This window comes from Salibacter sp., assembly GCF_031581065.1.
Taxonomy (GTDB): Bacteria; Bacteroidota; Bacteroidia; order Flavobacteriales_G; family Salibacteraceae; genus Salibacter.
In genome coordinates this window covers 1-57,671 of sequence record NZ_JAVLBN010000009.1, presented here as the reverse complement: position 1 = coordinate 57,671, position 57,671 = coordinate 1, and the positions used below count along the sequence as shown (strand labels likewise).

At 40.1% G+C, this 57,671-nt stretch carries 58 protein-coding genes (1 of these 58 running past the window's edge); 31 read left to right on the top strand and 27 right to left on the bottom strand.

Features of this window, described 5'->3' with window-relative positions; all coding sequences use genetic code 11:
• The 3 genes from RI557_RS04035 to RI557_RS04025 form a co-directional block, all read right to left on the bottom strand.
• Positions 1–671, bottom strand: partial view of a PAS domain S-box protein gene (locus RI557_RS04035; protein WP_310682288.1) — the 5' portion only. The gene continues 2,854 nt to the left of window position 1, outside the view; the window shows 671 of its 3,525 coding nt (coding positions 1–671); the start codon lies at positions 669–671; its stop codon lies beyond the left edge, outside the window.
• A 142-nt stretch (positions 672–813) separates the two neighbouring features.
• Complete coding sequence (locus RI557_RS04030) at positions 814–1,278, bottom strand: YciI family protein (protein ID WP_310667745.1); 465 nt, start codon at positions 1,276–1,278, stop codon at positions 814–816.
• Between the two features lie 81 nt (positions 1,279–1,359).
• Positions 1,360–2,607 carry an aminotransferase class I/II-fold pyridoxal phosphate-dependent enzyme gene (locus tag RI557_RS04025; RefSeq protein ID WP_310682313.1) on the bottom strand — a complete coding sequence of 416 codons (1,248 nt, stop codon included), beginning with the start codon at positions 2,605–2,607 and terminating at the stop codon, positions 1,360–1,362.
• Positions 2,608–2,761: 154 nt separating this feature from the next.
• On the opposite strand from RI557_RS04025, the gene RI557_RS04020 reads away from it, so the two are divergent.
• From RI557_RS04020 to RI557_RS03995, 6 genes are all read left to right on the top strand, one after another.
• Positions 2,762–3,586 (top strand): outer membrane protein assembly factor BamD, encoded by an 825-nt coding sequence (locus RI557_RS04020; protein ID WP_310667746.1) that lies wholly within the window; start codon positions 2,762–2,764, stop codon positions 3,584–3,586.
• Positions 3,587–3,590: 4 nt separating this feature from the next.
• On the top strand, positions 3,591–3,926 hold the full coding sequence (locus RI557_RS04015) for a hypothetical protein (RefSeq protein WP_310667747.1): 336 nt from the start codon (positions 3,591–3,593) through the stop codon (positions 3,924–3,926).
• A gap of 9 nt (positions 3,927–3,935) precedes the next feature.
• On the top strand, positions 3,936–5,132 hold the full coding sequence (coaBC, locus tag RI557_RS04010; protein ID WP_310682270.1) for a bifunctional phosphopantothenoylcysteine decarboxylase/phosphopantothenate--cysteine ligase CoaBC: 1,197 nt from the start codon (positions 3,936–3,938) through the stop codon (positions 5,130–5,132).
• Entirely contained in the window at positions 5,113–6,018 is a 906-nt protein-coding gene (locus tag RI557_RS04005) for a DUF4835 family protein (protein ID WP_310682268.1), read from the top strand. The genes coaBC and RI557_RS04005 overlap by 20 nt, the downstream gene beginning before the upstream one ends.
• Positions 6,019–6,046: 28 nt before the next feature.
• Positions 6,047–6,778 (top strand): class I SAM-dependent methyltransferase, encoded by a 732-nt coding sequence (locus RI557_RS04000; RefSeq protein WP_310682266.1) that lies wholly within the window; start codon positions 6,047–6,049, stop codon positions 6,776–6,778.
• Between the two features lie 111 nt (positions 6,779–6,889).
• Positions 6,890–7,522 (top strand): peroxiredoxin, encoded by a 633-nt coding sequence (locus tag RI557_RS03995; RefSeq protein ID WP_310682264.1) that lies wholly within the window; start codon positions 6,890–6,892, stop codon positions 7,520–7,522.
• Between the two features lie 77 nt (positions 7,523–7,599).
• Here RI557_RS03995 and RI557_RS03990 read toward each other — a convergent pair whose 3' ends face one another.
• The gene (locus RI557_RS03990; protein WP_310682262.1) at positions 7,600–8,046 is read right to left on the bottom strand and encodes a DUF4625 domain-containing protein; all 447 of its coding nucleotides are present in this window, start codon (positions 8,044–8,046) and stop codon (positions 7,600–7,602) included.
• 85 nt (positions 8,047–8,131) lie between these two features.
• Between RI557_RS03990 and RI557_RS03985 the strand changes: the two genes are divergently transcribed.
• Together RI557_RS03985 and RI557_RS03980 are read left to right on the top strand one after the other, a co-directional pair.
• A complete protein-coding gene (locus tag RI557_RS03985; protein ID WP_310682260.1) occupies positions 8,132–8,545 on the top strand; it encodes a transcriptional repressor in 414 nt (137 codons plus the stop codon).
• The gene (locus RI557_RS03980) at positions 8,514–10,871 is read left to right on the top strand and encodes a TonB-dependent receptor domain-containing protein (RefSeq protein WP_310682258.1); all 2,358 of its coding nucleotides are present in this window, start codon (positions 8,514–8,516) and stop codon (positions 10,869–10,871) included. Before RI557_RS03985 ends, RI557_RS03980 begins: the two co-directional genes overlap by 32 nt.
• Here RI557_RS03980 and RI557_RS03975 read toward each other — a convergent pair.
• From RI557_RS03975 to RI557_RS03960, 4 genes are read right to left on the bottom strand one after another with little or no spacing between them, the layout of a single operon-like run.
• Positions 10,868–12,178, bottom strand: coding sequence for a glycosyltransferase (locus RI557_RS03975; protein ID WP_310667755.1), 1,311 nt, complete (start codon positions 12,176–12,178; stop codon positions 10,868–10,870). The genes RI557_RS03980 and RI557_RS03975 overlap by 4 nt on opposite strands.
• A gap of 3 nt (positions 12,179–12,181) precedes the next feature.
• A complete protein-coding gene (locus tag RI557_RS03970; RefSeq protein ID WP_310667756.1) occupies positions 12,182–13,588 on the bottom strand; it encodes a hypothetical protein in 1,407 nt (468 codons plus the stop codon).
• Between the two features lie 3 nt (positions 13,589–13,591).
• Positions 13,592–14,683, bottom strand: coding sequence for a hypothetical protein (locus tag RI557_RS03965; protein ID WP_310667757.1), 1,092 nt, complete (start codon positions 14,681–14,683; stop codon positions 13,592–13,594).
• Positions 14,680–17,160 (bottom strand): hypothetical protein, encoded by a 2,481-nt coding sequence (locus RI557_RS03960; RefSeq protein ID WP_310682256.1) that lies wholly within the window; start codon positions 17,158–17,160, stop codon positions 14,680–14,682. Before RI557_RS03960 ends, RI557_RS03965 begins: the two co-directional genes overlap by 4 nt.
• Before the next feature lie 252 nt (positions 17,161–17,412).
• On the opposite strand from RI557_RS03960, the gene RI557_RS03955 reads away from it, so the two are divergent.
• The 4 genes from RI557_RS03955 to RI557_RS03940 all read left to right on the top strand — a co-directional run bounded on the left by RI557_RS03955 (position 17,413) and on the right by RI557_RS03940 (position 20,710).
• Positions 17,413–18,123 (top strand): Crp/Fnr family transcriptional regulator, encoded by a 711-nt coding sequence (locus RI557_RS03955; protein WP_310667759.1) that lies wholly within the window; start codon positions 17,413–17,415, stop codon positions 18,121–18,123.
• A 105-nt stretch (positions 18,124–18,228) separates the two neighbouring features.
• On the top strand, positions 18,229–19,038 hold the full coding sequence (locus RI557_RS03950; RefSeq protein ID WP_310667760.1) for a universal stress protein: 810 nt from the start codon (positions 18,229–18,231) through the stop codon (positions 19,036–19,038).
• Between the two features lie 9 nt (positions 19,039–19,047).
• Entirely contained in the window at positions 19,048–19,830 is a 783-nt protein-coding gene (locus RI557_RS03945) for a hypothetical protein (protein WP_310682254.1), read from the top strand.
• Positions 19,831–19,885: 55 nt separating this feature from the next.
• Complete coding sequence (locus RI557_RS03940) at positions 19,886–20,710, top strand: universal stress protein (protein ID WP_310682252.1); 825 nt, start codon at positions 19,886–19,888, stop codon at positions 20,708–20,710.
• Here the strand turns inward: RI557_RS03940 and RI557_RS03935 are convergent.
• Both RI557_RS03935 and RI557_RS03930 read right to left on the bottom strand, forming a co-directional pair.
• A complete protein-coding gene (locus tag RI557_RS03935; protein ID WP_310682250.1) occupies positions 20,704–21,741 on the bottom strand; it encodes an AMP-binding protein in 1,038 nt (345 codons plus the stop codon). The two genes, RI557_RS03940 and RI557_RS03935, sit on opposite strands and share 7 nt — an antisense overlap.
• On the bottom strand, positions 21,738–22,799 hold the full coding sequence (locus tag RI557_RS03930; protein WP_310667764.1) for an o-succinylbenzoate synthase: 1,062 nt from the start codon (positions 22,797–22,799) through the stop codon (positions 21,738–21,740). The genes RI557_RS03935 and RI557_RS03930 overlap by 4 nt, the downstream gene beginning before the upstream one ends.
• 101 nt (positions 22,800–22,900) lie before the next feature.
• Between RI557_RS03930 and RI557_RS03925 the strand changes: the two genes are divergently transcribed.
• Both RI557_RS03925 and RI557_RS03920 read left to right on the top strand, forming a co-directional pair.
• On the top strand, positions 22,901–23,455 hold the full coding sequence (locus RI557_RS03925; protein ID WP_310682248.1) for a DinB family protein: 555 nt from the start codon (positions 22,901–22,903) through the stop codon (positions 23,453–23,455).
• Between the two features lie 192 nt (positions 23,456–23,647).
• A complete protein-coding gene (locus tag RI557_RS03920) occupies positions 23,648–27,136 on the top strand; it encodes a T9SS type A sorting domain-containing protein (protein ID WP_310682246.1) in 3,489 nt (1,162 codons plus the stop codon).
• Positions 27,137–27,197: 61 nt separating this feature from the next.
• Here RI557_RS03920 and RI557_RS03915 read toward each other — a convergent pair whose 3' ends face one another.
• Together RI557_RS03915 and RI557_RS03910 are read right to left on the bottom strand one after the other, a co-directional pair.
• The gene (locus RI557_RS03915) at positions 27,198–27,947 is read right to left on the bottom strand and encodes a TerC family protein (protein WP_310682244.1); all 750 of its coding nucleotides are present in this window, start codon (positions 27,945–27,947) and stop codon (positions 27,198–27,200) included.
• 21 nt (positions 27,948–27,968) lie between these two features.
• The gene (locus RI557_RS03910) at positions 27,969–28,562 is read right to left on the bottom strand and encodes a pseudouridine synthase (RefSeq protein WP_310682242.1); all 594 of its coding nucleotides are present in this window, start codon (positions 28,560–28,562) and stop codon (positions 27,969–27,971) included.
• A gap of 20 nt (positions 28,563–28,582) precedes the next feature.
• Here RI557_RS03910 and RI557_RS03905 point away from each other — a divergent pair, with 20 nt between their 5' ends.
• Complete coding sequence (locus RI557_RS03905) at positions 28,583–29,071, top strand: YkgJ family cysteine cluster protein (protein ID WP_310668281.1); 489 nt, start codon at positions 28,583–28,585, stop codon at positions 29,069–29,071.
• 79 nt (positions 29,072–29,150) lie between these two features.
• Positions 29,151–29,738: a DUF4294 domain-containing protein gene (locus tag RI557_RS03900; protein WP_310668282.1), complete on the top strand. Its 588-nt coding sequence runs from the start codon at positions 29,151–29,153 to the stop codon at positions 29,736–29,738.
• Here RI557_RS03900 and RI557_RS03895 read toward each other — a convergent pair.
• Complete coding sequence (locus RI557_RS03895; protein WP_310668283.1) at positions 29,735–30,442, bottom strand: uridine-cytidine kinase; 708 nt, start codon at positions 30,440–30,442, stop codon at positions 29,735–29,737. The genes RI557_RS03900 and RI557_RS03895 overlap by 4 nt on opposite strands.
• A 60-nt stretch (positions 30,443–30,502) precedes the next feature.
• Here RI557_RS03895 and RI557_RS03890 point away from each other — a divergent pair, with 60 nt between their 5' ends.
• Positions 30,503–31,387 carry a ChaN family lipoprotein gene (locus RI557_RS03890; RefSeq protein WP_310682240.1) on the top strand — a complete coding sequence of 295 codons (885 nt, stop codon included), beginning with the start codon at positions 30,503–30,505 and terminating at the stop codon, positions 31,385–31,387.
• A gap of 54 nt (positions 31,388–31,441) precedes the next feature.
• On the opposite strand, the gene RI557_RS03885 is transcribed toward RI557_RS03890, so the two are convergent.
• Both RI557_RS03885 and RI557_RS03880 read right to left on the bottom strand, forming a co-directional pair.
• A complete protein-coding gene (locus tag RI557_RS03885) occupies positions 31,442–31,999 on the bottom strand; it encodes a 5-formyltetrahydrofolate cyclo-ligase (RefSeq protein ID WP_310668285.1) in 558 nt (185 codons plus the stop codon).
• The gene (locus tag RI557_RS03880) at positions 31,999–32,919 is read right to left on the bottom strand and encodes a tryptophan 2,3-dioxygenase family protein (protein WP_310668286.1); all 921 of its coding nucleotides are present in this window, start codon (positions 32,917–32,919) and stop codon (positions 31,999–32,001) included. The genes RI557_RS03885 and RI557_RS03880 overlap by 1 nt, the downstream gene beginning before the upstream one ends.
• 106 nt (positions 32,920–33,025) lie before the next feature.
• Here RI557_RS03880 and RI557_RS03875 point away from each other — a divergent pair, with 106 nt between their 5' ends.
• Positions 33,026–34,120: an FAD:protein FMN transferase gene (locus tag RI557_RS03875; protein ID WP_310682238.1), complete on the top strand. Its 1,095-nt coding sequence runs from the start codon at positions 33,026–33,028 to the stop codon at positions 34,118–34,120.
• Here RI557_RS03875 and RI557_RS03870 read toward each other — a convergent pair.
• A complete protein-coding gene (locus tag RI557_RS03870; RefSeq protein ID WP_310668288.1) occupies positions 34,117–34,326 on the bottom strand; it encodes a membrane or secreted protein in 210 nt (69 codons plus the stop codon). The genes RI557_RS03875 and RI557_RS03870 overlap by 4 nt on opposite strands.
• Before the next feature lie 141 nt (positions 34,327–34,467).
• Between RI557_RS03870 and mazG the strand changes: the two genes are divergently transcribed.
• The gene (gene mazG / locus RI557_RS03865; protein ID WP_310668289.1) at positions 34,468–35,241 is read left to right on the top strand and encodes a nucleoside triphosphate pyrophosphohydrolase; all 774 of its coding nucleotides are present in this window, start codon (positions 34,468–34,470) and stop codon (positions 35,239–35,241) included.
• Here mazG and RI557_RS03860 read toward each other — a convergent pair whose 3' ends face one another.
• The 3 genes from RI557_RS03860 to RI557_RS03850 form a co-directional block, all read right to left on the bottom strand.
• On the bottom strand, positions 35,242–36,282 hold the full coding sequence (locus tag RI557_RS03860; protein ID WP_310668290.1) for a hypothetical protein: 1,041 nt from the start codon (positions 36,280–36,282) through the stop codon (positions 35,242–35,244). It abuts the gene before it with no gap.
• A gap of 77 nt (positions 36,283–36,359) precedes the next feature.
• On the bottom strand, positions 36,360–37,151 hold the full coding sequence (locus tag RI557_RS03855) for a tryptophan-rich sensory protein (RefSeq protein ID WP_310682236.1): 792 nt from the start codon (positions 37,149–37,151) through the stop codon (positions 36,360–36,362).
• 100 nt (positions 37,152–37,251) lie between these two features.
• Positions 37,252–37,923: a YceI family protein gene (locus RI557_RS03850; RefSeq protein WP_310668292.1), complete on the bottom strand. Its 672-nt coding sequence runs from the start codon at positions 37,921–37,923 to the stop codon at positions 37,252–37,254.
• A 313-nt stretch (positions 37,924–38,236) separates the two neighbouring features.
• On the opposite strand from RI557_RS03850, the gene RI557_RS03845 reads away from it, so the two are divergent.
• Entirely contained in the window at positions 38,237–38,968 is a 732-nt protein-coding gene (locus RI557_RS03845) for a bacteriorhodopsin-like (RefSeq protein ID WP_310668293.1), read from the top strand.
• Positions 38,958–39,911: a Brp/Blh family beta-carotene 15,15'-dioxygenase gene (locus tag RI557_RS03840; protein ID WP_310682234.1), complete on the top strand. Its 954-nt coding sequence runs from the start codon at positions 38,958–38,960 to the stop codon at positions 39,909–39,911. The genes RI557_RS03845 and RI557_RS03840 overlap by 11 nt, the downstream gene beginning before the upstream one ends.
• Positions 39,912–40,107: 196 nt before the next feature.
• On the opposite strand, the gene RI557_RS03835 is transcribed toward RI557_RS03840, so the two are convergent.
• Positions 40,108–40,503 (bottom strand): hypothetical protein, encoded by a 396-nt coding sequence (locus tag RI557_RS03835; RefSeq protein ID WP_310668295.1) that lies wholly within the window; start codon positions 40,501–40,503, stop codon positions 40,108–40,110.
• A gap of 94 nt (positions 40,504–40,597) precedes the next feature.
• Here RI557_RS03835 and RI557_RS03830 point away from each other — a divergent pair, with 94 nt between their 5' ends.
• From RI557_RS03830 to RI557_RS03810, 5 genes are all read left to right on the top strand, one after another.
• Positions 40,598–42,781: a WG repeat-containing protein gene (locus tag RI557_RS03830; RefSeq protein ID WP_310682232.1), complete on the top strand. Its 2,184-nt coding sequence runs from the start codon at positions 40,598–40,600 to the stop codon at positions 42,779–42,781.
• Complete coding sequence (locus tag RI557_RS03825; RefSeq protein WP_310682230.1) at positions 42,778–43,551, top strand: energy transducer TonB; 774 nt, start codon at positions 42,778–42,780, stop codon at positions 43,549–43,551. The genes RI557_RS03830 and RI557_RS03825 overlap by 4 nt, the downstream gene beginning before the upstream one ends.
• Before the next feature lie 45 nt (positions 43,552–43,596).
• Positions 43,597–44,109, top strand: coding sequence for an ArsR family transcriptional regulator (locus RI557_RS03820; protein WP_310668298.1), 513 nt, complete (start codon positions 43,597–43,599; stop codon positions 44,107–44,109).
• The gene (locus tag RI557_RS03815; RefSeq protein ID WP_310668299.1) at positions 44,106–44,486 is read left to right on the top strand and encodes a hypothetical protein; all 381 of its coding nucleotides are present in this window, start codon (positions 44,106–44,108) and stop codon (positions 44,484–44,486) included. Before RI557_RS03820 ends, RI557_RS03815 begins: the two co-directional genes overlap by 4 nt.
• Before the next feature lie 88 nt (positions 44,487–44,574).
• The gene (locus RI557_RS03810; protein WP_310682228.1) at positions 44,575–46,062 is read left to right on the top strand and encodes a DUF4301 family protein; all 1,488 of its coding nucleotides are present in this window, start codon (positions 44,575–44,577) and stop codon (positions 46,060–46,062) included.
• Between the two features lie 166 nt (positions 46,063–46,228).
• Here RI557_RS03810 and RI557_RS03805 read toward each other — a convergent pair whose 3' ends face one another.
• The gene (locus RI557_RS03805) at positions 46,229–46,984 is read right to left on the bottom strand and encodes a hypothetical protein (RefSeq protein WP_310682226.1); all 756 of its coding nucleotides are present in this window, start codon (positions 46,982–46,984) and stop codon (positions 46,229–46,231) included.
• Between the two features lie 125 nt (positions 46,985–47,109).
• Between RI557_RS03805 and RI557_RS03800 the strand changes: the two genes are divergently transcribed.
• A complete protein-coding gene (locus RI557_RS03800; RefSeq protein WP_310668302.1) occupies positions 47,110–47,664 on the top strand; it encodes a hypothetical protein in 555 nt (184 codons plus the stop codon).
• On the opposite strand, the gene RI557_RS03795 is transcribed toward RI557_RS03800, so the two are convergent.
• Genes RI557_RS03795 through RI557_RS03780 form a run of 4 tightly spaced genes read right to left on the bottom strand, consistent with a single transcriptional unit; the run spans position 47,648 to position 51,525 of the window.
• The gene (locus RI557_RS03795; RefSeq protein WP_310682224.1) at positions 47,648–48,706 is read right to left on the bottom strand and encodes a CaiB/BaiF CoA-transferase family protein; all 1,059 of its coding nucleotides are present in this window, start codon (positions 48,704–48,706) and stop codon (positions 47,648–47,650) included. The genes RI557_RS03800 and RI557_RS03795 overlap by 17 nt on opposite strands.
• Complete coding sequence (locus tag RI557_RS03790) at positions 48,696–49,517, bottom strand: hypothetical protein (protein WP_310668304.1); 822 nt, start codon at positions 49,515–49,517, stop codon at positions 48,696–48,698. Before RI557_RS03790 ends, RI557_RS03795 begins: the two co-directional genes overlap by 11 nt.
• A 30-nt stretch (positions 49,518–49,547) precedes the next feature.
• Positions 49,548–51,026 carry a cardiolipin synthase gene (cls, locus tag RI557_RS03785; RefSeq protein ID WP_310682222.1) on the bottom strand — a complete coding sequence of 493 codons (1,479 nt, stop codon included), beginning with the start codon at positions 51,024–51,026 and terminating at the stop codon, positions 49,548–49,550.
• Between the two features lie 52 nt (positions 51,027–51,078).
• A complete protein-coding gene (locus tag RI557_RS03780; protein ID WP_310668306.1) occupies positions 51,079–51,525 on the bottom strand; it encodes a DoxX family protein in 447 nt (148 codons plus the stop codon).
• A gap of 197 nt (positions 51,526–51,722) precedes the next feature.
• Between RI557_RS03780 and RI557_RS03775 the strand changes: the two genes are divergently transcribed.
• The gene (locus RI557_RS03775; RefSeq protein WP_310668307.1) at positions 51,723–52,250 is read left to right on the top strand and encodes a DUF4399 domain-containing protein; all 528 of its coding nucleotides are present in this window, start codon (positions 51,723–51,725) and stop codon (positions 52,248–52,250) included.
• A 79-nt stretch (positions 52,251–52,329) separates the two neighbouring features.
• On the opposite strand, the gene RI557_RS03770 is transcribed toward RI557_RS03775, so the two are convergent.
• Positions 52,330–52,938, bottom strand: coding sequence for a hypothetical protein (locus tag RI557_RS03770; protein ID WP_310682220.1), 609 nt, complete (start codon positions 52,936–52,938; stop codon positions 52,330–52,332).
• A gap of 107 nt (positions 52,939–53,045) precedes the next feature.
• Between RI557_RS03770 and RI557_RS03765 the strand changes: the two genes are divergently transcribed.
• From RI557_RS03765 to RI557_RS03755, 3 genes are all read left to right on the top strand, one after another.
• Positions 53,046–53,864: an AraC family transcriptional regulator gene (locus RI557_RS03765; protein WP_310682218.1), complete on the top strand. Its 819-nt coding sequence runs from the start codon at positions 53,046–53,048 to the stop codon at positions 53,862–53,864.
• Between the two features lie 105 nt (positions 53,865–53,969).
• Positions 53,970–56,384 carry a TonB-dependent receptor gene (locus RI557_RS03760; RefSeq protein WP_310682216.1) on the top strand — a complete coding sequence of 805 codons (2,415 nt, stop codon included), beginning with the start codon at positions 53,970–53,972 and terminating at the stop codon, positions 56,382–56,384.
• Between the two features lie 27 nt (positions 56,385–56,411).
• Positions 56,412–57,320: a DUF2279 domain-containing protein gene (locus RI557_RS03755; protein WP_310682213.1), complete on the top strand. Its 909-nt coding sequence runs from the start codon at positions 56,412–56,414 to the stop codon at positions 57,318–57,320.
• A gap of 8 nt (positions 57,321–57,328) precedes the next feature.
• On the opposite strand, the gene RI557_RS03750 is transcribed toward RI557_RS03755, so the two are convergent.
• A partial coding sequence (locus tag RI557_RS03750) for an N-6 DNA methylase (RefSeq protein ID WP_310682211.1) occupies positions 57,329–57,671 on the bottom strand: 343 nt, incomplete at its 5' end.

The window sequence follows — 57,671 nt, the reverse complement described above, 5'->3', positions numbered from 1 at the left end:
TCAAATGGTTTTTTACTGAGCAGTGAATTCACAAAAAAGCTAAATGGTGAGAGATCCAAATTTTGAAGCATCTCATTATCTATTTCAGGTTGAATACCCTCAGCACACCACTCTGCAATTTGAGAAGCGATGACTCTATTCGCATTTTTCTCAATTTCAGTATTGAAAAAATACACGCGATCACCGTCAATTGTTTTACCAATAATTGCGAGGCATTTTTGAAGAGCTTTCAGCCAGTCAGCATTCAGGATGAATGAACTGTTGACCTCAGCAATAGCATTGAGAAGCGCTCTATTCCTTTCAGATAGATTGTTTTGGGAGAAGTTTTCAGTAATATCGTTTATCGAGTAGAGATGGACCTTTTTACCATTAAGCTCTGTTTTTTGAGATTGAACTTTAACATAGAGTGGATCTCCGTTTTTGTTGCGGTGCTCAAAAAGCTTACCGCTTTTAGCGTTCTTTTTCTCAGGTATTTCTTTCACCTGAATGTCACTCAACTGAAGCTTTTGAAAGTCTTTGGCGGAATATCCATATAATTTAATGGCAGCCTTATTGGCAAAAACAAAGGTCGACCGGTCATGATCATAAATCCATATAGGATTTGGAATAACTTCTAAAAACGACAAATCTGTTGATTTGCCATGAACATCCATGAAGCTACTATCTTTCATATAGATTCAGGGAAGTGTTACGCGCTTAATTAATAAGTTTTTCATCAGACCAGCAATATATTTATTTTGTATTGATTTTGGTGCAAAAAACTGATTAAAAAAACTTTGTTTTAAAAGAGTGATTTTTTTAGTGAAATATTAGTTATTCAGAAACACTGTTTTTCTCAATTTTATCGTGGTAAGGAAGATACTTTGGTAAGGCGGCTGATCCGTACCATGGATAGTATTCTGCTCTAAGTGCCCCTTTTTGTATTGCCGGATCTGACTGTAATAATTTTTTAGCCTCTTCAACTTTCCTCACATTCATGATGAAGATGCCTCTTAAATCATTTTTGTTTTCGCTCATTGGTCCGGCCACAACCATTTTTTTAGCTGTGACCAGCTTTTGAATATTACGGAGGTGACCAGCCATAATTTCTTCTCTTTTTTCGGTATCCTCGATTTTTGTTTCACCGCTTTTGAGCATGACAAAAACGTACATTTTCATTCCGTATTTGTCAGCGCCCAGCTCTTTTGCGAGCGTTGAATCATATTGAGCGCTGGTATTAGTTGCTGTAAATATTAGGGTAATGGTCAGAGCCAATAATTGAGCAATTATTTTTTTCATAGCGGAATATAGTTTAATCCAAAAAAAAGGGGTGCAAATAAAAAGCAACCCCTTTAATGTTTTATTATGAAAATGAATACTTTAAGATACTAACTCAAAACGATCTTTAGCATATTCGCTAGCATCGAGTTTTGCTTTTATTTTTTCAAATTTATCGATAGTGTATTCGACATCTTCAAGAGTGTGAACTGCTGTTGGAATAAGCCTCAACATAAACACATCTTTTGGAACAACAGGATAAACAACCATCGAGCAGAATAACCCGTGATTTTCACGCAAATCAAAGATGATATTAGCTGCTTCAAATGTACCACCAGATAAGAAAACAGGAGTTACAGGAGTGTTTGTTCTTCCAAGGTTGAAACCTTTTTCTCTCAATCCATTTTGCAAAGCATTCGCAATTTCCCAAAGCTTTTCTTTATGCTGAGGTTCATTACGCATAATTTCAAGCCTTTTAAGGGCACCTTCAACAATTGGGTAAGGAAGAGACTTTGCAAATATTTGAGAACGTGTATTGTAACGCAGGAACTCTACAACATTTTCATTTGAAGCGATGAACGCACCAATTGAAGAAAAAGATTTTGCAAATGTCCCAAAATAAATGTCTATTTCGTCCTGGCATCCCTGGTGAACACCTGTTCCAGCACCATTTTCGCCCATTGTCCCAATGCCGTGAGCATCATCGACCATAAAACGGAAATTGTATTGCTTTTTGAGTTCAACAATTTCTTTAAGCTTTCCCTGGTCACCGGCCATTCCAAAAACTCCTTCAGTAATAACGAGAATTCCGCCATCATTTTTTTCAGTGAGTTTTGTTGCACGCTCAAGGCGAACTTTCAAAGCTTCGATATCATTGTGCGGATAAACAAAGCGTTTTCCCTGGTGCATTCTCATGCCATCCATGATGCAGGCATGCGACTCAGAGTCGTAAACGATAACATCATTTCTGTCTACAACGGCATCAATTGCTGATGCAATACCCTGGTAGCCATAGTTCAACAAAATGGCATCCTCTTTTTGAACGTAGTCTGCAAGCTCTCGTTCAAGTTCTTCATGCATGGCTGTATTACCACTCATTATACGAGCACCCATTGGGTTACCAAGACCGTGTTTTTTAGAAGACTCAGCATCTACTCTGCGCACTTCAGGATGGTTTGAAAGTCCCAGATAGTTGTTGAGACTCCAAACGAGAACATCCTTTCCGCGAAATTTCATTTTATTAGAGATTTCACCTTCTAGCTTTGGGAAAGTGAAATAACCGTGTGTACTGTTTGAATATTGACCTAGTGGCCCTCTATTAACCTTTAATTTCTCAAATATATCCACAATTCCTTCGTTTTAGTTCTAGTCAATTCACTATGAGAATCAATCGGCAAAACTAAGATTAATCCCTCAAAATACAATTTTAGGTATTTAGGTTTATTAACAGTCGATTGTATAAATGGTTCGTTTTATTTGTAATGGAAAACACTAATTTTGCACGATGTTTATGATCAGGTCCAAAGCGTTTTACATCTTTATTATTATGACGGCTGTATTGATCAGCGGATGTTCAGAGTACAATAAAGTGCTCAAATCCAGTGATATCGAGTATAAGTACAGCAAAACAATGGAGTATTATAATGAAGGTGAATATTACAAAGCATATCCGCTCATTGAGGAATTAATCGCTTTCTACAGGGGGACTGATCGAGCTGAGAAACTTTATTACATCTACGCTTACAGTGATTATTATCTTGAAGACTACTTATTGGCGAGCCATCGCTTTGATAAATTTGTAGAGACTTTTCCGCGATCAGACTACGCCAAAGAATGCCAATACATGGCGGCTTACTGTCAATACAAGATGTCGCCCAATTACAGCCTGGATCAGGATCCGACCAGAAAAGCAATTGACAAATTGCAGTTGTACATCAATGATTACCCCAAAAGTAAAAGAGCTGATACCTGTACGCAATTGATTACTGAGCTCGAAACAAAGTTGGAGTACAAGCGATACAATGCAGCTAAACAATACCTCAAGATGGAGGACTACAGAGCTGCATACACGGAGTTTGATAATTTGTTGAGCAATTTCCCTGATACGAAATACAGAGAAGAGGCTTATTTCCTTATTTTCAAAGCCAGGTACAAATTGGCGGTCAACAGTATTAAAAGCAAAAAAGAAGAAAGAATTGATGCCGCTTTAAAGGCTTATATTACTTTTGTAGATCGGTTTCCCGATTCTAAAAGTATAGTGGAGGCTGAAAAGTGGTACTCTGAATTACAGGAGTTGAAAAGAGAAACCAAAGTAGCAAACAAGAGCTAATATTATGGATTACAAAAAGACAAATGCCCCAATGACTACTGTAACACGCGATGTTGATAAAATTGGCGATGTTACGGGTAATGTTTACGAAGCGCTTTCAGTAGTTGCTAAGCGAGCTGATCAAGTTGGGCTTGAGATCAAAGATGAGTTGAACTCAAAGTTGGAAGAGTTTGCTTCTTCATCTGATAATCTTGAAGAGATTTTTGAAAATCGCGAGCAGATTGAAATCTCTAAATTTTACGAGCGTCTTCCAAAACCAACAGCATTAGCTATGGAAGAGTTCATGAGTGGCGCAACCTATTATAGAAACCCCGCCAAAGATGCTCAGGAGGAAGATTAAGCCTCTTTTATGAGCCTTCAAAATAAAAAAATTGTTCTCGGTATAACCGGCAGTATAGCGGCCTATAAAGCCGCTATTCTTGTTAGAGGCCTGGTGAAAAATGGTGCTGATGTTAGGGTTGTTATGACACCTGATGCAACTCAGTTTATCACACCGCTCACAATTGGTACGCTTTCTAAAAATCCGGTTGTTTCTTCTTACGTGCAGGATCACGATCAGGGAATTTGGAATAATCATGTTGAACTGGGAATGTGGGGCGATCTACTCCTTATAGCGCCCTGTTCAGCTAATACCATGGGGAAAATGGTTCAGGGAATTTGTGACAATGTGTTGATGGCAACTTACCTGAGTGCAAAATGTCCTGTTATGGTAGCTCCTGCAATGGATCTCGACATGTATCGTCATCCTTCAACACAGGCTAACCTCAATTTGCTCAGGAGCAGAGGAAATGAAATCATTGAATCAGAAAGTGGTGAGCTGGCCAGCGGACTTGAAGGGCAGGGGAGGCTGTCAGAACCGGAGCATATCATCGATGAACTTGAAAGTTTTTTCCAAACAGCCAACTCTTTAGATGGCCAGCGTTATCTCGTTACTGCCGGACCTACTTATGAATCTCTGGACCCCGTTCGGTTTATTGGCAATCACAGTTCCGGTAAAATGGGAATCGCAATTGCCAGTGAAGTAGCGAAACGTGGCGGTAAAGTTGACCTGGTGTTAGGTCCGTCAGGGATTGAAGTGAATCATCCTAATATCACTATTCATCACGTTCAGAGCGCAGTGGAGATGCACAATACAGCAACAAAACTCTACGGTGATTGCCATGTGGGAATCATGGCCGCTGCTGTATCAGATTACAGGCCTAAAGATATCAGTGATGAAAAGATCAAAAAGTCTGATGATTCAATCACGCTTGAGCTTACGAAGAACCCTGATATAGCGGAATCCCTCGGGGCTAAAAAGCGATCTGACCAAAAACTGATTGGCTTTGCAATGGAAACTGAAAACCTGCTTGAAAACGCCAAAAAGAAACTCGTAAAGAAGAATTTTGATTTAATTGTGTTGAATTCACTCAAAACTGAAGGAGCAGGTTTTAAACACGATACAAATGTTGTTACTTTTATCGGGCAAAATAAAACGCGTGAATTTGAGTTAAAACAAAAAACCGAGATCGCTAAAGACCTTGTCGATGAAATTATTTCACTCTAAGATATTCGTAACCTTTTTAATTGGCCTGCTGTTTCAAACAGTTAGCGCACAGGATGTGAATTGTACAGTTGAGGTTGATGCACAGCAAATTTCCAATACTGACAGAACGCTATTTGAATCGCTTGAAAACAACCTTTACGAATTTGTCAATAACCGTAAATGGACGACTGATAAATTCAAGGCTCACGAGCGCATCGAGTTTAGCATTTTGTTGAGGATTAATGAAGCTTCAGGTGATCGGTTTAAAGGTAATATTCAAATTCAATCGAGAAGGCCAGTTTACGGATCTTCATACAGTACACCACTCATCAACCACAAAGATGATAAGGTCCAGTTTGAGTTTGCCAAGTTTGACGTGTTACAATTCTCAGAACAATCAGCCAAGCAAAACAACCTCACAGCGATTTTCGCTTTTTATACCTATTTAGTAATCGGATTTGACTACGATACATTCTCTCCCGATGGTGGAGAGAAATACATCAACAAAGCACTCAATATAGCAAACCAATTTCAGGGTTCTGATATCTCTGGATGGGAAGCGTTTAAAAGTCAAACGAACCGTTACTGGATTGCCACAAATTATTTGGATTCGCGCTTTGAAAATTTGAGAACCTGCATGTATGAGTATCACAGGAACGGAATGGATCAAATGATGGATGATCAAACAAAAGCCCGGGAAAATATTTACAAAGCGCTGGAAAAACTACAACCGATTTACGATAACTTACCCAATAACATCAACATGCGCTTGTTTTTCAATGCAAAAGCTAGCGAAATTGTCAACATTTTTAGTGAAGCTCCCGGTAATGAACAGCGCAAAGTAGTCAACTTACTCAATAAAATATCACCTGCAAACTCCAATAAATGGAGCGAGATCTCAGGTTAAATAAAGCACTTCCATACATTTGCGCGCTGTGGAATGGTTTGAAAATTGGTTTGAGACAAATTACTATCACACTCTGTACAAAAACAGAGATGAAAGTGAAGCGAAAAAGTTTATTGAGCGAGTTGTAAAACGACTCGATCTCAATAGCGGAGCAAAGGTGCTCGACCTCGCATGCGGTCGTGGGAGGCATTCCCAAACACTCGCTCAACTTGGATTTGACGTTACCGGTGCCGATTTGAGTAAAAACAGCATCGAGCACGCAAAAAATCACATCTCAGAAGAAATTAAATTTATCGTTCACGATATGCGTGAACCGATCAAAAAAACATTTGATGCGGTTTTCAATCTCTTTACCAGTTTTGGGTACTTTGATCACGTCTCTGACAATCTCAAAGTGTTGAAATCTGTACGGTCAGAGCTCAACCCACACGGCAGCTTTATTCTCGACTTTCTCAATTCGCAACATGCTATCGAGAATATGGTTTCCACCGAAATGAAAGAAATCGATGGCTGCGAGTTCCATATCAATCGCTATGTGGAAGATGGAATCATCGTTAAAAAAATCAGAATTATCGATAAGCTGAATAGTGTCGATACTCAGTACTTTGAAAAAGTCAATGCTTTTACATTTGATGATTTATCCAAAATGATGGATATGGCAGGTTTTGAGGTAGTGGATGTTTGGGGTAACTACCAACTCGATAACTTCGATAAAGCAACCAGTGAACGTTGCATCTTTTATTGTGAGCCTAAACTATAACTTGACTTAATGGGTTGATAAAAAACTATTAACCATAATTATTTAGCTATTTGGTGTCTCACTTATTACATTTGCACGTGAAATTGAATTACAAATTAAAAACAGATAATAATGGCAGTATTAGTAGGAAAAAAAGCACCTAACTTCAATGCGGCAGCAGTAATTGACGGAGACGAAATCATTGAAGACTTTTCTCTGGATCAGTACATCGGTAAAAAGAACATTGTACTGTTCTTTTATCCAAAAGACTTCACTTTCGTTTGCCCAACAGAATTACACGCATTTCAAGAGCAATTGAAAGAGTTTGAAGATCGCGATACACAAGTTGTAGCAGTATCAACAGATACTGAGCAATCTCACTGGGGATGGTTACAAATGTCAAAAGATGATGGTGGTATTGATGGAATTACTTACCCGGTAGTTGCTGATACTAACAAAACAATCTCTTACAACTACGATGTGCTAGCTGGCGACTTCTACTACGATGAAGATGACCAATTGGCAACAAGTGGTGAAATGGTAGCTTACCGCGGATTATTCCTTATCGACAAAGAAGGTGTAGTTCGTCACCAACTCGTTAACGACATGCCACTTGGCCGTAACGTAAAAGAAGCGCTTCGCATGATCGATGCTCTTCAATTCTTCGAAGAAAACGGAGAAGTTTGCCCGGCAAACTGGGAGCAAGGTAAGAGCGGAATGAAAGGTACACACGAAGGTGTAGCTGATTATCTTTCTAAAAACTAATAATTGATAAATTCAATTGTAAATAAAAAAGGCCGTTTCGAGCGAAACGGCCTTTTTTTGTTTGGGTAAAACCAACATCACTTTTCAACATGAAAGTCTACTTCAACAAACTCTGACTGGTTACCGGCTTTATCGAGAGCAGATACGATAAAGTGATGCATTCCGGTATCAGCATCAGAAGGAATAATAATGTCTTCATGAAACTGCCATTCTCTTCCAGAAATTTCATAAATAAATTCTTCATCCCACTTCATGGCCGTTGACGCTCTTTTACCTCCATGAGAGTGACCATCATCAGCCCAGTGAATGTCCACCTTCATTTCTGAGAGAGCCTCATTGTCTAGTGCTTCACCTTCAAAGTGAATAGTGTCTCCCGGAGCAAATTCTGAATGCTTTGCGGGACTTATCACAGTCACAACTGGTTTTGCTGTGTCTGTGTTTTGATTGTTATCGTCATCATCGTCTTTGTCACAACTGACGAATGCCAAACTAATGGCCATCATAAATAGTGAAACCTTTTTCATAATAAAATTCGTTTTAAATTTGTAAATGCAATAATATTGCAAATGCAACTAAATTGCAAAAATAAATGCAACAAAGTTTCATTATATGGAAGCAACTGATCTTTTAAAAAAACACAAATTACGCAAAACAGCTACTCGCACTGAGGTTTTGAAAGAGTACCTGAGTGCAGGTAGGGCTCTTTCTCATGCAGAGCTGGAAGATAAACTGGGCGATCATTTTGATCGGGTTACTCTTTACAGAACACTTCACTCATTTGAGGATAAAGGCCTTTTGCACAAAGTGTACGATGAAACAGGAACGGTTCGTTTTTCGCTGTGTTCTGACCATTGTGATATTTCCAGCCACGAGGATGATCACGTTCATTTTCACTGTACTAAATGCGGTAACAGTTACTGTCTCGACTTGCCAATTCCTGAAATGAATTTACCTAACGACCTCATGATCAACGATGTTTACATGGTTGCCAATGGCATTTGTAAAACCTGTCAACGTGCGTAAAATAGTTGTGTTAACTCTTTTGTTGTACTGTGCCGTTAACGGTCAGAGCCAATCGAAGTTCAGGCTCTCCGGTACTGTAGCTGACGAACATGGGCACGCAGTGCCAGATGCCTATGTTCAATTATTAGATACATTTAACCTGGTAGCTACAGATAACAATGGCCGTTTCAGCTTAAAAGTAAATCCTGGTGAGCATGTATTTAGAATATCAAGCATGGGTTTTCACGACTATGTTGATACCGTTGAAGTGAATGATGATACTCATCTCAATATCGTGTTGAAGCATTCTGTCCAAAACATCGATGAAATCATCATTGAAGGCCACAAAGCAACTGATCACGATGCCCTCGATAACAGGGAGCTCACAGCAGCATTTTTTGAGCAAAATAGTGGAAATAATTTTGTGGAAACACTTGAAAAGATTCCAGGTATTAATGCTTTAAATACCGGAGTGGGAGTGAGTAAGCCGGTTATTCGCGGACTCAGCTTCAACAGGGTTTTGGTCAACAACAATGGAGTTAAACAAAACGGACAGCAGTGGGGAGCAGATCACGGACTCGAAATCGATCAGTTTGGAGTTGAACGAGTTGAAGTTGTCAAAGGCCCCAATTCACTGCTTTATGGATCTGACGGACTTGGAGGCGTAATCAATATTTTACCGGCTCTGGTTCCTGAAGAAGATGTCATTGAAGGCAAAGCCCAAACTTTTTACAAATCGAACAACAACACTTTTGGAGCCAGCTCAAAATTGGCCTACAACCACAACGATTTTTTTGTTCGTGGAAGAATTACGTATAAAACATTTGGTGACTATAAAGTCCCGGCCGAATCCTTCAACTACAATCGGTACGTTTTGCCCATTGTACAAAATGAACTGAAAAACACTGCAGGTAATGAGTTACACTACGGTGGTGAAATCGGTTTGCAACGCGATTGGGGCACAACCCGGATAAATGTATCATCTTACAATATGGAAATCGGGATGTTTCCCGGGGCTATAGGAATACCGAGGGCTTACGATTTACAATCTGATGATGATAGCCGGGATATCGATTTGCCGAGACAGGAAATTCAGCACGATATGGTTACGTTACAGGGAAACTATTACCTGGGCCAATCCACTTTGCGTATTAAAGCTGGTTTGCAACAGAATTTGAGATCTGAGTTTTCAGAACCACATTCACACGGAGCCACAAGAATTACGGATTCAACAGCACTCAACCTTGATCTCGTGACGCTTACCTCTCGTGTTGAACTGGAAAGTTCATTTGGCGAGTGGACTTCAATAACCGGACTGAGTGGAGAATGGCAAGAGAATAAAATTGATGGTTTTGAGTTTTTAATTCCGGAGCATCGAACTCAGCGTTACGGTCTATTCTCACTCGCAAAACGAAAAGTAAGCGAGAAGTTGTTTTTCACAGGCGGACTGAGATACGATATAGGTAGCGTGAACACAACAGCTCATGAAAGGTTGATGTTTGATTCGCAAAACGATACACTTTATTACAGTTTAAATGGTGCTCTTGATGAACAATTCTCGAGTTGGTCTGGAAGTGTGGGGCTGCGTTATGATATTGACACCCAAAACGAATTGAAACTGAACATCGGGAAGAGCTTTCGTTTTCCCACTGCTGCAGAGTTGGCAAGTGATGGCGTTCACCACGGAACATTCAGGCATGAGAAAGGAAACTCAGAACTGACAAGCGAGCACGGTTATCAGTTTGATCTATCATTTGAATCGCGCCTCGAGAAGTGGAAGTTCAACGCATCAACTTATTTCAACTATTTTGAGGATTTCATTTATTTGAGACCATCAAATCGGTTCTCTCAACTTCCAGAAGGAGATCAGTTGTGGCAGTACACTCAGCACGATGCTATTTACACGGGGTATGAATTATCAATACAGTACAGGTTGAACGAGCACTTTACTTTCAGTCATCAATCTGCTTATGTCCACAACTACAATATTGAGACGAATTTGCCGCTGCCCTTCACACCGCCATTTCGTTTCAGTCACGAAGTTGAGTACTCGGCTAAGCTCGGCTCTGACCGTGAGTTGAAAATTGGGTATAGACACCAAAAGGTTTTTGATCAGAACCGGGTTGATCGCAACGAAAAAGCTACTCCGGGTTATCATGTGAGTTCAGCCTGGGTGGGCTTGCAGAGTCGTGGAGAGTTTCCATTTACGTTAAGAATTGAAGCGCAAAACTTATTTGATCAACGCTATCTCAACCATCTCAACCGTTACAGGTTGTTGAATTTACCTGAGCCGGGTCGCAATATTACAGTTAGATTGATCGTACCATTCAAAATACAAACAAACTAAAGCTTGTTTCTAAAGGCTTTGATTGACGTTTTGGCCGGGTTCCATGGGTCTTTGTAAGAGCTGAACCAGAATATTTCTTTGAAGTAAGCCATCGTTCTTATAAAACGCATGTAATAGCTGTTATAAAACACCATTGCAGGCAGGTATAGATACAGTTTGAGCTCTTTTTTCCAGCGCTCGCTAATCATGAGAATTAGCGTGAACTGAACAAAATCCATGATCATGTACATGAAAACTTTGAGCGGGATGACGATGGCTAACATCCGCATGTTATTGATGACTATATCGAGGATGTAAAACCACCACAAAAAGTTCAGTATTACATCATAAGTTACGTTTTCTACGAAGGAGATAAAGTTCAATAAGTTGAAGTTTTTTCCCGGGATGTAAATATCGCTGTGCTTGCGAATTCTAAAGCGGATCAGTGATTTTGACCAACGTAATCTCTGTTTGCTGAGAGTGGGAAAGTTGGTAGGCGCATTTGTGAGTCCAACAGCTTTTGGTTCAAAGTGAATTTTATAGCCCAGTTTCCTGAACTTTACTGTTATATCACCATCCAGGCCAGGACCTATATCCCAGCCACCTAAACGCTTGATGACATCGGTTCTGAAAGCGCCAAATGCACCGGAAATAATGCGGTAAATTCCCAATTCGGTAGAAACAATTCTACCCATGGAAATTGTATTCAGGTATTCGATAGCTTGTAACGTTGAGCAGAAGCTATCCTCAGCATTGCGTACTTTAATGTTTCCACCAACAGCGCCAATGTTTTCACCAAAGAAGAAGGGGAGCAAAATGTTTTCAATGGAGTCGCGGTCAAATGATGTATCTGCATCGAGGTGTACGATGTATTTTCCTTTAGTATAGCGCAATGCAAGATTAGCTGCACTGGCCTTTCCGCCTCTCACATCATTTCGCACGAACTTATCAATGTAGCCGTTCTTTTCAAGATCCCGGCCAATAAGAGGAGTTTCATCGTCAGATCCGTCATCGACAACGATGAGTTCGTAGTTGAAGTAAGTTTGTTCCTTTAAAGAATTTACCAGTTTGTAAAGGTGCTTTCCCTCATTTTTTCCAGGTACAATGACAGAAATGAGCGGCATTTCAGCCCACAACAGTTTGCGAGCCTTTTGATAGCGAGTTTTGAGGTTTTGCCTGTTGAGAATTACTGAGATTACAATGATGAAATCAAAAAGCAGGAAACGAGGTAACTCCAAAATGAAAAAGTACCAAAAGGTTCTAATTATTTCGAGGTAGCTTTTCTCAAACCAGTAGTTTACAAAATATTCCCAATAATCGACAAACATGTACTAGTCGTTAAGAATGCTCGCTCTAAGATCGTTTAACACAGTTTGATATTCACTCGTTGGAGTGATTTCACGAACTGTAGAGTGAACATTGATGTTTTGGTCTTTTACATTGTTTTTCAATAACTCTGTAATTGCCGATTTGATTTTTTCAATCTTCATTTGGCATTTTTCAAGTGGCGTGTCGGGGAAAAGTATGAAAAATGAATGCATTGACCTCGACAAGATGCACGAACTATCAGTATTATTCGATATGAATGAAGAAATTTCCTCAATAATTTTACCGTAACGAGTACCTAATTCAGATTCAATTTTTGAAGTTACATTTAACCTGATGAGTCCTATAGAGCTGTTACGACTCGATGTTTTAACACGTTCAATTTCGTAGCGCAGGAAGGTTCCAAATGTACTGTAAGTAATAAAACCGCTGTAAACAACATCCTGGACGCTTTGTGAGCCTTTAGGCTGAATTGCTTCCTCAACGCCTTCTTCAGTTAAAGCCAGGTTATAAACATCGTATTGCTGTAGTCCTTCAACCTCATTTTGGTGCCCGCAACTCATACACTCGGCTTTCATTACAGGCTCCTGAAAATATCGGTCAGATCCAACAACGTGGTACATCACACTGGGTTTGTCGTAATCCACACCGATGTGTCTCAGTGTCTTATTACATTTTGGACAAATGTATTGATCACCTCTAACAAAGTCACTTTCTGGCCCAATGTAGGCACAGGTAAAGTGGTGGATGAGATTTTCAGTTTCGAGGTGAGATGAATTCGTTTCGGGATCGAGTTCTTTGTAATTCAAAAAACCTGAGCTGCAATTTCCGCAAAGGTGAAGGCGATCGACATATTCTGCTTTGAAGTATTCTTTCTCAACCGCTTCGTGAACAGTTTGTATTTGCATACGAGCATTGTCGTCACCCAGGCTCAAACTCAGTATGGGATATTTGTATCCGATAATGTGGTGGCGGTCTTTGACAGGTTTCATCAGTTTGTCACGACTGTAAGAATACCTCAACATTTTCACGAGATTTTTATTAATCTCAGCATTCATGTTAAAAGGTTTGAGCTGTCTTCTTTTGCTCTTCACATTCTCGACAAATGTATTAATGCTATCAGTTTGAATATTATTGATGACACCATCAGCCAACTCAATAATCTCCTGATTTTTGATTTCAGCAATACTCAGCACAAATAAGGGAATGAGGTAAATACTTTCAATACCTGATCCTCTCACATCACGAATAGCCTTTAAGCATTTATCTCTTTCTGTGAAGTCGAGAATTAATGCATCGTATAACGGAACTTTTTTGATATCGAAATTATCGTAATCGCTTACTAAAACAATTTCTTTATCGTAGTCGTTCTCAATTCGCTTTATGGTAACACTGTCCTGTACCTGATCCATTTACTAAAAGTATTTAGACTTAGAAACGATCACATTGATCTTGTAAAAGCCATACCATTTTGATGCTTCTTCTACATTTAGTGGTACAACTACCGCTCTAATTCTCCGTTCAACCTTACTTCCCGAGTCGTACAACCTATCCGGCATTGTTGCAGTTTTGGGATACATCTTATCAATTATACCTGCACTTTTTGTGCCGTCAGGGAAGGTGACATCAACTTTATCTCCTGCCTCAATATATTTGAGGTCTTTTTGTCTAAAGTAGGACAGGATGTGCAGTCCCTGGTACTCAATAATGTCTAAAACAAGAGTTGACTTGTATCGCACTTCGTCACTTCTTGCATAAACCTGAGAGATCATTCCCGATTTGGGAGAGATGTAAGTGTATTCTTCAGGCCTATTAACCTCGCCACTCAGTATCCCTTGCAGTTCTCCAATATTAACCTGCGGGATTTGCGATCTAAGGTTTTCAAGCTTCTTGTTCGTGATAGCCAGGTAGTTTTGCAGATAGTCGATTTCGTCTTCCTGCTGTTTAATTTTCATTTCAGCTTTACTAATATCTTTTTTAAGACTTGTTATAGCTGATGGTGGCTCAATATCGAGGAATACTTTCTTCTCTGTTCTATCGATATCCTTTTTTAACGTTTCAACTTCTCGCCTTAAGGATTTGATTTCCATTCGAGCTTTTTGCAGATCTCTTTCAGTTTGTAGCTTTTCCCTAACAAGGTAGTTTTCAGTTTCTTTGGAATAGCCGCGATCATTCTTGTTAGACATAAACATGTTATCATCATCAGCTTCGCGCGAGAGTATGTAATTAAAGAGGCTGTCCCCTTTTCTTACTGAGTCACCTTCTTCAACGTAAAACTCGGTTACGATGACATCATTGGTGAATGTAACATTGAACTTATCCATTATTACTTCAGACTCAGCAGTAACTTTAATACTTTTACTGATGAAGTAAGAGCCAAAGCTCACTACAATGATTAAGAGTGTAACGAGGTAGATCACGCGATCCCAGTTAAAGCCTTTTTTAACCGGCTTTTCCTCGATCCCCTTAATAATGCTTTCTTGTGTTTTAAAATGAAATTTTTTCATTCTTCAAATGAGGTTGCGTAATCCATCTCAAACAATGTGCCCAAGTCATGAATTGCCATTTCTTCAAATTCCATTTCGGCATCTAATGCTTCAATGAATTTTTCCATAACTAAACGATTATTGAAGTCTTTTGTGCGCAAAGAAAGTATAGTTTTCTCTTTGTTTATGGCGTACTCTTCACTTGTTTTACGAGCAATAAATTCTATATCTGGCCGCTCGTAGGCCATTAAGTAGACTTTGTCGAGCAGACTGTATATTTCAGGTAATTGCTCTTTGGGGTAGTAAGTGGGGATAGAGGCGCTCAACTTCATGCCATGATCGTTGCATAATTTGCGTGCAATTCTAAATGTCTCCATCAAATTGTTGAGATACATTTCTTTGTTTCCGTCCCAATCTGGGAATGTTTGTGGCTCAATATCAAAATGAATTCCTTTGAATCCCATTTGATGGAAGCGTTCAACGTATTCCAAAATGGCATCGGGCTGCACATCGAGAGCGAGTCCGTTGTTGCCTATCATTCCATGCATGTTGACATCGTAGCGGTTAGCAAGGCTTACGAAGTCTTCAACTTTGTTGCGGTTTATCTCGGTTCCGACCGAAAGGATGAAGTTGCGAACTTCATTGACTTTTAGGTAATGGATGAGGAAGAGGTTGTTTTGATTGTAGAAGAAATCTGACCAGCAATACATGTCGCGCTTGTTCTTGTACTTTTTCGTTTTTTCTTGCAGATCCAGAACATCAGAAAACTGGAGTGGTGAGTAGCTTTGCATGTACTCCATCATTTTGATGACTTTGAGGTAGAGCATTTGCTTTGTATCGATCATTTCAATGCGTGTAGATAGCATTTCATCGAGGTACTGTACAGCTAATAATGGGCTAAAACCAGGGTCTTTAAATTGATAGCGTATGATTTGTTTGCGGAGTCGTTCTTCTATTTTTCCGTAGTTGTATTGAAGGCTGATGAGTTGCTCTAACTTGTATTCGTATTCATAGTAGTAGTTGAGCAATTCGTGGTTGTCATTTTTTTCTTTCACGTAATCTACATTAGTAATGGCATTGATTTGTGCCTGGGTTAGTGAGTTGCGTCCTTTCCAGTTAATAGGAATGTCGAGGCTTATTCCGCCAGAGGAAAAAGAACGGTCAACGGGATTTCCATTATCACCGATTAGTGTATAGCGCAAGAACGGTCTAAGGCCAACATCTTTCCATCTGTTTTGATCGATTTCTATGATTTCTCTTCTCAGTCTTTGCATTTGTTCGCGCAGTGTGTCAGTGTTGGCGTTTTGGCTCTGACTAAAAAGCGAATCTGGGTTTAGCTGGAGCACGGGAAGTTTTGAAGCTGTTAATCCTCTTTCCACCGGAAAATCTTCCATCACTTTATCTTTGAGGATTGTGTTGTACTGTTGCCATTTGTTGTACATGCTTTGAGCACGAGTAATTTGTCCGCGCAGCTCGAGTACATCTTCCCAGGTTTTGTCTTTGCTCGTGTAGAGCATTTCCAATATTTGTTTTTTGCGGTTTAAGAGTTTGATGCGCTCATCAATATATTTGAGTTTTTCGAGATTGAACAAGTATATCGTGTAGTTGTAAAGATCTTCATAACGATCGCGTTCGCTCTCTTCTTTGTGGCGAAGATCCATCAGCTCGATTTCTCTTTCCAGTTGCTTTGCTTTGTTTCGATTACTGTAGAGTCCGCCTTTGAGAAGATTCATCTCCAACGTAAAGTTGGCTCTTTGTCTGTAGAATACATCTTCAACAGGTCCCAGCCCGGGTTCAAAGTTGTAGATGTACCAGGTGTTGAAGTCGAGCCCCCAATCATTGCGCAATCTTTTGATTTCTTCTCTTAGTAAGGCGCTGTCGAGCTCGACCTGACTAATGCTGTCGAACTGGATTGAGAATAGATCTTGAGCTGTAAGAGGTTCCACTTCAGGCCTCATTTCGCGGTAGTCGAGAATTTGGTTCTCAAAGAGATCTGATACTTCACGAGTAGCTTCAGAGAGGACGTTTCCATTTGTGATTTCAAAGTTGAAACCTGTTTCGTTTTTTTGATCACTCTGTGTTGGTGAATCTTTAAAAACCGGGAGTTTTGTGTCTTGCAGGTTTTCATCTTGTTGAACCATTCTCTCTCTCAACACTCGCAAGCTGATTCTTTCGCCATTTTCATAGGCTATGACAAAGGAACCAGTAAATCCTTCGTTAATGAGTTCTTCCTGTCTTGTTCGGGCAAATTCCATTTCGCGGAACACCCCAACCAAATATCGATATCTGGTATCATCAATTTTTTCAAAATAGACATCGCTTAACTCGACAATTGACTCAGGAGTTTCAGGTGATGAGAATGTTCCAATTTGAACTGTGTAGAACAATCCATCTACTTCTTCAACAGGAGTTGCTTCCTGACTGAAGTAAATTGAAGGAATAGTGACGAAGATGAGGAGGGTCAGTATTTTGTTGAGGCTTCCCAAAAAGTTATTCATCAAATTTTCATTTTGCTGAGAATTACAGAAATTGTGCAGATAGTTATTAATCTTGATTAGAATAGCAATAACCTTTTGTAAATTAATAGATTGAGTGATTTTTCTGTTGTTTGAATATTAATAAGAATAATTTCTTTTCGGGATTAATTCCAAAAATAGGAAAATATTAAAGTACTGTTAAACCTTATTGCTTCTTTTATTCGTAACTAAGTTTGTATATTTACAGACAAATAATGAAATCACAAGTAACACATGCGTAAACAAGTTTATGTAGGTTGCGAGGAGTGCGGGGTGAAAAATGATTCACTTTTCAAGGGACTTCCTGATGAAGAAATAGAAAATATCAATTACCACAAATCCTGTGCTTTTTATAAAAAAGGTCAAATTCTCTTTCATGAGGGAACTAGGCCGCTTGGTGTTTACTGTGTAAACCAGGGAAAAATAAAGGTTTACAGAACAGGGGATGATGGAAAAGACCAGATTATAAAAATAGCTAGCGGTGGTGACTTACTCGGGTATAAAGCCCTGGTAAGTGACGAACTTTACCCGGTTTCAGGAGAAACACTTGAAAATACAAAGGTTTGTTTCATTCCTAAGTCTGAGTTTTTGGGTATGTTGACAAGAGTACCTTCGTTTGGTCAGCAATTGTTGCAGGCAGCCTGCCAAGAGATGGGAGCTATGACACAAAATATAACTAGCTTAGCTCAAAAATCTGTTCGTGAGCGTTTGGCTGTTACATTATTAATGTTAAAAGATACATACGATGTAGATCCGGCTGCGGGAAATGAGACTGAGGTTGAGATCAACCTAACCAGGGAAGACTTAGCTAATATCGTTGGAACAGCAACTGAAACAATTATCAGACTTTTACACGATTTTAAAGACGAGAAGCTCATCGAGACCAAAGGTCGAAAAATCAAAGTCTTAGAGCCTGAAAAATTGGTTAGAGTAGGAAATATCTAGCTTTTTCAGTCAATTCTAAAATTATGATAATTATCATTTTTGGGATTGATTGCAATCATTTTAATACTTTTCAGCCTAAATCAACTTTGTAAAAGATTTTTAGGCATGAAAAATATTTTAGTACCAACAGACTTTTCAGATCTTGCAACTAACGCTTTTGAAATTGGCGCTGACTTAGCTCGTACAACTAACTCAAGTCTTCACATTCTACACGTTGCTTCTAAAAGGGAGAAGGTAGAGGAGTCACAAAAGAAAATGGACGAGTTACTAAAAAGCGATAAGCTCAAGGGTATAGAAGTAAAATCAGTTTTCCTTCAGGAGAAACTCGAGGGAGCAATTGTGAAAACTGCCCGTGATATTGATGTTGATATCATCGTAATGGGTGCAAGAGGTGAAAAACTATCGAGTAGAATTGTTGGTTCTAACACCGAACGTGTTGTGAGGTTAGCGCAACGCCCTGTTCTGGTTATCAAAAATAAAATTGAACAATTTAAAATTGAGAATATCGTATTTGCTTCCAGTTTCTATAATGAGATTAAACCTGTATTCCCAAAAATTCAGCAGTTTGCTGAGTTCAATGACGCAAAACTTCATCTGCTCAAAGTTATTACACCTAAAAATTTTGAAACTACTTCTTACACGCGTAAGTTGATGACTGATTTTGCTCATCGCAACGATCTCAAAAATTACACGATTAATATTTACAATGAAGAATCGAAAGATGCGGGAATCAACAAGTTTGCTAAAGAAGTAAACGCTGATTTAATCGCGATGACAACTCACGGCCGAAAAGGACTTTCGCAAGTGTTACTTGGTAGTTTAACCGAGACTGTTGCCAGCGAGTCTCAAATTCCGGTTCTGAGTGTGAAACTTCCAGAAAAGAAATCGAATAACAGGATATTATTTCCAGAATAAACAACTAAAATGGCTGCTAAACAAATAATAGTGTTGCTCGACTCAACGCTCGAGTCCCTTGAAGCTCTCAATTTTGCTCTCGAGTATTTCAGGGACTCAGAGCACACTGTTAAAATTGTTTTTAGCAAAAACGAACTATCAGTTAATTCACGGTCAGATCCGATTAACATTCTGCCATTGATCAAGACCGGTAATTGGCCGCAAAACACAGTTGACGAGTCGCTCATTCGTCATATTATCGATCAAAATAATTTGCAAAAATCCAACTTCACGATTGATGAAATACATCATGACGATTTTTGCCTATCTGAATATTGCCAATTTGCCGATTTAGTCATCGCACAAAATGAAACAGTAAAGCGTTTTGCACAAAACTGTTCAAATAAGGCATGTAAAGGAAATGTTCCGGTTCTGATCCTGCCAAACTCACTGAGGAAAATCAACCGTATTATACTTATCGATGATGGAACATCATCTTCATTATACGCGATTAAGCAATTTTGCCAGGTTTTTGATGATTATTGCATGAGGTGGGAAGTGAGTTTACTCGATTATGTTACCAGCTACTCGAGCAAGCACCTGACTCAGCAAAAATTGATAGTCGATTATCTCAAGACACATTGCAGTAATATTGCTGTGCATCCATTTACAGGTGAACAACCTGATAAATTGCGCACTTACCTCAATGTTGATCAAAACACGATTGTAGTAACCGGCTCAAATCCCGATGCAGAATTGATAGAGAAATATTTCCTCAACGTTAAAGTTGCAACGATAGCTGCGGTTATTTAAGGTTCTTTGTATCTTTGAATCGACCTAATTCATAAGACAAGACAAAACAAAAAAGATGAAAAGTATCCTCGTTCCTACTGATTTTTCAGAAAATGCTCGCAACGCATTTGATTATGCTGTAAAGTTGTTTGGTATTGATGGTGTTCGCTACACATTACTCAACTCTTATGAAACACCCAATGCCGGGTCAAGTGGCATGCTCGTTTCAATTGATGAAATGCTCGAAAAAGAGAGTCTTGCCGACTTAAAGAGAGAACTCGAATACCTCAATAATAAGTATAATGGAATTACAATTGACACTGAATCGAGGCACGGTTCTGTTGATGATGTAGTTGCTCACTGGTCAAATCAAAATGATGTTGACGCTGTTGTGATGGGAACAACTGGTGCTAGCGGACTCAAAAAGACATTCCTCGGTAGCAATGCTCAAAAAGTAATCGCTGATTCTGAATATCCCGTTTTTTCAATACCTGAAGGGTTTTTATTCAGCCCGATAAAGAAAATTGTTTTTGCAGCAGACTTACAGGATATCAAAGATAGTTCGGTGTTTGATACGGTAAAGTCACTTGCCAAAAAATATAATGCTCATTTATTTCTCACTCATGTTGTGAAATCAGGTGATTTAGGTGAAACGTTAGAAGAAGAAAAAAACAGACTCAAAATCAATCAAACATTAGAAGGTATTGATTTTGGTTTTCACAGCTTGCATGATGACAACATTGTTGAAGCAATTGATGATTTCATTGAAGAAGTAAATGCAGATTTGCTGGTAGTTGTTCCACGTAAAGTTACTTTTTGGAACAAACTCTTCAGGAAAAGTATATCAAAAGAGATTTCCTATCACACGAAAGTGCCTCTTTTGGCAGTGAAAGATCAATAAACGATTCGTTTGATCTTTCCCGATTTTGTTCTCTCGAGACTTTTACGATAGATAACCTCTTTTGGAATTTCATATTGATCAAGGGTTTGAAAAGCATTTTCAAGCCCTTTTTTTATGGCTTCATTTTCTTGAGACTCCACATACATGATCAATTTTTCCCCCAGTTTTTCATCAGGAGTTCCGGTCAGGTAAAGCGGGACATTTACAAATTGAGAAATCTTTTTTTCAATAGACTCTGGTTGTAACTTTACTCCGCCAGAATTCACAGTGAAGTCACTTCTTCCCTGCCACTTAAAAGAGTTCCCCTGAAGTTCTACAACATCGTTCGTTTTCAAACTCCTTACATTCAGATGAGGCGCATCAATTACAAGTGTTTTCTCTTTTGATAACGAAAAGCTCACACCTTGCATAGCATTGTAATACTCGTTACGGTCAGATCCATTGATAGCACGCACAGCTACGTGACTCGTTGTTTCGGTCATTCCGTAAGTCGAATAGCATTTTGTGGAGATTTCCTGAAGTTTACTTTCGAGATCAGCATCGACAGGTCCACCGCCAATAATTAGGGTTTTGATCGAATCCAGAGCCTGAATTGATTCCTTAACCTGTAAAGGAACCATAGCTGAGAAATCGTATGCTGTTTGTAATGAATCTGACAGATTTGATTGAGGTTCTACGATTGTGAGATTCATATCTGCCTGTAGTGATCTTACGATCATCATTTTGCCCGCTATGAAACGCGCATCCATGCACAGCAAAGCGTTTTGACCATTACCTAAATCAAAGAATTCATTTGTCATCTTTGCGCTGTTGCGCATACTCTCCTTTGAAAGCTTTATTGTTTTAGGCTTCCCAGTTGAACCGGATGTTTGTGCCCGGATATAATCGTTTTCATCAAACCATTCTCTTAGAAAAGTAAAGACGTTTTGCTTCCACTGAGGCATAATGGAAAGCTGTTGAGCCGATAGCTGACTGATGGATTCTTCGAGTAAGTCGCTGTGAATTGTGAGTTCACCAACTTTTAAGATCATGGAAGGAAAGTTTGAAATTCAAAATCAGGATCGAAATGTAAAGATCCATTTTCAACGTAAGTGGGACCTTCTAAATTATTTTTGTAAAGCGAGCCGGTTCCCAATCCCTGAGGCATTTTATTTCCGGTAGTGGCTGTCCATTGAGCAATGGCGTTAAGCCCGATATTCGATTCCAGCGCTGAAGTTGCCCACCAGCCAATATTGCGTTTTTCAGCGAGTTTTGCATATTCTGATGCCGACTCAAAACCACCAATCAATGAAGGCTTGAGAATGATGTAATGAGGTTGGATGACATCGAGGAGGCTCTTTTTTAGGTCAGACTCAAAAACCCCTATCAATTCTTCATCCAGTGCAATTGGGATAGGAGAGTAGCGGCAGAGCTCCGCCATTTCATCCCACTGTTGTGCTCTTATTGGCTGTTCGATAGAATGAATATCATACTGAGCCAAATCTTCTAATTTGAAATGAGCGTCATCGGGATCAAATGCGCCATTGGCATCAACTCTGAGTTCAATTTTATCGCTGCTGTAATGGTCGCGGATAAACTTGAGACATTCGAGTTCCTCTTTAAAATTTATCGCCCCTATTTTCATTTTAATACAGGAGAACCCATCTTCAATTTTCTGCTCTATTTGACTGAGCATATCATCTTTTGAGCCCATCCAAATGAGTCCGTTGATTGATATTGGCTTTTTTCCTTTCGTAAAATCACTATCAAAATAAATGTGCTTACCACCGTTATCGAAATCGAGGAAAGCCATTTCCAGCCCCATTTTAATAGAAGGCCACTCAGCTAGTTGATTCATCAGTTTATCCCTGTCATCGTTGATGTGTTCAACAAGCCATTGAAGTTTTTCTTCGTAACCCGGTCTGTCGTCAAAGCTCAGTCCGCGAAGTAATCCAAATTCTCCCCAACCCTGAACGGTTGAATTTTCATCGGTCAGAACCAAAAAGTACGTTTCCTTTTCGGTCATTACACCACGAGATGTGCCGCTGGGTTTCTTGAAGTTGAGAATGTATTTTGAAAAACGAAGAGTGAACTTTTTGTCATTTGTCATGCCACAAAGATATGTATTGTTGAATTGGTGATACTTTTAAAAACTTCGCTGCATTAGTTTTGATGGTCAAAACCGTTCATAAAAAAGTTGAAATTTGCAGTATGAAAATGAATCGGGCAGAACTACTCAACGAACTGGCACAGCAAACGAGAAATGTTATTGGAGATGTCAAGGAGTTCAAGCTCATGGACGATGAAAAGCTCAATTTCAAAGAAAACCCCGATTCATGGAGCGTTTTGGAGTGCATTGCTCATCTCGTGAAATTTGGCGAGCTGTATATAAGAGAATTTGAGAAAAGCATTGCCAAAGCCGATGATGCCCCCGGTTCTGACCAGTTTAAGAGCGGATTCTTTGGAGATTTATTCGCTAAGAAAATGCAACCCGGAGAAACGAAAATGAAAGCTCCCAAAAGCATGCAACCTGTTGAGAGTAATGTCAATCGTGATGTATTGGATAAATTTCTCGTTCAACAGGAAAAATGGCTTTCCCTCATCGATGCAGCTCGCTCAAAAGACCTCAATAAAATAAAAGTTCGTTTATCGCTAGCCCAATTTATCAAATTCAAACTGGGAGACATGTTCAGAGTGATCGTCAATCACAATCTAAGGCACGTTGAGCAGGGGAAGAGGGTCTTACATAAAGGAAAAGTAGACTAAAAGCACTTCAAATCACTTCCTTATTATTTGAGTGATAATCAATTAAATAAAATTTATTTGTGTTTTTTTTATCATTAATTCTCACATTTAGTGTTTGTTTACGATTTCATGATTGGGGGTGTTATCACATAAGTTGTTTTTGTTATTTTTATTATTTTTGATAAAATTTTTAAACCTATACCTTTAAAACATATGAAAAAACTATTATCACTTTTAGCGTTCGTAGTATTTAATCTTACCTTTTTTTCGCAACAAACCTGGACCTTTACCAATGCTAACTCTTCTGGTAATCAGGGCCCCACTCAATCTCAAGTCAATATTGCATATTCAGGTACTAATCTTGATAATAATGTAACCGTAAATACTCAGGGAATACAGGAGTGGCTTGTCCCTGCATCAGGAACATATAGAATTCTTGCTAAAGGTGCTGAAGGCGGTGATGGTGGCTCTGGCACTCTATCTCCTGGCAAAGGAGCGAGTATAGAAGGAGAAGTTTTTCTAACACAGGGAACAGTACTTAAGGTTGTTGTAGGTCAAAAGCCATCAGGGACTTCAAGTGGTGGTGGAGGTGGAACTTATGTGATAAAACCTCCATATAACACAAGCGCATCGGTTTTAATTGTTGCTGGTGGAGGTGGAGGTGCACCTGGTAATTGTTGTTCAAATACTACTCATTTAAATGGAGTTGATGGAGTAACTAGTCAAACAGGTACAGACGCTGTTGGTGGAGGCTGCTCTCAAGGAACTGGAGGCTCAAATGGCAATGGAGGGAATTTCGCCTCTGGATTATATTCTGCAGGTGGTGGAGGTGGCTTCTTCACTCATGGTGGGGATGGAGAAGGGTTTGGAGGTAACTCTTTCATTAATAACTCCTTAGGGGGTCTGGGAGATACAGGTGGGGGAGATGGAGGATTTGGCGGTGGTGGAGGTGCTGGTCACGTTAGCACTTGGATAGGAGGTTCTGGCGGAGGTGGTGGAGGTTATTCCGGAGGAGGAGCAGCATGTGGTAGTTTAGATTGGGGATCTGGTGGAGGAGGTGGCTCCTTTAACGCTGGAATTAATCAAAACAATATTGCAGGCGCTAACTCTGGTCATGGTAGTGTAGTATTTACACTCTTATATAGTGTCTCTATCAATGAAACATCTTCTATTTCCTGTTTTGGATCATCTGATGGTATTTTAGAAGCTACTCCAATTGGAGGCGATACTCCATATACTTATTCATGGAGCGGGCCAGGTAGTTTTTCATCATCATCTCAAACAATAAGTGGTCTAAGTGCCGGAAATTATTCGGTTACCGTAACTGATAATAATAATCATACAACAAACCAAAGCTATACTCTTACAGAGCCAGCCTCATTAGTAGCGAGTTCAGTAGCAGATAGCAACACTTCATGTAACGGAGCTAGCGATGCAGGAGCGACAGCCTCAGCAACAGGCGGCACAATGCCATACACTTACTCCTGGAGCAACGCAGCATCAACAGCCTCAATCACAGGAGTAACAGCCGGAACTTACAGCGTAACGGTTACCGATAACAATGGCTGCTTTGATACAGCATCAATAACATTGACAGAGCCAGCCTCATTAGTAGCGAGCTCAGTAGCAGATAGTAATGTATCATGTAACGGAGCTGGCGATGCAGGAGCAACAGCTTCAGCGACTGGTGGAACTGCACCTTACAATTACCTGTGGAGCAACGCAGCAACTACAGCTTCGATTACAGGTGTAGCAGCTGGAACTTACAGCGTAACGATTACCGATAACAATGGCTGCTTTGATACAGCATCAATAACATTGACAGAGCCAGCCTCATTGGTAGCGAGCTCAGTAGCAGATAGCAATGTATCATGTAACGGATCTGGCGATGCAGGAGCGACAGCTTCAGCCACAGGTGGCACAATGCCCTATACTTACTCCTGGAGCAATGCAGCAACAACAGCCTCAATCACAGGAGTAGCAACTGGAACTTACAGCGTAACGATTACCGATGACAATGGTTGTTTCGATTCAGCATCAATAACACTGACTGAACCAGCCTCATTAGTAGCGAGCTCAGTAGCAGATAGCAATGTATCATGTAACGGAGCTAGCGATGCAGGAGCGACAGCTTCAGCTACTGGTGGGACTGCACCTTACAATTACCTGTGGAGCAACGCAGCAACTACAGCTTCGATTACAGGTGTAGCAGCTGGAACTTACACTGTTACCATCACAGATGATAACGGTTGTACTGCAACATCTTCATCAACAATTTCAGAACCGACAGCACTGGGTCTGACAGTGAGTGTGAATGATTCAGTTTCTTGTCCGGGTGTATTTGACGGTGAAATCACATCAGTTGTCACTGGCGGAACAGCACCTTACAATTATCAATGGAACAATGCGGCTACGACAGCATCAATAAGTAATCTATCGGTCGGAACCTATGTGTTGACGGTTACTGATGACAATGGATGTACAATTGTAGATTCAGTATCACTCGAAGTAGGAGATGATGTCGATCCGGTTGTGGCAACCCAAAACATCATTGTTTACCTCGACAACAGCGGATCAGCATCAATTACGACAACAGACATCGATAATGGAAGTACAGATAACTGTTCAATCGATAACTTGTCACTTGATGTAACAAACTTCACTTGTGCAGATACAGGTTCAAACACGGTAACGCTGACAGCAACTGATGTAAGTGGAAACACTAGCTCAACAACCGCAACGGTAACAGTAGAAGACACTACGAGTCCGGTTGTGGCAACGCAAAACGTAACCGTTTACCTCGACAACAGCGGATCAGCATCGATCACAACAACCGATTTCGACAACGGAAGCAGCGACAACTGCTCGATCGACACGATGAGTTTGGATATGACAACCTTTAGTTGTGCCGATACAGGTTCTCACAATGTGGTTCTGAACGTAGTAGATGAAAGTGGAAATTCTTCTTCAAATACTGCAACAGTAACTGTATTGGATACGATTGCTCCGGTAATTACTTGTCCGGCTGATATTGAAATCTGCGAAGGAGAAATCCAGTTTACCGATGCAACAAGCACAGATAACTGCGCGAGCACCGTAACAAACACAGGGTCTATTTTTACAGGAGATTCGCTCTCAGTAGGAAGTTACCAGTTGACATTTGAAGCAGCTGATCCGAGTGGAAACACAGCAACCTGTGCAACTGACGTAACAGTGAATCCACTTCCAATGGTAGATCTGGGAGCTGATACAGCGGTTGGACCGCAACATATTGTAAGCTTTTCGACCGGTTATCCGAATGCCACAAACGTTTGGAGCACAGGAGAGATGACAGAAAACATCTCTGTGCAGGTTGAGATGGACACCACGATTTGGGTGTCAGTAACTGATAGCAATAGCTGTGCAGCTACTGATACAGTTGAAGTGACTATTTTGACAGGTTCTGAAGAGCGCACTTTCACAGCAGAAGTGAAACTCTATCCCAACCCGACACGCGGAAACGTAAATCTGCAGGTTAGCGGAATGGAAGAAAACATGCTCTACAGCGTTCTCGATCAAACAGGTCGTGAATTACAGAGAGGTCGAATCATGAACGGTCAGAACCGAATTGATATGAACAACTATGCCAACGCACTTTACTTCATCAAGCTGACAGACAAGCAAGGTGAAATGATCAAAGTGTACAGGATCGTGAAACACTAAAACAAACAACTCAACAACAAAAAACCAGCTCTAAAGGGCTGGTTTTTTTATTTGGGGAAGTCTAACCTTTTGCCTTTTTCCTGGCTTTTTGCATCCTGATGTTGAGCAACTCAACAGCCAAAGAAAAGCCAACCGCAAAATAGATGTAGCCTTTGGGCATGTGAACGCTCAAGTCACCCGGTAATCCTTCAGTTATCAATACAAACCCAATCAGGATTAAAAAGCTCAACGCGAGCATTTGCAATGAAGGGTGCTTTTCAATGATTGAAGAGATTTTACCGGCAAAAATGAGCATTACCACAAGCGAGATAACAACTGCGAGAATCATAATGGAAATTTCTTCAGTCATACCAATTGCGGTTAATATTGAGTCGAAACTAAAAACGATGTCGAGCAGGCCAATTTGCACGATAATTCCAATCATGTTTTTAGCTGCTGTTTGTTTGGCATCTTCTTCAACTGATTCTACTACCTCTGTTTTGTGATAGATTTCTCTTGTACTTTTCGTAAGGAGGAAGAGTCCGCCAAGCATGAGGATCAAGTCGCGGCCAGTCACTTCATAACTAAAAATGGCAAAAAGCGGTTCAGTGAAGCCGATGATCCAGGTGATTCCGAGAAGCATGATGATCCTGAAAAGCAATGCTAATCCGATTCCGGCTGTGCGAGCTTTAGGGCGAATCTTTTCAGGGAGTTTATTGGTGAGGATGGAAATGAAAATGATGTTGTCAATTCCCAAAACGATTTCTAAAAAAGTGAGTGTTAGAAGTGCGATCCAGCCATCTGGAGTTGAGAGCCATTCAAAGTTGAACATGTGGTTTATTTTTAGTGCAAATTAATGCAGATTAAGTTTATCGTAAAAGGTAGGTCTGTCGAGCTTTTGCAATTCTCCGGGATTCAGCGGACCCAGGTCCAGGTTTTCAATTCCGGTTCTGACCAACCTCACAGTTGGAAAACCAACTGCTGCTGTCATTCTTCTTACCTGGCGGTTTTTTCCTTCGGTCAGAACCAACTTGAGCCACGTAACACCTTTACTCTTGTCAAATGAAACGGGAGGCTCACGATCGGGGAGTTTGGGGTTTCCGGTTTTTTGAGCCTTTGCTGGTTTGGTTGTGTACTGGCCATCAGGCAGAGTGATCTCAACACCTTCTTTGAGTTGCTTAATGGCTTTTTTGTTGAGCTGACCTTCAACCTGCACGAGGTAAGTCCGCTCGTGATTGTTTGTTGGGTCGAGCAATTGCTGATTGACATTTTTGTCGTTTGTAAGCAACAACATACCCTCACTCATTTCATCGAGCCTGCCAACCGGGTAAACATCTTTTGGCACATCAACTAAATCGCTGAGGCATTTCTTTCCGTGTTCAGGTGAGAATTGGGAAAGATAGCCTGCTGGCTTATAAAGAACGTAGTATTTTTTCGGTTTAGCCATTTATGCTGCAATTTTGCATTATGGAAATGGTTGAGCCTTCGAAATTAAAAGACCTTGCAGCATCGAAAAAGAAAGTTTTCAAAAAGGTTGCACAAAGGTTGAAAAAAACTCCGCCACGCGAGCTGGATTATACTTTTCAGGAGTTGCATGAAGAGGCGTTTGAAAACATTGATTGCCTGGATTGCGCTAATTGTTGCAAAACAACCAGTCCGATTTTTATCGAACGTGACATACAGCGTATTTCAAAACACCTGGGATTAAAACCGGGAGATTTCGTTGAAAAATACCTCCGTGAAGATGAAGATGGTGATTTTGTTCTTCAGCAATCACCTTGTGCCTTTTTGGGTGACGACAATTATTGCAGCATCTATGAGGTTCGCCCGAGAGCTTGCAGGGAATATCCACACACTAATCGCAAAAACATGCAGCAAATCATGGATCTGACCGTGAAAAACACACGAATTTGCCCGGCTGTTTACCGAATTATGGAGCGGTTGAGTGAAAGATAAAGGATGTTAATGTTGATTTAATTACTTGGAATTGTGTAATTTTAACCCTGTTGGTACGTTTATTGGAACAGTTTAAGTTATGCGCAAATTGCTCGTCATATCGTTGTTATTGACGTTGGTTTTGGCAGGTTTCGGTCAGAGCCAGTCGAGCCGGGAGGTGGTAACGCGATCTGCTGTGCACAATGGCGATACCATTCCACTCATCGTGCTCAAGCCCACTTATGTTTGGGAAAAGAGAACATGGAAGAGTAGGAGACAGCAGAAAAAATACGAGAAGCTGAAGAAGAAAGTGGTAAAAGTTTATCCTTATGCTAAGCTTGCCGGGAAAAAACTGCGAGAATACGCCTCAATTTTGGATACCGTTCAAACTGAGCGACAAAAGAAAAAATTCTACAAACAAATTGAGGAAGAGTTAAAACAGGAATACGGTGCAGATCTCAAAAAATTAACGATGAGTGAGGGGCGCATTTTAATCAAACTCATTGATAGGGAAACGGGCGATACTTCTTACGAGTTGGTCGAAGATCTGAGAGGTCAATTCACCGCATTTTTTTGGCAGAGCTTTGCCAGGTTATTCGGTCACAACCTCAAAACAAACTACGATCCTAACGGAGCTGACAGGGAAATCGAGTTTATCGTTCAGCAAATTGAGGCTGGGTATATTTAGTTCTCTTTAGGTGCCGGAATTTTCGCCTTGATAAAGCGATTACTGAAATGTTCCGGTAAGTGAATCTTCATGTGATTGACCAGTACTTCTAAACCTTTTCTGTAATGACTGTTATTTGTGATGATGATGTGGCTGTCATCACGGTAAGGCTCCAGATACTTTTTGTAAGAAGGCATTACGTGGTTGTTCCACTGGTAGCGCACATCTTGTTCAGGATAACCTCTTTCTTCAATATCGCGCTTGATCCTTCTTTCCAGCTTTACGTGATCACGGGCATCAATAAATACACGTAAATCCAATGCTTTTCTAATTTCCTCATAGTGGAAAATGAACAACCCCTCCATGATGATAATTGGAGCAGGCTGAACCCTGATCAAGCCGGGAGTTTTCTTCCTATTGTTAAACGTGTACTCTTTAATCGTGATTTCTTCACCTTTCCTGATGCTGATCAAATCGCGGTAAAATTGAATGCGGTTGATGCTGTCGGGCAAGTCGAAATTGACCTGTCCGTTTTCATCGATCTTTTGTTCTTCAATCGGCTTGTAGTAGTTGTCCTGCGAAATGATGCACACTGAGCCCTTTGGCATATTGCGCTTGAGGTCCTTTAAAAATGAGGTCTTTCCGGATGCACTTCCTCCGGCAATGCCAATGATGTACGGCTCGTAATTCATGCGGCAAAAGTAGTAATCGAATTTTTTTGTCAATTCCTTTCTCGCAAATTTCCTTCATCTTTGTAACCCAAATTTTCAACAGAACTTACAATTATGAAAGGTATAACACTTCTATTAGTTTCCATTTTATTGAGTATTAGTTTAGTAGGTCAGGATTTAGCAGCTTATAAGATTTACAATTCAAAAGGAAAAGAAGTAACCTTCAACGATTTAATAAAATCTTTCAGCAAAAAGGATGTCATCCTGATAGGCGAACAACACAACGATCCCATTGCTCACTGGATGCAGCTTGAAATAACGAAAGCAATTCACGGTCAGAACCAAAACCTCGTCCTTGGAGCCGAAATGTTTGAAGCTGATGACCAGGTCGTGATGGATGAATACCTGAGCGGAGTTATCCGTCACAAGGATTTTCAAAAAGAAGCAAAGGTTTGGCCCAACTACGAGACAGATTATAAACCTCTAGTAGAGTTCGCCAATGAAAACAAGTTGCCTTTCATCGCGACAAATATTCCCAGAAGATACGCATCAATGATCGTTAGAACCGGATTTGAAGGAATAAAAAGCTTAAACGATCATCAAAAATCACTTTTACCGGAATTTCCAATTCCGTTTGATACAGCAGCTCCCGGGTACAGCGAAATGATGAGTATGATGGGCGGAGCTCATGGCCACGGTGGAGGTGACAGAATGCTAAACATGGTGAAAGCCCAGGCCAGTAAAGACGCGACTATGGCACATCGCATAGCTCAGGCTCTGACCGAAAAAGACAAAAAAGCACAGTTCATCCACTACCAGGGCGATTACCACAGCGCAAACAAAGGCGGAATTTACTGGTACCTGAATGAGTACGCGCCAAAGTTGAAAGTTGGTGTGATGTCAACGGTTGTGGGGAAAGATGCAGAGTGGAAAAGTGAATTTGAGAATCGGGCAGATTATATTCTTGTTGTGGATGAGGATATGACGAAGACACATTAGCTGCCTGTCTTTACTGTCCAATATCTGCGTTATACTTGTTCTGAAATTTAGAGCTTAACACTCGATAAGCTCTTTTTCAGTAATGATCTTGGGAATTTTCACATCCCATGCATCAATACCGAAGTCATCAACGATTTGTAAGTCGTAACAAATGGCGATAATATCACCATTGAAATTAGAAAGGAAGCGGTCGTAATAACCGCCTCCATATCCTATTCTCTTTCCTTTTCTCGTGAAAACTGCTCCTGGAGTAATGATGAAATCAATGTCCTTTTCACTTGCCTTTCCTGCAGAGGATGGCGGCTCAAGGATATTGTAGAGACCGATTTTTAAATCTGAGAATTTCTCTATATAGCGAGCTTCCATGGGGCCTTTTTTTTGTGGAATAACGGGAACACAAACCTTTTTTCCGTCATTCAACATCTTTTCAATTGCTGAGTGGGTGAAGACTTCACTTTTAAAGCTGATAAAAGTGAAAATGGTTTTAGCCTTTTGGTACTCTTCAGTATTGAAAAGCCGCTGCCAAATGAGTTTGTCTTTCTCAGCTCGTTGAGCTTTTGATTGAGCATCCCGCTCGGCTAAAATCTTTTTCCGGAGCGTCTTCTTTTCCACTATAAGAAATCTTTAGCCCAGTTATCCAACTCAGTTTTCGACCACACATTAGGGAAGAACTTTCTGCGTTGAAAAGCAGGGTGAAGATACTTTTGCCAGTCGCTTGAACCGGTTGCCTGTTTCGCTTCACCTTTTCTGGCTAAATAACTATTAGCTGTTTGTAGGTGAACGATTGGCCATTCAATGTTATAAGCCCGGTCAAATGTGCGAAGTGCGTTCCTGAGCGGTTCCACATCCTTGCCTTCGTCCTTCATTTGTTCAACCCTCACTTGCAAATTCTTATCCTTCATATCACGAGCAAGCGCTTTGAATTCATCTAGGTACTTTTCCTCAAATTCGCGCAGAGTGAGCGACTTTTTCCCGGTTTTGTGATCGAGTCCGGCTTCCTGCCAGTAAACGTAATCAAAGAGGTCGTCAGTAGTTGCATCTTTAGGAACTTCCTCTTTACGGCTGTCGTGAATGAGGTTTTCCATTTTAGTGCAGTAGAGCTCGATTAACCTGAATTGTGCAGACTGGAATCCGCTGGCAGGAGCTAAACTTAGCCTAAACTGGTTATAAGCTTCGTAATCCATCCCTTTGGTCAATACGCCAAAAGAGTTGATCAACATAGAGGTGTAGCGATTGAGGCGATAGACTTTTTCAGCCATTTCCTCAATTGTTAACCCTCTTTGTTTTGTCAATACCTTGAGTTCGTGAATCATCAACTTTAAAACGAGCTCAGTAATTTGGTGATAGACGATGAAAACTGTTTCGTCATGGAAGTTAGTGCGTGTTTTTTGAAGCGTTAAAAGTGTATCTACCTCAACATACTCCCAGTAATTTACAGGTTTCTGATGGAGTAGTCCGTGCAAATACATTTCAGGGTTTTCATCCTGTGCTTTGTATTTATTTTGAATTCTTTTTAGAATTTCTTCATCCATGATTTTATCGTTTTGAAGCAAACTAAAGCAGATTTTGCGAGTTAAAAAATGATTTTCTTCAGGTTCGTTTCCGTTGCAGTTAGCATCTTTGCAACAAATTCAAAATATGAGATTCATTTACGCAACCATAGCATTGGCTTTTCTTATTTCCTGTAATTCGAACAACGGTCAGAACCAGACCAAAGATACGGCTACGGAACAAACTGATGGCTCTGACCAAAAATCTATTGCAGGCGAGGCTCAGGGTACAACTTATCATATTTCGTACTACGGTAATACAGCCGAAAAAGTGCTTAAAAGCGATGTTGATTCACTTTTGGAGCAGATTGATTTTTCGCTTTCCGGCTGGAATGATGGGTCTGTTATAACAGCCATGAACACCAAAGATACGAATGAAGTAGTCGTGCACGACACGTTTAATTACGTGACTGATAATTTCAAAATGGCTCGCCAGGTTTACGTAAAAACTGATGGTGCTTTTGATCCAACTATTGGTCCGCTCGTGAATTTGTGGGGATTTGGCCTGGAAAAAAGAGGAAACGTAACGGATGAATCTGTCAATGCTTTGTTGCCTCTTGTCGCTTATGATTTTCAAAGTGTTAGACTTACTAAACTCGATTCAACCAGCAATGCCGGGCCGGTGAGATTATTTTACCGTAACAACGCTGATATGCAGCTCGATTTTAACGGAATAGCTCAGGGCTACTCAGTTGAAAAACTCGCGAGCTTATTCAACGATCAAAACATCGATTCATACATGATCGAGCTGGGTGGTGAAATCAAAACGAAGGGAAAAAAGAAAGATGGAACATACTGGAAGATAGGTGTGGATAAACCGGTTTCACCTGATAAGGAACGTCAATTACAAGCTGTGTTGACTTTAAAAAATCAATCGGTTGCGACATCAGGATCTTACCGTAAATTCTACGAACAGGATGGAGAGCGTTTTTCGCATACGATTGATCCCAAAACAGGGAAGCCTGTTACGCACAATCTTTTGAGTACGACTGTTGTGATGGATGATTGCACTTTAGCAGATGCTTATGCAACGGCATTCATGGTGATGGGAACTGATAAAACGAAAGAGTTTCTACAGAGTAACCCTGATCTAAAAATGGAAGTTTACCTCATTTACGATGAGGCAGGAGAATTTAAAACCTGGATGAGCGAAGGAATGAAAAAGATGACAGAAGAAATTTAAGCTTCTTTTTTGTCGTCACTTTGGCATTGTTGATTTGGCTCAGCTCCACACATACTGCATGTAACGCCTTCATCGTTGAGCATAGGGTTGTTACCTGCGCAAGTACCGGCAAATTCACCGTCTTTTTTCACGAGAATCTTAATGGCAATTCCGGCAAATGCAAGTGCGAGCATTCCAATAGCAACTAAAATAACTGTCCAATCCATAATCTTTCTTTTACATCACAAAAGTACGATAACTAATAATTTACGTTCGGGATTTGTTGAAATTTTTGATTGAACTCGCGATCTGACCAAAAATTGATTGATTCCAAGTACCTTTGAACGGCATTATAGAACACAATATTTATGGCGACAATCGAGGAAAAGAAAGAAGCATTTGAGAGGCTATTGAACATTATGGATGACTTGAGAGAAGGTTGTCCGTGGGATAGAAAACAAACGCTCGACAGCTTGCGCTACCTCACAATTGAGGAGACATACGAGCTGAGTGATGCTATTTTGAGCAAGGATTATGACGAGCTCAAGGGTGAGATTGGCGACATTATGCTGCACATGGTTTTTTATTCGAAAATCGCCAGTGAAAAGAATGAGTTCGATGTGGCTGATGTGTTGAATGCTATTTGTGACAAACTCGTCCACAGGCATCCGCATATTTACGGTGATGTAGAGGCTAAAACGGAGGAAGAGGTTAAAGCGAACTGGGAAGAATTAAAACTCAAAGAGGGCAAAAAATCTGTTTTGCAGGGAGTGCCCAAATCATTGCCGGCTGTTGTAAAAGCGAGCCGAATACAGGAAAAAGTTAAAGGAGTTGGGTTTGACTGGGACAATAAAGATCAGGTTTGGGATAAAGTGCAGGAAGAGATTCAGGAATTCCGTGAAGAAGAGAAAAACGGAAATAAAGAACGCATGGAGGAGGAGTTTGGTGACTTGATGTTCTCACTCATCAACTATGCCCGATTCATTGGCGTAAATCCTGAAGATGCACTTGAGAAAACAAACCGAAAATTCATCAAGCGCTTTCAATATCTCGAGGAAAAAACCAATAGTCATAACCAGAGTCTGAAAGAGATGTCACTCGAAGAAATGGATGCAATTTGGCAGGAGGCGAAGAAGAAGTAATTAAAAATTCAACTTCGCTACGTGTCCTGAGAGCATGAATCGCAGCTGAACCTTGAGGATGTCGCCCATATTGGTACACTCATTAAAAACTGTCGTGTCAGACATCTGGTTGAGATCTTGCTTCAATTGTTCAACCTTTTCAGGAACTGAAATAGTATCTTCTCTCATACACTCGATCAACTCATCAACACGGTCATATTCCAGTTTGAGACGCCTGGCTATAAGCGTACGTTCCTCAAATTGATACTGGCGGGTTGTGGCAACCGAAACGAAGTCCATCCCCATTTCAATGATCGGGTTGTTTTCTTTGAAATACTGCGGGAGATATACACTTTTATTGCCTTCATAACTCTGTTGGTCAAAGTCGATTGCGCGAATTCTATACTGTTCATCTTCAAAATCGGGAGTGATGTCAATAACGTAGTTGTACGATCTCATGTCACCCAGTAACCTGATGAAGCAACGTTCGTTGAACTTGATAAACTCTTTCACAAAACGCACACGGTTGAAGTTTGGGCGTTCCAGTTCAGTTTTTAAAAACTCATCACCCGGAATTCCAGCTATGTGTTCTTCAACAAGCGTATCTTCATGAACCAGGTAAGAGATGAAATTGGGAGAGAGCAGGTGTTCCAGCTCCAGACCGTAAACGCGTGATGAGTCAGCTTTTTTGACGTACATGTAATCGTAGTTGTCATTGAGCAAATTCACGATTTTTACCCTGAAAGGCTTCGAGTTACCAAAATGACAAAAGTCGATTCGCTCAACACGCAGGTGATTGGTGATCTCTTTATCTCCATCAGTTTTGAGGAGCGAGTACGTCATCAACAAGTTTTCATGCAACTCATCGTAAAACGACTCATCGTAAATAAGGCAATCCCAAAGCGTGTTGTTGTCGTGCTTATCAAATAGCGGAAAACTCTCTCTGTACTGAGCCAGCTCGTCATATTTTACAGGCAGTTCCAGATGTCTGCTATATTGGTCGAGGTAGGAGGTGAGCGGTTCTCTTATTGCGAAAAATGGTTTTTTCCTGGATATTTCCATGCGTCAAAATAACGTTTGAATGCAAAGTTAGCTAACTGAACGGGATTGAGCGGTTTCAGGTTCTGACCGTGAATAAACTAATGGTCAGATCCGCTACTCACCGAAGCATTGTTTTTATTGAGCTTGTAACGATGCACAGCTATGTTGACGAGCAAAATGAAAGCGCACGTAAAGGCAAACCACAAAATTGCATCAACCTGTTGGTAGCGGGCAACTCCAATCGCCACGATTGCCCAGATCCCAACCATAGCGAGCACATCAGTATTTCTTTTCCAAAGCAAGAACAAGTATACGATCAGAGCCACAGCAATCATAACGTACGTCCATGTTGGTGAAGATAACGGTGCACCGCTGTACCCGATTTTGATCAGGTAAGCTGAGGTATTTGCGATTGACGCAGCAATGATCCAGCCGAGGTAGAGACTGAAAGGCCATCGCACAAGGAAATATCGTTTAAGTGATGCTTGAGACGTATTCATTTGTTCAATGAACAATATTGCCAGTAAGCAAATGAGCATCAGGAACATCACGATTACAGATAGCCCAATGTGGTGGTTGAGCCACATAAAAACCCAAATCGTATTGAGTAAGTTAATAGCGATGAAGTAGAAACCAAATAACTGCGGAAGTATATTTTCTTCATTCTGTTTGAAAATGTCAGCACACATTTTCACGAGGAAAGTGGCCTGGGCGAGGTAAATTAATCCCCAAATAGAGAAGGCATAACCGGCCGGAGTAAAAAGATTGAAATACTGCCTGGATACGGAAGCCATTGTTTCGTTGTTGATATCACCAGTATTTGAGAGGTAGTTGACATAAAGCGTACCGATGAATGTGACGATTGCTAATAGTTGGGTTATCCGTTTCAAGAGTCTTTTTAGTTTTATTTGACACTAAAGTTATGGAATTAAATCCAACAAAAAAGCCGACCCAAAACTGAGTCGGCTTTGATAAGTTAGATGTGATGAATTAAGACTTAGGATTGAGTTTTAGGTCAACCATAACTTCAATTTCATCATTGATTGTCATGTCTTTCATGCTCATTGTGTAAGCAACATCGTACTCATGACGATCAAATACTAATTTACCTTTAGCAGTTCCTTCTTCAGCATTGAACTTTACATCAGTAATTTTTTCTTCCTGAGTTTTACCTCTTACTGTAAGGTCACCGGTGATTGTATTAGATGCCTCATCATACGATTTGATTTTGAAAGAAGCAGTTGGGTGATTTTTCACAGCAAAGAAATCGTCAGCTTGTAAGTGACCGATTAATTTCTCGGGAGTTTTGTCCTCTTCAGGGTTGTAGTTGTCATCAGTTGCAACCATTGAATTCATGTCAATAACGAATTCGCCACCTGTGATTTTGTCACCCTTAGCAGTGAGCATTCCCTTTTCTAACATTACGTTTCCAGTGTGGGTGTAAACACCTACGAGCGTACCAGCCCACATTGCTTTACTTTGAGAAGTGTCAACCATCATTGTCATTTCTTTGGCCGACTTTTCATCTTTCATTTCAGTCTTTTCTTTCTTCTCAGCTTTTTTCTCTTTTTCTCCGCCTTTTTCAGCAGAGCCACCTCCGCCACAAGCTGTTAATAATGCAGATCCTGCAACGAATAGTGCTAAAAATGTGTTCTTTTTCATAAAATTGATTTTTGTTAGCGCAATTATAAATTTATTAAAAGTATGCACATCAAAATTACAAAATTGTTTCTGATTAAACACAGTAATTCCGATAAATGGAAGGATTTTAAGTTACCTAAACATCTATTTATGTCCAGTTTGCAAAAATTATAAGATTAGGCAATTCAAGAAAAACAACCATACATTATAAAAAATAGGCCTCTTTTTAAAAATATAAAGTAAATAAATAACGAAATTGCATTTTTTTAACAAAATTTAAACCATTCAAATTCTTATGTGTTTGATTAACAATTAATAATTAAATTTAATTTCTATGTTTTTACTAGACGTCTTAACAATTCCAAAAGATGACCCAGTTGGGTTTACTTTTTTCGTTGGCTACATGGCCATGTTAGCAGCATCAATTTTCTTCTTCGTAGAAAGAGGGAGAGTTGATGGCAAATGGAAACTTTCATTATTAGTGTCTGCTCTTATCACTTTCATAGCAGCAGTACACTATTATTACATGAAAGATTACTATTTAGCTACGGGTGAAAACCCAACTTCGTTACGTTACATTGATTGGACACTGACTGTCCCATTGATGTGTGTTGAGTTTTATTTATTGACTAAATCTGCCGGAGCTAAATTGGGCTTGCTGTGGAAGTTAATAATTGCATCAGTTTGGATGCTTGTTGCCGGTTATATAGGTGAGGCTTTCAACCCTCCAGGTGGTGATACAACACACTCAGTGCTGTGGGGAGTTCTTTCAACTGTTGGCTATGCATACATACTTTATACAGCATGGTTTGGTGAAGTGGCCAATTTAGCTAAAAAGTCAGGAAACGCAACCGTTGTTAGAGGTGTTAGAACACTAGCCTGGTTTGTACTTGTAGGTTGGGCTATTTACCCAATAGGTTATATGTGCATGCCTGGTGGTTGGTTGAATACAGCCTTTGGATGGAGTTCTGAAAATGTTGATTTATTTTACAATATTGCTGACGCTATAAACAAGATAGGTTTTGGCCTTGTTGTTTACAACATTGCTGTTACTAGTGAAAAGTAAAAATTTAAACAAAGGCCTCTTTGGATCCAAAGGGGCCTTATTTTTTTCCTGGGAAGAGGTTCTTTTTCTAACAATTTCTTCTTTAGCGGTCTTTTTAATGTTTTTTATAGAAATTGAAGTTGACATCCTTCAGCGACTTTCTCTGTTTTTTATAATATGTTTAGGCATTCCTCATGGAGCTATCGATAATAAACTTTTTTGGAAACAAAAAGAAAAAAGAGAATCCCTTTTTATTGCTCTGTACATATTAGTCGCTTTTTTTACTGTGATGGTCTGGCTCGTTGCGCCAGTTTTTTCTTTTTTTACATTTCTTCTTTATTCTGCATTCCATTTTGGCCAGTGTCAATTATTTTACATAACTGATAAAAACAATTTTTTGTCAAATACACTATTTCTCTCATGGGGAGTAGTGATGATCTCTTTTTTGATTCATTTTAACCTTGATGATATTTACAGAGTCTCTAATACTTATCCAGAGTTTAGATTAATTACAAACGCTTTTAATGCTTTTGATTCAACTTACTTAGTAGTTGTTAGTTCCCTAATATTTTTATCGCTCTTCACTTACAATAAGTACAAGAGAAGTGTTAAAAACATCTCATTTTTGAGAGAATTGATCATTTTAATACTTTCTGGTTACTTTTTTTACACATTACCGTTTCTAGTTGATTTTATGCTTTTCTTTTGCATATTACACTCTCTTAGATCGATGAAGCATCAATATTCGTTTCTTCAGAAAAATGAAAGTCATGTGACTCTCAGTAAATATTTAAAATATGTACTGCCTTTCACCATTATCTCAATCTTAGGATTGCTTTTTATCTTCATACTTGGAAAGGTAGTTCAATTACCTTACAGTTTTAGTTACATATTCCTTATCGTAATATCAGCTATCACCGTACCGCATTTATTTGTGATGAATCGTTTTTATGAAAAGGCCTAGCTATTTAATCTAAAATATGTGCTCTAAACAAGCAATAAAATACGATTAATCAATTTTATGCTTGTGATGATCAACTTAGCAACAAAAACTTTTGTGGTTGGTCACAAAAACACAAACTGTTAAAATCAACCTCTAATCGTTGAATATTTGAGTTAAGAAATCGTATTTCCTGGTCTTCTTAAACACATTATTAAGTTTATTTTTTTCTAAAATACTCACCAACTCTCGCAACAACTTGATTATCAGTCATACTATCTGCAGTTTCAAGTTTGATAGTTGAAGGCTTCTTTGAAGAGTCCTCAATTGCTTTTTTCAATTCTTTTTTCGCACTGGCCGGACCAAAAACATAGAGATCATCTTTGTTTTCAATACTTTCCAGTATGTCATTATAAAAACTCTTAAGAACCTTTTCCTTCTTAGCCTGTAGCTTTTTCTCATGTCGAATTGCCTGATCGCCAAATTTTGATGGACTGTCAATTCTCGTGCTGTCGTCATCGAGTTCTGAGTATATTGTTCTTAGTTTTTCCGTTCCGTTGAGATCGACAATCAACGCCTTGCGATGATCGATCCAAATTCCTTTCTGTTGTTCCATATGCAATATAATAAATGAGTTTTTAAGTAATGTTTATGACCTGTAGTCTTCTTTGTGTTGCTAATGTTATTTTTGGCTAAAATTTAAGGAATTTATGGCAAATAGCTTTTTGAAAATAGGCTATTACTTCACTTTTTTCACTCTTTTAACAATCTTCTATAATCCAGTGCATGCGGGAAAGTTAGAAAGAGGGTTTGAAGAGTTGAAAGTGTATAACTTTCACGATGCTGAAAAGCTATTTCGCAAAGCATTGAAGCGTGATTGTGTTGGCGGCTCTTACGGACTCGCTTACATGTATGCGATGCCCAACACTCCTTTGCTGAACAAAGACAGCGCTTATAAATTCATTCGGATTGCTGATACGCTTTATCCAAAACTCGAAGAAAAGGACATAGAGGATTTGGCAGAAGTTAACATCAACCGATCTACTATCGACTCAGTTAAGCAGGCTGTATCACACTATTACTTTGTGGATCTGACCGATACAACTGATGTTCAACTATACAACAACTTTATCGCCAAGCATCACTGGTACAATCAGCTCGACAGAGCAATTTCGCTGCGCAATCAATACGCTTTTCAAAATGCGCTGGACACGAATACTTACACAGCTTACAGGCATTTCATGGACTGTTATCCAAATGCACCGCAGTTCCAAAAAGCCAAGGAGAAATACGAAATACGTTTCTTTGAGACCAAAACACAGGACGGTACGCTCGATGATTATCAGGTTTTCGTGAAAGACTATCCCGATAGTCCTTTTCTGCCACAGGCCCAACGAAAGGTTTATCAGCTCTCAACTCGTGACGGTTCGCTGAGTTCGTTTATTAACTTCATCCTTGAAAATCAGGACAACCCTTATGTTGACGAGGCCTGGGAGAATATTTTCTATCGATCAGTGAAAACTTTTGCAACTGAAGAGCTGATAGATTTCAGGGAGAGGTTTGATAATTATCCAAAAAAGAAAAAGCTCAATGCTTATATCGATCAGAGCCGTAAGCGCCTCATCCCGATGATAAAAAACGGCAAATGGGGCTTCATCGATACTTTAGGGAACTGGGCGATAGAACCAAAATTTCATAAAGTAGATCAGTTTCACGAAGGCAAGGCGCTTGCCGGAAACGGTGATAAACTCGGTTACATTGATCTTCTTGGTGAGTGGTATATTGAGCCGCGATATGAGGATGGATTCGCCTTTCAAAATCATGTGGCAACTGTCGAGAAAAACGGAAAACTGGGCATGATTAACTATTATGGTGAAATGATGCTGCTGCCCAGCTACAGTGATTTGGGTGAAATGCTTCACGGACGCATTTTCTTTAAAAGTGAAAATGACCTCTATGGCTATTTCAACAAAAATGGGGAAGTTGCTATTGAACCAAAATTTTCATCGGCTTATGATTTTGAGAGCGGGTTGGCTCGCGTAAAAGTCGATTCGGGATGGTCTGTAATTGATACAGCAGGTCAGCTTTTGTTCAAGCCGGTGTTTGATCAGGTGAGTCTTTTTAAAGACAGCACGGTCAGAGCCAAACTCAACAACAAGTTCGGGTTGCTAAAAGCATCAGGTGATACGCTCCTGCCATTTGAGTACGACTTCATCGGTTCCTTTTCCAATGATCGTTCAATTGTAGCAAAAGGAGGAAAGTATTACTACATCAACTCAAGAGGGCAAGTCGCAATAAAAAGCGAATACGAGTACTCGCCAATTGTTATCAATTACGGTCAGTTCGAAAACGGTTATGCAAAATACCGTCACAATATGAAATTCGGAGTGATCGACACAACAGGTAAACGCGTATTTCCCGCAATATTTGAGGAAATTGGCACGTTTACTCCACCGTTGGTCCCCGTTAAAAAGTATGGGAAATGGGGCTTTGCCAATATGAATGTGGACCTCGAAATTCGCTACCGTTTTGATTATGCATGGCCTTTCATCGATTCACTTGCCCGTATTGAAGTGAGCGATAGTGTTGGCGTTATCGATAGAGAAGGAGAGTATGTGCTCCCTGCTAATTTTGAAGAACTAACTCCTGTTAAACACGGATACATTTCAAAACGTAAAGGGAATTACGGACTTTTAGATAAAAATGCGGATTTCCTCCTTCCGGAGATATTCCACGATGTGCAGGCAATTGATGAACGCTATTTTATCGTTAGAATTGAAAGTTATTTGGCCATTTTTGACATGCAGCGAAACAGGTTTATCTATGCTCAGGAAGGGTTTTCAGAGTTGATGATTGATAACTCCATGCCGGCCGGATCTGACCAGGAAAAATGAGTTTTAAAAATTACATAGTAAAACACCGTACAGCTATAGCACTTACTGCTTTAGTGCACATTTTGGCATTTGTGATATTCGACATCGCGACTCTAAAAGATGCCGAAACAAAAGACACCACGATTACCATGCAATTTTCAGAACCTGAAGTAGTAGAACAGGAACAAAAACCTGAGGAGCAAGAACTGACAGAGACTGAACAGTCAGATCCATCATCGAACAAAGCCGTAAATAAGAGCGCTCCCAAGATGCTTGACAAAGCCGATTACAATAAAATTGAAGAGAATGTTTCAAATGAGTCTAAAAGTGATGTAGAGAAAGAGATCAACGAAAGACTCAAAAAACTTGAACAGGAAGTCATACAAGAGCAACGAGATGCCGGTTATGGATACACAAAAGAAGATGCTGAGGCATTGATCAACAGCAAAAAACAACCTCAATTAGAAGAAGTAACAGAAAAGGAAGCCGTATCAGAAGGTGCTGTCAAGGGAAATACGAATATTTCTTACAAGCTCGAAAACCGTTACGATACATATATGGATGTTCCGGTTTACATGTGCGAGTTTGGAGGAGAAGTTACAGTGAACATAGTAGTCAACCGATCGGGGAAAGTGCTCGCAGCAAAAATTGATAAGCAGTCTTCAAAATCTCAAGACGGCTGTTTGCAAAAACAGGCTATACAGGCTGCTTACAACACCCAATTCAATAATTCACAACAAGCTCCTGAGGCTCAAAAGGGGAGCATTACATTTCGCTTCGTTTCTCAATAGTTTCAGAAACTTTTGAAACTTCGAAAAATATTGTATCTTTGATGCATGGATTTTGAAGGTAAGAAGAAAGAGTTCCTACAAACGTGGGGAACATTTGGGTCAAAATGGGGAATCAACAAAGCGATGGCTCAAATTCACGCATTACTGCTCATCGCTCCTGAACCGTTATGCACTGACGATATCATGGATGAGCTCCACATTTCGCGTGGAAATGTCAATATGAATGTCCGCAATTTGCTCGATTGGGGGTTGGTTTCAAAAATCCACAAAGAAGGAGAACGGAAAGAGTTCTTCGTTGCTGAAAAAGAGATTTGGAAAGTGATTTCAATTGTCACTGCTGAGAGGAGAAAACGCGAAATAGATCCTGTAATTACTTTATTACAGGAATCACAACATGTAGAAAAAGAAAACGAGGAGCAAAAAGAATTCAAAAAGGTAACAGGCGAGTTATTGCAGTACACAGAGCTAGCTGATAGTTTGCTTGAAACATTGAGCAAAAGCGAGCAAAACTGGTTCCTAAACGGTATCAGGAAATTATTTAACAGGAGGAAATCATGAAGTACAGGCAAACATTGATAGAGGCGTTAGTGATGTTGGTTTCATTGTTCATTCTCATCTATTCCAGTATAGATTATTTTTGGTTGACGATGTCTGTGTTGGGAGTTGTTCAATTGGGAGGAGCGTATTATCACATTCGTAAACACGAATATTATTACCCGATGAATATTCTCATCAACTACTATATCATTGGAGTTGTTTTGTTCGCGATTGTAGGTTTATCGCTCTTTTACAGCATGAATAATTCCACACTTTTTAAAGTCGTTTTTTACAGTGGCTCGTGGGGATTAGCAATTTACAAACTGTCGATCGCTTACAGGCGCGAACGCAAGCAGAGCAGAAAGTCTGGCTTTCTTCCTAACTTAGAGTTTGAGTAAGGCTTCACAGGTTGTCATTATTTTATTATTTTGGCAGCAACAAACGACCATTTTTTCTTTTGATTAACCCTATTTCATTTAATCGCTCATGATTGAAATAACTGAACAGTTCATTAAAGAGCTGAATAAATATGATATGAATATCGATGAGGTTGAACAGCAACTCGTTTATTTTCAAAAAGGTACGCAAAAACTAGATATACAGCGTCCGGCTGTAATTGCTGATGGTATCCTTATGATAGGTGATGAATCAGCTAACTATTACAAGTCTCTTTATGAGGAAGCACTTGAAACGCTAAAAGTTGGCAAGTTTGTTCCTGCATCAGGAGCTGCGAGCCGCATGTTTAAATTGTTGTTCAATTACCTGGAAAACGAAGAAGTTACTCCTGAAATAGAAAAATTTGCTGAAAATTTTGAAAAATTCGCTTTCAGCAAGCCAGTTGAGGATTACCTCCAGCTACACGGTATTGAGCTCAAAGGATCTGACCGTGAAAATTTAAAAACTATTGTGGAGGTTTTGCTCGATAATCAGGGAATTGGCTACGGAGCAACACCAAAAGCGTTGATCGATTTTCACCTCTACGCTGATGAAATTAGAAAAGCAGTTGATGAGCAATTAGCTGAGGCGGCTTCATACGCAGTAAATGATGACGGATCCTGCCATATTCATTTCACGATCTCTGAAGCACACGAAACGCGTTTCAGAACCTATCTCAACGCTGTTATTGACAAATACGAAAAGCGATATGGTGTTCGCTACCGTATTTCGTGGTCATTTCAACATAGAAATACCGATACAATTGCGGTGGATAAAGAGTTTAGACCTGTGAAAACGAACAGGGGAAAGCTCTTGTTCAGACCCGGTGGACACGGTGCATTATTGCCCAATCTCCAGGATTTGAACGATGATATTATATTCATCAAGAACATCGATAATGTTCAGGTTGAAAGCATTCAAAAAAGAGCTTCAGAACACAAGAAAATATTGGGCGGAAAGTTGATGGAGCTAAGAAAAGCATCTCATGCTTATTTGCGCTCGCTGGATGAAGGCGTTGATGTCAACTTGAAAAGCGAGATTATCGATTTTGCCAGGGAGCAACTGAACCTCGATGTTTCAGATAATATTGATGAAAATGAATTGCACAAATTGCTCAATCGTCCATTACGGGTTTGCGGAATGGTGAAAAATGAAGGCGAACCGGGTGGCGGACCTTTTTGGGTGAAGCAAAATGGAAAAGTTTCGCTTCAAATTGTTGAAAAAGCACAAATCGACTTCACAGATCCTGATCAGGAAAAGGCGGTAGATCAATCAACACATTTCAATCCGGTTGATATCGTGTGTTCTCTCAAGAATTACAAAGGTGAATCGTTTGATTTGAATGATTTCATCGAGCGCGACTGGTCATTCGTATCAGAAAAAAGTTACAACGGTCAGTCTATTTTAGCATTAGAACATCCTGGGTTGTGGAATGGGAGCATGGCTTACTGGAATACTGTATTCGTTCAGGTACCACTCGAAACATTTAGCCCGGTGAAAACGGTTTTGGATCTGATTAAACCGGCACATCAGGCATAAAAAAGGGGTGTATCAAAAAGCGCCTATGAGATAAAAAATCGGTGATTGTAAGATATTAATCCAGTCTTTTCAACTAATCCAATTTCATAAGTAGCTTTTTTAATACCGAAAAATCTTACATTTTTCGGTTTTGATACACCTCCTTAAGTACTCTGTTTATTTAGAATTAACCATTGAGGTTTGACTCTAATCGCTCAAATTTTGAGTTATCAGGAGCTAACTTGCGAGCGAGTGAAGCAGCTTCTCTCGCTTTTTCCAGCTCGTCTTCTTCTTTGAGGTATTCAACATATTCGATGAAACCATCTTCAAAAGCAGTTACATTGTATTCTGTTGGTTCATAACCACCTTCTTGAGCGAGCTCTTTGAATTTCTTGATGGCACTCTCAGAGTGTTTGTCACCGTTGTAGCGGTTACGAGACTTGTAATCTGCAACAGCTTTAAAAAGCTCAACAGCCGGATCGCTAGGATCTATTCTCAAACCGTACTTCAAGTAATAAGAAGCTTTTCTCCAGTCTTGTTGAACGTAAAAACTCTTTGCCTCATTGATCGCCATGCGTTGAAACATCCAAACTGTTTCTTTATTTTCTTCAAAAAGCGTTTCCTCGTCTTTTTCTCCTTTGCGGATGTCACGCTTTGTAAACTTGGCAGCGAGTTTGATCGCATCTTTTGTAGCGTCTTCGTAATACTGTCTCAACTCAGGGTCTTCCTGAATCTTTTTCAGCGATAGAGCAGCGTACAGGTACGGTTCAGATTCGTATTTTGTATCGTCATCATCGGTGGCCTTGATCGCTTTGTCGTAGCATTTTTCGTAATCACCCATTACATATAGGTCGAATAATTTCGTCATACTTCCCCCAGCAACCTGTGCAAAAGCAGTTCCTGTAAATAGAGCCAATCCAATGGTCAAAATCGATAATTTCATCACTCTTCGTTTCATATTTTCCTTTCGTTTTTAGTGCCTCAAAGTTTATAAAATTATTGAACTCTTAAAATGTGTCATTGTTTAAACAAGAACAATACCAAAAATTTGTTCTTTTGTAGCGTGCCATGAAAAAAGAAATAGGAGACAACATATCAATCAGCAAGCAGGATGATGAAGTGCTGATCAAAATTATCAATCCGCTCGAAGGGTGGCAGGAAATGGCTTTACTAGGCTGGTTAGTACTGTGGACGAGCCTGGGAATTTATGTAACATTCTACCTTTTCAATGCCGGACTCGAGCGCGATGCCTACATCTTTTTCATTGTTTATCTTTCGTTTTGGGGCTATTTTGAGTACAAAGCCCTTCACGGTTACCTCTTCAAAAAGTTCGGTTATGAGCTTATCAAAATCAATAAAGAGAAACTGTTGTATAAGCGTTCACTCTTCAAGCGCGGAAAAATCAAGAACTACCTGCGCAAAAATATCAAAGGATTCAGGTTGTTTGAGCCGTCTAAAAAATCATTTGCAGCCGCTTATAACAAAACATTTTGGACAGTAGGTAACGAGCAAATTGAGTTCGATTACCTTGGCGGGAAAGTGAGTTTTGGAATGCATCTCGAAGAAAAAGATGCTCGCCAATTGACAGTATTTCTCAACCGCCAGCTCAAGACGATACACTAAAAATATTTCCTTTTACGCGCTTGGTTTCTGTCCCGTCAATCTTTTCGGTCATAACCAGCTTTTGAGCCTGCTCATCGGCAAAAACCTCTTCGAGTGTTTTTACAGCTCCGGCCGGGATACCGCGAGCTAAAAGCTCTTTCATCAATATTTCCCTGTCAATTTGACTAATCGCATTTGTCAATATATCGATGAGCGCTTTTCTGTTTTTGACACGCGCAGCATTTTCACTGAAACGTTCATCTGTTGTCAGTTCTGTCAATTTCAAATAGTCACAGAGCTGAGCAAATTGATTTTGAGTACCCACAGCGAGCACGATTTTTCGTTCATCTGATGTTGTGAAAATATCCCCGTAAGGAGCGATGTTAGGATGTTTAGTGCCAATCGGTTCCGGTGAAACGCCCGTCATCAAATAATTGCTTCCCTGGTTGATGAGCGAAGCCAGAGCAGCCTCGTAGAGTGTGACATTTACCTGATAAGCTTTCGGTTCTGATTGTCGTTTCAATAATGCAATCAGTAATCCTTCTTTGAGTTGATGAGCGGCTAACACATCAACCATTGCGACCGGCATTTTTGCAAGGTGCTCACGATCAGATCCGGTCATACTCAAAAAGCCTGTTTCAGCTTGCAGTACAACATCAAAAGCCGGGCGAGAGGTGTGGGGGAAGCCTGTAATGGCACCTAAAATAACATTCGGATTGACTTTCTTCAGCGACTCAAAATCCACTCTGAATTTTTTAGCCGTGCTCTCCTTGAAGTTTGAGAGGACGATATCAGCATCTTTAATCAGCTCGTGAACTTCATCCTGGTGTTCTTCCTGGTTGAGGTCGCGTTGCAGGTATTCTTTTTGGTAGTTGACGCTCGAGAAGTAAGCTGATGTTCCGGAGTTCGGCTCTGACCGTGAAAACCAGTGACGCGTCATGTCGCCACCTGTAGTCGCGTTTTCCACTTTGATGACACGAGCTCCCAACTCGGCAAAAAAAGTGCCCACAGATGGTCCTGCGAGCACACTTGCTAATTCTATGACAGTAAGGTTATTGAACATGCACATCTAGTTCGTCTGCCGGATTTGATTCGCCTCCATATAAATCTTCATAAATGGCGTAAATTGCTAAAATACTGAATGGCACAGTAACTAATAGTCCAATTCCCAGGAGTATAACACCGGCAAAGTTGATCAATCCAAGTAAAATTAGAAATAAGAAAAAGCTGAAAAACTTTTTGTTAACTACTTTACGGCTCGTTTCCATAGCTTGCCAAAAACTGTATTTTTTCAATACAATTAACGGAGCTGTAATGGTGTAAATGAGACCTACGTAAATGGATATTATCAAGATTAGTATTACAGGAATGATAATGCTGGTAAGATTTTCTGCAAATTCACCACCTTTAAAATAGTCTGTTAAAAATGCTTTCAATTCATCTTCATATTGTGCGAGTTGAATGATTTCTTCAAATGGAATAACTACCCACAACAAATAAATAATAGGAAGTAATAGGGCCAGGAACATGATGAGCATGTAAACTATTTGGTACAGTGCCATTGGACCAAAGAAGTTGAAACCACCAAAAAAGTCCTTAAATTCAGGCTCCTTTCCTTGTGCTATTTTATCAGCCGCAATAAAGTAACCGGCAAATAAAATGGCATTTAATATATTAGCTAATATACTTCCAATACCAGGGATTAGTCCAAGGATAAATCCGGCAATTACTGAAATGATTAGGAATACTACTAGTGTTCCTATGTGCAACAAAGCCTGACTTTTAAACAACTCCCACCCACGATTGAGGTATTGATTGAATTTGAATTGGTAGCCGTTTTGTAGTGGATCGTTTGAGCCTGATAGAGTTTCCATGTTGTTAGATTTAAAGGTTAGACTTCGAATTTAAAGCAAAGGAGAGAATAATCGCGCGAAAGATTCCAAAATTTTATACATCAGCTTTCTGTTTTTCCATCTTTCAGGATTCATTATTTCACAGTGCTTTAGATCATCCTCAAAGATTTCACGAGCCTTTTGGGCAGTGTTAATATCGTAGATAAAAGCGTTGATTTCAAAATTGGTGTAAAAACTCCTAATATCCATATTGGCTGTTCCCACAGAAGTAAATTGATCATCAGCCACAACAGTTTTGGCGTGAAGAAACCCTTTTGTGTAGAGATAAATTTTGACATCGGCTTCGAGAAGTGGGCGCAGGTAAGAGAACCCTGCAAGCTGAGTGACTTTTGTATCACTGCTGCTCGGAATCATCAACCGAACATCAACACCGCCCTGGGCTGCAGCAATAAGTGCATTGACCATACTCGAGTTTGGAATAAAATAGGGAGATTGGATATACACGTATTTTGAACTGCTGGCGATTGCGGTGAACAATGCCAACATGATTGACTCCCAATCGCTATCGGGACCGCTGGCTGCAATTTGAACCAGCTTTGGCGTTTCGAGCTGTGGTTGCTTCGGGAAGTAATCATCAGTGTGAGTGAGTTGTTCGTTTGAGGCGAAGTTCCAGTTTAAGATGAACTGAATCTGCAATTGTACTACGGCTTCACCTTCAATTCGCAGGTGTGAATCACGCCAATAGGTTTTTGCCTTTTCGCCAGGCTCGTTCAGGTAGCGATCGCTGAGATTGATTCCGCCAACATAGCCGGTTTTTCCATCAATTACCACAATCTTCCGGTGGTTTCTGTAATTGATTTTACTCGTAAATTGCGGAAAAAACACGGGCATGAAAGATTCCACTTTAACACCCTGTTTTTTCAACATTCTTACCGTACTGCTTTTGAGGCTTGAACTACCAACCGAATCAAACAGCATTCTCACTTCAATACCTTCTTTGACTTTATCGGTCAGAGCCGAAAACAGCTCACCCGTATGTTCTCCATCTTCAATGATGTAGTATTCGAGGTGGATGTGGTTTTTAGCATTTTTGATGTCTTCCAGGAGCGCCTCGTACTTGCGTTCTCCATTGATGAGAAAATCGACTTTGTTGTTGGTGGTCAAAACTGCCCTGCTGTTGAAGAATAGTTGACGGGCAATTTTTTGACTTTGCGGTAGTAGTTTTTCCTGGATTAACTCGCTTTCAAAAAAGGCATTGGAGTGTTTGCGTTGCCATTCTTTGATCTTTTTGTCATCGAAAAACTCTTTGCGCGAGAAGATTTTGTCTTTTCTGAAATTGCGGCCAAACAAGAAGTAGATGATCAATCCCACAAACGGCAACGCGATAATCGCCACGATATAACTCACCGTTTTAGACGGATTTTTGTTGTCGAGCAGAATGAAGAATATCGTGAAAATACTCACAACGTAATAGATAGCTGTGAGCACTTTAAAGGAAATATCAAATATGTCGGTAAGGTTTTCGAACAAAGCAATTGTTTGAGTGCCTCAAATTTAAAGCACTCAAACAATTGTCTCTACTTTATTTCAGCTTTTTGTAAATAATGTGATCTAAACTCAGCTTTCCGGGACCATTAATAATTAAGACAATGAGCATGATAATGTAATAGAGCGGTATTTCAAATCCGTTATCACCTGCTGCAAATCCATTTTCAAAATGTACTGTAAAAATAGCAACCAACATGGTGAAAATTAAAGGAATGCTGATAATTCTGGAACCAAGTCCCAGCAATAGAAGAAACACCCCAAGAATTTCAGTTGTGGCTGCTAAATAAGCATTTACTGTAGGGAAGGGAAGTCCCAGTCCCCAATCTTCATTTCCAAACCATTCGGCTATGGCTCCTATATCGTTCCATTTTTTCATTGCCGGTTCGTAAAAACCATAAGCTAAAACAATCCGAATAAGGAAAGGAGGAATAAATGATAGTTTAAAAATGCTACTTTTGATGTTGTCAATTTTTTCTTTCATACTAATTGAGTTTTAAGCAAACAAAACATATACAGGTGATGAAATGTGTCTTTCCCATGACATAAACATCTTTTAGTAGCTAAAAATGATATTGAAGTGCATTTTTATTATGTCGAATACTTGTGTTGATCTGTATTGTAAATCAAATATGTTCAATAACTTTACACCGCTAATTCAAATATAAAAGGACAAGAATTATGAAAAAATTGTACATCGCTGCTATAGCGTTTGGCTTCATGGCAGCATCATGCGGTTCTCCATCTGGATCTGACCAAAAAGAGAACTCGAAAGAGGAAACCAAAAAGGAACAAACAGACAAAAAAGCTGACAAGAAGGCTGAGAAAAAAGAGGAGAAAGCTGAAGCTCCTGAATTACCGGCTGTACCTGAAAAAGCTAAAGTATTCTTTGCTAACCTCGAAGACGGAGCTGAAGTGAAGTCTCCGTTAGCTGTTGAGTTTGGTATTGAAGGAATGGAAGTGAAACCGGCAGGCAAAGTGGTTGAAGGTACCGGACATCACCACATCGTTATCGATGGAAAATTCATCGAGATGGGCGGTACTGTTCCGGCTGATGATACGCACATCCACTACGGTGGCGGTCAGGTTAATGACACGCTTGATTTAGAACCGGGTAAGCATACGTTAACTCTTCAGTTTGCTGATGGTTTGCACCGTTCTTACGGAAAGAAAATGAGCAAATCAATTACGGTTAAAGTAGCTGAGTAAAACATACTTTAAGTCTATTAAAAAGGCCATGAAAATGAAATTCATGGCCTTTTTTGTTTTGAGAAAGTAGTGTAGCGGTTTAATTTTTTGTCGCCTTGAAAGCCCCGTTGACATCAATATGTTCATCCTGACTTCCAATTCCGCCCAACTCGAGCTGATTGGCATTGAGTACGATTTTGAGTGTGTTTCCATTATCGCTTTGTTCAATTGTAAAATATCCCGTTGAGGATAAATCTGAGCCGTAAGACTTATCTTCAGTACGAACTGAAATTTCATTTTCAGTCATGCCTGATCCAATTTGATAAGTTCCGTCATCAGGACCGGCCATTGTTGAGTTATCAACCTCTTCCATAATGCGAAGTGTCAATTCCTCACTTTGGTTTTCTCCTTCCATTGTGAGCAACCACACGTCATAGGATTTTCCATTTGAATTTAAAGAGCCGTTTTCATCCCACGTTGCAGCCCCTTCCATTATAAAACTGGTATCACCAAAGATTGAGGCTTTGCCCATTCCGTCAGTAACATCATCTAAAACAACAGTTGTATCAGAACTGTTATTATTGTTGTTTGAATTGTTGTTGTTATTAGATGTTGGCGTGGGATCGTCATTATCGTCTTTATCGCAACTCACTGATCCAATTACAAGAAAAGCGATAAACAACATGGATAAGAATTTTACTTTCTTCATTTTGTTTAAGTTTATGATTTGATATTAGCTTGAATGACATGAAATTGTGTAGTTGCAAACCTAAAGGGAGTGATTAACTGAGAGCTTGTATAAAACGGACATTTAACATGAAGGTATTGGAGCAAAAGCCAGCAATTGCAGTGAGTAAGTACATCAATCGTTACTTACTCGTGGTTGCTGAAAGGGATGAAATGCCGGAGGTGAAAATTCTACCTACAAGCTATTCGTATTTAACAAAGGTTTTTGGTGATCCCAGTGAAGTGAAAAGCTCTACGAATTCATCAATTCTTCCTGAATTTTTCATCGGTGGTCAAATTACCCGGCAGGATATTTCACTCTTTCCTAAAAAGGAGTTTATTCACTTTGGAATCGAGTTCAAGCCAACCGGTATTCATCATTTCTTCACAGTCGAGATGTCTGAAACTTTAAATGGATTTATAGATGGTAATGCTTTGTTGGGAGAGGAGGTATGTGAAGAACTTTTGAGTCTGATTGATTATAAATCCTTCAAAAACAGTTGTGATAAACTAGATGAGTACTTCGTTCAACTTTTAAGTAAAACTCAAAGAGAGGAAAACGACCAGCAAATTGAAAAGGCTGTGGATCTGATCATTAAAAATGCAAACTCAATATCAGTGAATGACCTTGCAGAGAAAGTGTTTCTATCTCCCAGGCAGCTGAGGAGAAAGTTCAGGGAAATATGCGGTATTTCTCCCGGTGCTTACCGGAATATCATTCAAATCAACAACGTGTATTCCAGTATTGAAAAGAATGATGAAAAGCGACTAAGTGAGCTCGCTTACCTTTGCGGGTTTTACGATACCTCACACTTTGTCAAAACATTTGAAAAGCTGATGAACGAGAAGCCTTTGGATTTTATCAACCGAAATGATTTTTTTGGATACGTACATCAAATATTCACGTGATTGATCGTGCAAAATTTAACTCTTCCACTATTTTATTTTCATATTTGTTGAAAACAATTTCAAACCTCAAAGGTTGAAATCAGGGAACCATATCAATCAGAGAAAATGAGATTCAAACTATCATTGATATTCAGTTTTTTAGCGCTTTTCTCCTTTGCCCAAAAAGGTACAATTAATGGGGTTGTTCTCGATGCTGTGAGTAAAGAGCCTGTTCCATTTGCCAACGTTGTGGTTTCCGGAACACAAATTGGAGCCAGCACTGATATCGATGGGAAATTCACGATTGAAGAAGTGCCTTTTGGGTATCAAAAGCTGGAGGTTTCTGTTGTCGGTTATCAGCGAAAAACGACCAATGATGTTTACGTGACGCAAAACCAATCGCCTTACATTGAGATCAATCTCAATAAAACCAGCACGCAACTCAAAGAAGTAACCATTACTTCATCGGCATTTGACAAACCGGCTGAGAGCCCTGTTTCATTACAAACGATTGGAGTAGAGGAAATAGAGCGCAACCCCGGTGCCAATCGCGATGTTTCACGCGTTATTCAATCCTTGCCCGGTGTTACATCAACGCCCAGTTTCAGGAATGATATCCTTATTCGTGGTGGTGCACCAAACGAAAATCAGTTTTATATTGATGGTGTGGAAACACCTGTTATCAATCACTTTCAGACCCAGGGTTCGAGCGGTGGTCCGGTGGGAATCCTCAATGCCAATTTGCTCAAAAAAGTGAATCTCTACACCGGTGCATTTCCCAGTAACAGGGGAGGAGCACTCAGCTCAGTACTGGAAATCGAGCAGAAAGAAGGAAACAAAGAGGCGCTACACTTGAGGGGAAACATCGGTGCATCTGAAGTGGGGCTGGCAGTTGACGGACCAATAGGCGAGAAGACGACTTACAATATCTCTGCGCGTCAATCTTATTTGCAGTTTCTCTTCCAGGCTTTGAGGCTGCCCTTTTTACCTACTTTCAATGACGGGCAGTTCAAGATCAAGCACAAGTTCAACGAGAAAAACCAAATCACTTTTGTGGGGCTTGGAGCTTTCGATCAGTTCAGGCTGAATGAATCGGTGAATGACGGACTCGATCCAAATGACCCTGATGATGCTGAAACGATTGAGGAGAACAATTACACATTGGGAAATATTCCGATCAATGAACAGTACAACTACACGATTGGGGCTGTTTACAAGCACTTTGAAGAAAACAGTTTTCAAACCATCGTGGTTTCGCGAAATGCGTTGAACAACTCGGCTTACAAGTACCAGGATAATGATGAAAGCGATCCTTCTAAAAAGATTCTCGATTACAACTCAACTGAGGCAGAAAACAAAATGCGGTTCGAGAATACGATTAGGAAGAATAGTTGGAAAGTGAACATGGGCGTGAATCTTGAAAATGCCCGCTACACAAACTCCACTTTTGATAGGATTGCGACTCCGCAAGGCTCCATCACACGGAACTTTGAATCGGATCTGACCGTGAATAAATACGCTGTTTTTGGTCAGATCTCGCGTCCCGTTCTCAACGCCCGCCTCGATCTCTCTTTCGGGTTCCGATTGGATGGAAACGATTACAACAGCGAAATGCAGAATCCGCTCAATCAATTCTCGCCACGGTTTAGTGCATCCTACTCGCTGACAGATCGCTGGAGTATCAATTTCAACACAGGTCGCTACCACCAGTTGCCGGCTTACACAGCTCTAGGTTTTTCTAACTCTGACGGGACATTGATCAACAAGGAAAGATTGAAGTTTATTCAATCAGATCACGTTGTGGCAGGCGTACAGTACAATCCCGATAGCAAAACCAAAATTACGGTTGAAGGATTTTACAAATTTTATCGTCAGTACCCATTTTCATTGTCTGACAGCATCAGCCTGGCCAATTTGGGAGCTGATTTTGGTGTCATCGGGAACGGACCAATTGCCAGTACGAACAAAGGCAGGGCTTACGGAGCCGAATTTCTCATTCAGCGCAAAGCCAAAAAAGGACTCTTTGGAATCTTGAGCTATACTTTTGTGCGCAGTGAATTTGAGGATGTAAATGGTGACTACGTTCCCTCATCGTGGGATGCCAAACACATTTTAACCCTCACAGCAGGAAAGAAATTCAAAAACAACTGGCAGTTAGGGCTCAAGTGGCGCTTCGTTGGCGGATTGCCTTACACACCTTACAACGTACAGGCCTCGGCTCTGAAAGAGAACTGGAACGTGAGAGCAGCGGGACTACCCGATTATTCGCGCCTGAACGAACGCAGGCTGAGCAATTTCCAGCAATTAGATTTGCGTGTTGACAAGACCTGGTATTTCAAAAAGTGGTCGCTCAATCTGTATTTTGACATTCAAAATGCTTACAACTTCAAAGCCGAGCAGCAGGACAACCTCAATGTAGAGCAAAATGCAAATGGTGAGCCCATTACTGATCCTAATGACCCTTCTCGATATGAGCTTTACAGAATTGATAATGAAGCTGGTACAGTACTTCCAACCCTCGGTGTCATTTTTGATATTTAATTTACGCTTAAATCCTACATTCGCACCGTGAAAAGAGGGATCGTTTTACTTCTATTTTTTCTCGTTTGTTCAACGGGATTTTGCCAGCTCGATGTAGAGGGATTTTACCCTGATACGCTGCGCAAAGACCGTTTAAAGCTATCGGTCGGAACCATGGGAGCCGCCTACGGAGTTACCATGTACAGCCTGCACAATTTGTGGTACAAAAACTACGACCAGTCCAGTTTTCATTTCTTTAACGACAATGATCAGTGGCTCCAGATGGACAAAGCCGGTCATCTCTACAGCACATACCGATTGAGCTCCATTGCTTTTGAAGCTTTGCGGTGGAGTGGAGTAAAGTACAAGAAATCCCTTTGGTACGGATCGGCAGCGGCATTTGTGTCTGTTTCCAGTATTGAGTTTTTTGATGCTTACTCGGCAAAGTGGGGCTTTTCGTGGGGAGATATGGCTGCCAACACAGCCGGAACAGCACTTTTTATCGCACAGGAATACGCGTGGCAGGATCAGCGCATCAGGATTAAAATCTCATACCATCCCACAACTTACGCCCAGTATCGCCCCGATGCATTGGGCAGCGACTGGCGTTCCAGACTCACAAAAGATTACAACGGACAGAGCTACTGGGCGAGCTTCAACATCAATTCATTCGCCAAAACAGATTGGATTCCGCAGTGGTTGAACATAGCAGTAGGCTACAGCGGAACCGGAATGCTTGGAGGATCTGAAAACCCCGAGATGCACGATGGTGACCAATTACCCAATTTCTCTCGACAACGCCAATTTTACCTCAGCTTTGATGTTGACTTAGACCGCATTCCCGTTCAAAACCATTTACTCAAAGGCGTCCTCAAGATCGTCAACCTCATCAAAATCCCCGGTCCGGCCCTCCGCCTCCAGGACGGCAGGTTTGTGGTTGATGGGTTTTATTATTAGTTAAAAGTTTAGATTGTTTTCAACCCCAGCTCTTTCAGGAACTCATTGTGTTCATCCGTATGGGCTTGAATGCGTTCATTAACTGATTTGAGACGATCGTTAACTTCGTTTAAGTCAATTTTTTCTTCAGGTTTAGCAGTACTTACATATCGTGAAATATTCAGGTTGAAATTGTTCTTTTCAATTTCATCCATTGATACTTTACGGGAGTAGCGATCCGTTTCCTTTCTGTACTTGTATGTTTCAACAATAGACTCAATATTATTATCGCTGAGGCTATTCTGTCGCTTACCTTTTTCAAAGTGTTCGCTCGCATTGATGAAGAGTACATCTTCTTCCTTTTTACATTTT

Bases quoted from the DNA above. Each gene is read 5' to 3' on its own strand.
- RI557_RS03860 (WP_310668290.1), bottom strand. From the start codon at position 36,282: ATGGAAATATCCAGGAAAAAACCATTTTTCGCAATAAGAGAACCGCTC.
- RI557_RS04015 (WP_310667747.1), top strand. From the start codon at position 3,591: ATGGATTACAAAAAGACAAATGCCCCAATGACTACTGTAACACGCGAT.
- RI557_RS03965 (WP_310667757.1), bottom strand. From the start codon at position 14,683: ATGAAAAAATTTCATTTTAAAACACAAGAAAGCATTATTAAGGGGATC.
- RI557_RS03880 (WP_310668286.1), bottom strand. From the start codon at position 32,919: ATGGATGAAGAAATTCTAAAAAGAATTCAAAATAAATACAAAGCACAG.
- RI557_RS04020 (WP_310667746.1), top strand. From the start codon at position 2,762: ATGTTTATGATCAGGTCCAAAGCGTTTTACATCTTTATTATTATGACG.
- RI557_RS03820 (WP_310668298.1), top strand. From the start codon at position 43,597: ATGGATTTTGAAGGTAAGAAGAAAGAGTTCCTACAAACGTGGGGAACA.
- RI557_RS04005 (WP_310682268.1), top strand. From the start codon at position 5,113: ATGAAATTATTTCACTCTAAGATATTCGTAACCTTTTTAATTGGCCTG.
- RI557_RS03815 (WP_310668299.1), top strand. From the start codon at position 44,106: ATGAAGTACAGGCAAACATTGATAGAGGCGTTAGTGATGTTGGTTTCA.
- RI557_RS03910 (WP_310682242.1), bottom strand. From the start codon at position 28,562: ATGGCTAAACCGAAAAAATACTACGTTCTTTATAAGCCAGCAGGCTAT.
- RI557_RS03850 (WP_310668292.1), bottom strand. From the start codon at position 37,923: ATGAAAAAGAACACATTTTTAGCACTATTCGTTGCAGGATCTGCATTA.
- RI557_RS03945 (WP_310682254.1), top strand. From the start codon at position 19,048: ATGGCTGCTAAACAAATAATAGTGTTGCTCGACTCAACGCTCGAGTCC.
- RI557_RS03780 (WP_310668306.1), bottom strand. From the start codon at position 51,525: ATGAAAGAAAAAATTGACAACATCAAAAGTAGCATTTTTAAACTATCA.
- RI557_RS03955 (WP_310667759.1), top strand. From the start codon at position 17,413: ATGCGTAAACAAGTTTATGTAGGTTGCGAGGAGTGCGGGGTGAAAAAT.
- RI557_RS03985 (WP_310682260.1), top strand. From the start codon at position 8,132: ATGGAAGCAACTGATCTTTTAAAAAAACACAAATTACGCAAAACAGCT.
- RI557_RS03790 (WP_310668304.1), bottom strand. From the start codon at position 49,517: ATGGAAACTCTATCAGGCTCAAACGATCCACTACAAAACGGCTACCAA.
- RI557_RS03980 (WP_310682258.1), top strand. From the start codon at position 8,514: ATGGCATTTGTAAAACCTGTCAACGTGCGTAAAATAGTTGTGTTAACT.
- RI557_RS03825 (WP_310682230.1), top strand. From the start codon at position 42,778: ATGAGTTTTAAAAATTACATAGTAAAACACCGTACAGCTATAGCACTT.
- RI557_RS03845 (WP_310668293.1), top strand. From the start codon at position 38,237: ATGTTTTTACTAGACGTCTTAACAATTCCAAAAGATGACCCAGTTGGG.
- RI557_RS03995 (WP_310682264.1), top strand. From the start codon at position 6,890: ATGGCAGTATTAGTAGGAAAAAAAGCACCTAACTTCAATGCGGCAGCA.
- RI557_RS03830 (WP_310682232.1), top strand. From the start codon at position 40,598: ATGGCAAATAGCTTTTTGAAAATAGGCTATTACTTCACTTTTTTCACT.
- RI557_RS03925 (WP_310682248.1), top strand. From the start codon at position 22,901: ATGAAAATGAATCGGGCAGAACTACTCAACGAACTGGCACAGCAAACG.
- RI557_RS03890 (WP_310682240.1), top strand. From the start codon at position 30,503: ATGAAAGGTATAACACTTCTATTAGTTTCCATTTTATTGAGTATTAGT.
- RI557_RS03760 (WP_310682216.1), top strand. From the start codon at position 53,970: ATGAGATTCAAACTATCATTGATATTCAGTTTTTTAGCGCTTTTCTCC.
- RI557_RS03775 (WP_310668307.1), top strand. From the start codon at position 51,723: ATGAAAAAATTGTACATCGCTGCTATAGCGTTTGGCTTCATGGCAGCA.
- RI557_RS03900 (WP_310668282.1), top strand. From the start codon at position 29,151: ATGCGCAAATTGCTCGTCATATCGTTGTTATTGACGTTGGTTTTGGCA.
- RI557_RS03765 (WP_310682218.1), top strand. From the start codon at position 53,046: ATGAAGGTATTGGAGCAAAAGCCAGCAATTGCAGTGAGTAAGTACATC.
- RI557_RS03770 (WP_310682220.1), bottom strand. From the start codon at position 52,938: ATGAAGAAAGTAAAATTCTTATCCATGTTGTTTATCGCTTTTCTTGTA.
- RI557_RS03960 (WP_310682256.1), bottom strand. From the start codon at position 17,160: ATGAATAACTTTTTGGGAAGCCTCAACAAAATACTGACCCTCCTCATC.
- RI557_RS03975 (WP_310667755.1), bottom strand. From the start codon at position 12,178: ATGTTTGTCGATTATTGGGAATATTTTGTAAACTACTGGTTTGAGAAA.
- RI557_RS03835 (WP_310668295.1), bottom strand. From the start codon at position 40,503: ATGGAACAACAGAAAGGAATTTGGATCGATCATCGCAAGGCGTTGATT.
- RI557_RS03810 (WP_310682228.1), top strand. From the start codon at position 44,575: ATGATTGAAATAACTGAACAGTTCATTAAAGAGCTGAATAAATATGAT.
- RI557_RS03795 (WP_310682224.1), bottom strand. From the start codon at position 48,706: ATGTTCAATAACCTTACTGTCATAGAATTAGCAAGTGTGCTCGCAGGA.
- RI557_RS03970 (WP_310667756.1), bottom strand. From the start codon at position 13,588: ATGGATCAGGTACAGGACAGTGTTACCATAAAGCGAATTGAGAACGAC.
- RI557_RS03915 (WP_310682244.1), bottom strand. From the start codon at position 27,947: ATGTTCAACTTTGAATGGCTCTCAACTCCAGATGGCTGGATCGCACTT.
- RI557_RS03950 (WP_310667760.1), top strand. From the start codon at position 18,229: ATGAAAAATATTTTAGTACCAACAGACTTTTCAGATCTTGCAACTAAC.
- RI557_RS03905 (WP_310668281.1), top strand. From the start codon at position 28,583: ATGGAAATGGTTGAGCCTTCGAAATTAAAAGACCTTGCAGCATCGAAA.
- RI557_RS03875 (WP_310682238.1), top strand. From the start codon at position 33,026: ATGAGATTCATTTACGCAACCATAGCATTGGCTTTTCTTATTTCCTGT.
- RI557_RS03935 (WP_310682250.1), bottom strand. From the start codon at position 21,741: ATGATCTTAAAAGTTGGTGAACTCACAATTCACAGCGACTTACTCGAA.
- RI557_RS03940 (WP_310682252.1), top strand. From the start codon at position 19,886: ATGAAAAGTATCCTCGTTCCTACTGATTTTTCAGAAAATGCTCGCAAC.
- mazG (WP_310668289.1), top strand. From the start codon at position 34,468: ATGGCGACAATCGAGGAAAAGAAAGAAGCATTTGAGAGGCTATTGAAC.
- RI557_RS03920 (WP_310682246.1), top strand. From the start codon at position 23,648: ATGAAAAAACTATTATCACTTTTAGCGTTCGTAGTATTTAATCTTACC.
- coaBC (WP_310682270.1), top strand. From the start codon at position 3,936: ATGAGCCTTCAAAATAAAAAAATTGTTCTCGGTATAACCGGCAGTATA.
- RI557_RS03800 (WP_310668302.1), top strand. From the start codon at position 47,110: ATGAAAAAAGAAATAGGAGACAACATATCAATCAGCAAGCAGGATGAT.
- RI557_RS04030 (WP_310667745.1), bottom strand. From the start codon at position 1,278: ATGAAAAAAATAATTGCTCAATTATTGGCTCTGACCATTACCCTAATA.
- RI557_RS03805 (WP_310682226.1), bottom strand. From the start codon at position 46,984: ATGAAATTATCGATTTTGACCATTGGATTGGCTCTATTTACAGGAACT.
- RI557_RS03930 (WP_310667764.1), bottom strand. From the start codon at position 22,799: ATGACAAATGACAAAAAGTTCACTCTTCGTTTTTCAAAATACATTCTC.
- RI557_RS03870 (WP_310668288.1), bottom strand. From the start codon at position 34,326: ATGGATTGGACAGTTATTTTAGTTGCTATTGGAATGCTCGCACTTGCA.
- RI557_RS03990 (WP_310682262.1), bottom strand. From the start codon at position 8,046: ATGAAAAAGGTTTCACTATTTATGATGGCCATTAGTTTGGCATTCGTC.